This is a genomic window from Burkholderia cepacia ATCC 25416 (assembly GCF_001411495.1).
Taxonomy (GTDB): Bacteria; Pseudomonadota; Gammaproteobacteria; order Burkholderiales; family Burkholderiaceae; genus Burkholderia; species Burkholderia cepacia.
In genome coordinates this window covers 1-56,422 of sequence record NZ_CP012983.1, presented here as the reverse complement: position 1 = coordinate 56,422, position 56,422 = coordinate 1, and the positions used below count along the sequence as shown (strand labels likewise).

Genomic DNA, 56,422 nt, shown 5'->3' with positions numbered 1-56,422 from the left:
CCGCCCTGGCAGCGGCCGGACATCGTGGCGCACACATAGACGGGCCGACTCCGGACGACCGCGCTGCCGCGTTTCAGCCCGGGTCACCCCAGCCGCCGCCGAGCGCGACGTAGAACGCGACCGTGTCCTGCAGCCGCTGCGCGACTGCCTGCAGCCACGCAAGGCGCGCCTGATGGTATTGCACGTCGGTGACCAGCAACTGCACGTAGCCCGGGATCACGCCGAGCAGCGTCGTCTTGCCGCTGCCGGACGGCCCGACGATCAGCAGCCTCTCGCCGAAGTTCGCGTCATCGACACCTTGCACAACGCCTGCGCTCGCCGGCGGCCGAATCCAACTGTGCGACGAAAGCAGCGACGCCCGACACCAGCGCGACGACCGCGTACGGGAGGACGGGCGACCCGGCGAGCATCGCGTGCTCGACGCCCAGCAGCGACGCGAGTGCGGTGAACACGCCGAGCGTGGCAAGAACGATCCGGTTTGGCAGGCGCATCATGACGTTCTCCGGCGAGGCGGCCGCCGGCCGCCGTGAGCGCGATGCCGCCCTGCCGCCATCGCGGCCGCCGCGGCTATCACAGGACGTGTCGTCATGATCGCGTGAAGGGTGCCGGCACGGTTGATCTGTATCAACGGACGAATGGGGCCGCCGCGCGCGCGTCCGGCCGCCCGCCGGGCCGGTTACGCCATTTGGGCGATCGTCTTGCGAAAGCGGGTCAGCGACAGCAGGAACAGCGCGCAGCCGATCGCGAACAGCACGGCGAACTGGATCCAGACCGCATCGAGTCCCGCGCCGCGGTACAGGATGCGTTGCGCGAGTTCGACGAAATGCGTGGTCGGCGCGGCCAGCATGATGTCCTGCACGGCGAGCGGCATGCTCTCGCGCGGTGTCAGTCCGCCTGACAGCAGTTGCAGCGGCAGCAGCACGAGCACGAGCAACATCCCGAACTGCGGCATGCTGCGCACGAGCGTCGCGAGAAAGATCCCCATCGACGTCGTCGCGAACAGGTGCAGCGCCATCCCGGCCACGAACAGCGGGATGGAGCCCGGAATCGGCACGTGCAGCGCTCCGCCCACGACCAGCGTCAGCGACGCGACGGCCGCCACCGTGACGACGAGCCCCATCGACCAGACCTTCGCGAGCATGATTTCCGCGGCGGTGACCGGCATCACGAGCAGATGCTCGATCGTGCCGTGCTCGCGTTCGCGGATCAGCGCGGCCCCGGTGAGGATCATCGACAGCATCGTCACGTTGTTGATCAGCTCCATCAGCGCGCCGAACCACACTTCGTCGAGATTCGGGTTGAAGCGCATCCGCATCGCGAGATCGACGGGCGGCGACGCCGTGCCGCGATAGCGCCGCACGAATGCGTCGATCTCGCCCGACACGATCTGCTGCACGTATCCGCCGCCGGTAAAGGCCTGCGTCATGCGGGTCGCGTCGACGTTGAGCTGGATCGTCGCGTGACGGCCGGCGAGCACGTCGCGCTGGAAATCCGGCGGAATGTCGAGCGAGAACGTGTAGTCGCCGTTGTCGAGGCCGTGATCGGCCGCGGCCGCGTCGACGATCGGCGGCGGTGCGAACTGCGGCGGGAAGAACGCCGACGCGATGCGCGCCGACAGCGGCGACGCATCTTCGTCGACGATCGCGATCGGCACCTTGTGCAGCGTTTCCGGGCGCGCGGTGGCCGCGACGTAGATCGACGCGCTGAACGTGTAGACGATCAGCACGAGCAGGATCGGGTCGCGGGCGAGGCTCCAGAGCTCCTTGACCCCGAGCCGGAAGATGACGAGCAGGCGCGACATGGTCAGCGCTCCTGTTTGCGCAGCAGGGCGGCGGTCATGGCCAGGATGGCCGGCGCCGCCGCGAGCAGCGGCCAGAACTGCGACGACAGGTCGCCCAGGCCGAGCGCCTTGTTGTAGACGCCGCGGCTGATCGCGAGCATGTAGGTGGCCGGGTAGACCGCCCCGATCCACTTGCCGGCGCCTTCCAGCGACGACAGCGGCGTGAGCAGCCCCGAGAACTGCACGACGGGAATCAGCGTGCCGACGATCGTCATGAAGATCGCGGCGATCTGGCTGCGCGTGAACGTCGACGCGAACAGGCCGATGCCCGTGGCCACCACGTTGAAGACCAGCACCGCGGCCGCGAGCGTGAAGAAGCTGCCCTTGATCCGCACGCCGAACGCGACGTCGGCCAGCACGACCATCAGCAGGAAGTTCAGCATGGGGAGCATCACGTAGGGCGCCTGCTTGCCGAGCAGGAATTCCGCGCGTGTGACGGGCGTGACGTACAGGTTGACGATCGACCCGAGCTCCCGTTCCCGGACGACGGCGAGCGCCGTCAGCATCGCGGGCAGCATCAGCAGCAGCATCGGCATGATGGCCGGAATCATCGCCGGCAGGCTCTTGACGTCCGGGTTGTAGCGATAGCGCACGGCGATCTCGACGGTCGGCGCGAGCGACGCGCCGAGCCGGCGCTTCGCCTGGTCGCGCAGCCAGTTCTCGTGCATGCCGGCGACGTAGCCGCGGATCGTCTCGGCGCGCATCGGCATCGCGCCGTCGATCCACGCGCCGATCTCGACCCGGCGGCCGTGCGCGACGTCCCGCGCGAACCCGGGCGGAATCTCGATCGCGAGCGACAGCTGGCCGTTGCGCATGCGGCGGTCGATCTCGCGCTCGTCCGCGAGCGGCGCGCGCGGCACGAAGTAGCGCGAGCCGCCGAGGTTCTGCGCATAGTCCTGGCTCAGGATCGACTGGTCGCGGTCGAGCACCGCGAACGTCAGGTTGTCGACGTCGAGACTGATGCCGATGCTGATGACGCACATCAGGACGAGCGACCCGAACAGGGCCAGCGTCGCGCGCAGCGGGTCGCGCCGCAGCTCCAGCACTTCCCGCCACAGGTAGCTGCCGGCACGCGCCGGGCTGAACCACGCGGCCGCGCGGGCGGCGCCGGCCCGGGCGGCGGGGGCCTCGGGCGGCGCGTTCAGCCAGCCCGCGTCGGACGCGGCGTCCATCGGAACGCTGTCCGCACGCTGCGCGTCGGTCAGGTACGCGATGAACGCCTCCTCGAGCGTGCCGGCGCCGCGCATGCGCACGAGTTCCCCCGGCGACGCGCTGGCGAGCACCCGGCCCGCGTGCATCAGCGAGATGCGATCGCAGCGCTCGGCTTCGTTCATGAAGTGCGTCGAGATGAAGATCGTCACGCGATCCTGCCGGGCGAGCTCGATCATCAGCCGCCAGAAGTCGTCGCGCGCGACGGGATCGACACCCGACGTCGGCTCGTCGAGGATCAGCAGTTCGGGCTTGTGCACCATCGCGACCGCGAGCGACAGCCGCTGCCGCATGCCGAGCGGCAGGCTTTCGGGTAACGCGTCGAGTACGCCGGTGAGTCCGAAGCGCCCGGCCATTTCGTCGATCCGCCCCGGTACGTCCGCCTCCGGCACGCCGAACAGGCGCGCATGCAGCACGAGGTTCTGCCGGACGGTCAGCTCGCCATACAGCGAAAACCCCTGCGACATGTAGCCGACCCGCCGGCGCGTGTCGATGTCGTCGGCCGCGACCGGCTGGCCGAACAGCGTCGCCGTGCCTTCGGAGGCCGGCAACAGGCCCGTGAGCATCTTCATCGTCGTCGACTTGCCGCAGCCGTTGGAGCCGAGGAAGCCGAAGATCTCGCCGCGGCGGATTTGCAGGCTCACGTGATCGACCGCGACGAAATCGCCGAACCGCATCGTCAGCCCGTCGGCCTCGATCGCGTAGCCGGCGGCGGGTTCGGGCTGAAACGGCGCGATCCGGATCGGCTCGTGCCCGCGCCGCTGCGCGTCCGGGAGCAACGCGACGAATGCGCCTTCGAGCGTGTCGCACCCGGTGCGGGCCAGCAGCTCGTCCGGGCTGCCGGTCGCCAGCACCCGCCCGGCATCCATCGCGATCAGCCGGTCGAAGCGCCGGGCTTCGTCCATGTACGCGGTCGCCACCAGCACGCTCATCGCCGGGCGGGCGGCCCGGATGCGCGCGATCAGTTCCCAGAACTGGGCGCGCGACAGCGGATCGACGCCGGTCGTCGGTTCGTCGAGGATCAGCAGATCAGGATCGTGGATCAGCGCGCAGCACAGGCCGAGCTTCTGCTTCATGCCGCCGGACAGTTTGCCGGCGGGGCGATCCAGGAACGGGTGAAGGCCGGTGCTGCGCGTGAGCGCGTCGATCCGGCGGCGCCGCTCCGCCGCATCGTGACCGAACAGCCGCGCGAAGAACTGCAGGTTTTCCTCGACGGACAGCGTCGCGTAGAGGTTCCGGCCCAGGCCCTGCGGCATGTACGCGATGCGCCGGCACACGCGCGCGCGATGACGGCGCGACGCCAGGTCGCCGCCGAGGGCCCAGACGCGCCCCTGCTGGATCGCGCGTGCGCCGGACACGAGCGCGAGCAGGCTCGACTTGCCGACCCCGTCCGGGCCGATCAGCCCGACCATGCGGCCGGCCGGGATGTCGAGCGTCACGTCGTCGAGCGCGGCCTTGTCGCCGTAGCGCAGCGAGACGCCGGACAGCCGTGCGACCGGCGCGGGTGCCGGCGGCGCTTCGGTCGCGCCGGCACCCGTATCGGCCGGGAGCGCCGATTTCATTGCGGCACCTTGATCGCGAGGCGCGCGGGCCACGCGGCGTTCGGATCGACCTTCAGCCATGCGACACCCGGCAGCCCGGTCTTCACGAGCTTCAGGTGGCGCTGCAGCAGGTCGCGGTCGATGCGCGCCTTCACCCGGAACATCAGCTTCTGCCGCTCGGTGGCCGTCTCGACCGTCTTCGGCGTGAACTGCGCGGTGCTCGACACGTACGACACGCGGGCCGGAATCACGTATTCCGGCGCGGCGTCGAGCACGATCCGCACGTCGGCGCCGAGCGGCACCCGGCCGACGACCGTCTCGGGCAGGAAGAACGTCATGTAGACGTCCGACAGGTCGACCACGTTGAGCACCTTGCCGCCGGCTGGCAGCACCTCGCCCGATTCGGCCACGCGATACTGCACGCGCCCGTCGCGCGGCGAGGTCAGGTCGCTGTCCGAGATGTCGGCCTGCACGCGCGCGACGGTCGCCTGCGCGGCCGTCACCGCCGAGTGCGCGGCGACCAGTTGGGCCCGGGTCGCATCGATCGCGGCCTGGGCTGCCTGCACCTGCGCGCGCGCGGCATTCACGGTCGCCCGCAGGCTGCCGGCGCGCGCGCGATCGTCGTCGAGTTCCTGCATCGACGACGCGCCGTCGCGCGACAGCGTTTCGGAGCGCGCGAGCCGCCGCGTCGCCGCATCCAGTTCGCTTTCCCGCTGGACGACGACGGCCTCGGCCGCCGCCTTGTCGCTGCGCCGCTGCGCGACCTGCGCGTCGATGCTCGCCGCCGTGTTCACGGCCTGCGCCTCCCGGGCGCGCGCCTCGTCGAGCTGTGCCTGCAGGACGACCACGTCCATGCGCGCGAGCGGCTGCCCGGCCTTCACGAAGTCGCCTTCGTCGACGAGCATCGCGGTGACGCGCCCCGGCAGCTTGGTCGCGACGTCGATCTCGGTCGCCTCGATGCGGCCGTTGCCGCTCACGAGGCCGGCATCGGCCTGCCCGTCACGCCAGCGCGTCCATCCGAAATACGTGATGCCGATCGCGAGCACGGCGACGCCTGCCCCGATCAGAAGAGGGCGCTTGAGGGTTTTCATCGTATGGAATCCGGATTCGTCGATTCGTTGGTCGGTCGCGCGGCGGCCGCGTCGCCGTCTTGCGTGGCGCCGCCGAGCGCGCCGTACAGCGCGACGCGGCTCGACAACAGCGCGCGACGCGTCATCACCCATTGCTGCTCCGCGTTCATCAGGTCCCGCTGCGCGTCGAGCACCTCGAGGAAGCGGGTCGCGCCGCTGTCGTAGCGCAGCTTCGCGAGGCGGGCCCGTTCGGCCTGCGAATCCAGCGTGGCGCGCTCGATACGCACCTCGTCGGCCAGCCAGTAGCGGGACGCAAGCGCGTCGGACACGTCGCGAAACGCGCTCTGGATCGTCCGCTCGTACCGCGCGAGCGCTTCGTCGTGCTGGGCGTGCGCGAGCGCGAGATTCGAGCGGTTGCGGCCGCCGTCGATCAGCGGCAGCGTCACGTTCGGGATCACCGACCAGACGCCGGTGCCGGACGTCAGCAACTCATGCAGCGCGCTGCTGCCCGAGCCGATCGAGCTCGTCAGCGCGATGCGCGGAAAGAACGCGGCGCGCGCCGCGCCGATGTTGGCGCGGGACGCCTGCAGTTCGTGTTCGGCCGCAATCACGTCCGGCCGCTGCGCCAGCAGCGACGAGGGCAGGCCGGGGGCGAGCGACGGCGCGACGGCGGCGTCGTCGAGCGCGAGCGGCGTGCCGGCCAGATCCGGCGGCGCACCGACCAGCAGGGCCAGTGCATCGGCCGCCGAGGCGCGCGCCTGTTGCAACTGGGCGCCGAGGGATTCCGCTTGCTGCAGCAGGATCTCGGCCTGCGTCAGGTCGAGGCGCGAGATCGCGCCGGCCGCATGGCGAAGCCGGAAAATCCGCAGCGACTCGCGGCGCGTGTCGATCGTCGCGCGGGTCAGCGCGATGCGCTCGTCGTACTCGCACAGCGTCAGGTACGCGTTGGCGACCGACGTGATCACGCTCAGCGTCGCGGCACGCCGGGCCGCATCGCTCGCGAGATAGCGCTGCAGCGCCGCGTCCTTCAGGTTGCTCACGCGGCCCCAGAAATCGAGCTCCCATTGCGTCTCGGCCAGCCGCACCTCGTAGGCCTGGCCGATGAACGGGGTGGGCGTGAGGAGCCCGCCGGGTGCGCGAAACCGCGCATAGGCCGCGCCGGCGCCGATCGTCGGCCACTGGTCCGCGCTGCGGATGCCGTAGACGGCACGGGCCTGTTCGACGCGCGCGACGGCCGCGCGCAGGTCGCGATTGTTGGCCAGCGCCTGCGCGATCAGCGCCCGCAGGCGCGCATCGACGAAGTAGTCCCGCCATGCGGGCACCGGCGCGGCCGCGGGCGTGGCGCCGGCCGACGGATCCGGAAAGGCGGCGGGGATCGGCGCGGCGGGACGCTGGTCCGGCGGTGCGAGCGACAGGCATCCGGACAGCAGGCCGATACCCGTTGCGAGCGCAACGAAACGCCCGTACCGGGAAGCTGCAGTGCGGAACACGACGGGAAGCGCGGTGGCGCGCATGGAAAGCCTCGGCGAATACGGAAACGCGGGGTGGCGCCGCCTCGTGGCGGCGCCGCTTCGGGTTCACTTATATCCGACGATTGACGCTCCTACCCTTGATCTGCATCACTTCGGCGGGAATGCGTTTCGAGCGGTGCTTCGGTTGACAGGCGCGCCGGAACATGGCCCTGGGCCGGCGGGTTGCGCCGGGCCCGACGCGGTCGCACGCGTCACGGCCGGTCGCCAGGGGCGAGGTTCAGCAGGACGGCGAACGAGAGGATGCTCAGGATCAGCGTGACGATCGAGTATCTGAAAACCCGCTCGTCGAACAGCATGCCGTGAATGATGCCGGCCAGCGATGCGAGCGCGATGAATACGCTGAGCGTTGCCAGCGAGATGCGGTATTGCCTGCGGTTCATGACGGTCTCCCGGGGAGCGGCTGTCGCAACGATATGAAGCGTGCGGGCCGCCACGAATGCCGCGGCGGCCGGGGACATGATCGCGTCGCACCCCGTCGCGCGGTTGATCTGCGTCAACGGAAAAATCGGGATCGAGTGTGCGCGACGGCGGCTGCCGCAAGCACGGCGTTGATTGATCCTCGTCAAACCGCCGGCGCCGCCTTGCGCGATGCTGAATCCGGTGCGGCCCCATCGCCGATCGCGAATGTCGCGACCGGCACGGGCCGACAGGAGACGGCAATGAAGTCCGATGCAGCACTCAAGCAGGATGTCGAGCAGGCGCTGTTCTGGAATCCGGCGGTCGATGCACGGCGGATCGACGTCGACGTACACGACCGGATCGTGACGTTGCGCGGCACGGTCGACAGCTGGGCCCAGAAACTCGAGGCGCAGAAAACGGCGCTGCATGTCGAGGATGCACGCGCGCTCGTGCTCGAACTGAACGTTGCACCGCAGGAGAACGCGTGCGCGGACCAGGAACTGGCGATCGCGATCACGTTCGCGCTCGGCTGGCAGGAGGCGCTGCGCGATCACAAGATTCGCGTCGAGGTCGATCACGGTTGCGTGACGCTCGACGGTGAAGTCGATCATGCATACCAGAGCCGGGCGGCGGAAAAGATGGTCAGCCGGATGATCGGCGTCGTCGGCGTCGCGAACCGGATCCGGGTGCGCACGGATCACACGGTGCCGGACGTCGGCACGCGGATCGCCGAAGCGCTTGCGCGTCGCGCGCGGCGCGAATCCGCGGGAATTGCGATCGACGCGGCCGACGGCATCGTCACGTTGACGGGCAAGGTCGCGTCGCTCGCCGAAAGGCGGGCCGCGTGCGGTGCGGCCGGGTCGGTGAGAGGCGTCCGGGAGGTCGTCGACCGGCTCACCGTCGGCTGACGGCTCGCTAGTGCCGTCCACTGCGAGGAGACGCAGTCATGAACCGTTCGAATTCCGGCCCCGGCCGACACCCTCTGCGCCACGACAGGCGCATGCAGCCGCATACGAAGGACAGTTACCGCGATCCGAAGCGGCCGAAGGGCGACAGGATCTGCGAAGGCTGCGGCGCCGTCTGCGACGCGGGCCGCTGGACGTGGTACGCGGCGCCGCTCGACCGGCGCCAGCTCGAATGCCCGGCCTGCAAGCGCATGCGGGAAAACCTGCCGGCGGGCGAACTGGTGCTGCACGGCGTGTACCTGTGCGCGCACCGGGCGACGATTCTCGACCTGCTCGAGCGCCAGGCCATTCTGGAGACGAGCGAGCACGCGCTCGAACGCATCATGGAAATCGAGAAATCCGCCGATACGCTCGTCGTCCGCACGACGGGCGTGCACATGGTGCGACGGCTGGGGGAAGCGTTGCTGCATGCGCATCACGGCGATCTCGCGATCCACTATCGCGACGGCGAGGACATCCTGCGCGCGCAATGGACGCGCAACGACGCATGAACGGAGGGGTGTCCGGCGAGCGGGCCGACGTGCGACGTGCTGACGCTGCGGCTCGAAGCCGAACACGTGCCGTCTGTCCGCCTGCGGATTGCCGGCGAGACGCACGAGAACGTGTGCGTGACCGAGACCGGGACGGCGCGTGAATACCGTTTCCTGATGCCGCGGCCGTCGGTCACGGCCGCCGAGTGGCGCGACTGCGCGGCCCGCATCGAGGCCTTGCAACCCGCGCCGCGCGATCTCGTGCTGGCCGGCGACATTCACCGGTTATAACCCGTTGCCGCTGCAGCCCGGCATGACGCTCGGCGAGCTCGCGCGGCTTTTCAATGCGTGTCTGCATATCGGCGCGGCGGTCACCGTGGTGCCGATGGCGAACTACGCGCGTGCGATGCGTTTCGACGACACCGCAATGCCGCGCACCAACGGATCGATGCGATTCTCCACGGCGTCGTGCAATGGCAAATTTTGCCAAAACATGCCGTTTTGTGGCTTTTTCACGCGGATGTCATCTCGCGTCGCGATAGTGCGGGATCGCGCGCCAGTCCCGGGGATCTACCCGAGGAACGCGGCGCACTGCAACCGATACGCACGCTCCGAACGGGCGGTGCATCACATCTCGACAGAAGGAGCGTGCCATCGTGAACGCCATCGCAGCGGCGGATGCTTACGACGTGATCGTCGTCGGCGCGGGCATCGTCGGCCTCGCCCATGCCTATACGGCGGCGCTCGAGGGGCTGCGCGTCTGCGTGATCGAACGCGACGCCGCATGCGTGGGCGCGTCGATCCGCAATTTCGGTTTCGTCACGGTCACCGGGCAGCACGCCGGGCACAGCTGGCGGCGTGCGCGGGCGAGCCGCGAGGTCTGGGCGGACGTGGCGCCGCAAGCCGGCATCGACGTGCTTCACAAGGGCCTGCACCTGATTGCGCGTCGCCCCGAGGCGATGCACCTGATCGATGCGTTCATGCAGACCGGCATGGCCGACGGCTGCCGGGTCATGACGCCCGGCGAAGCGGCGGCCGTGGCGCCCGAGCTGCGGCTGGACGGCGCGCAGGGCGTCCTGCACAGCCCGCATGAACTGCGCATCGAGCCGCGTACCGCGATCGGGTTGCTGGCGTCATGGCTGGCCGAACGCTTCGGCGTGCGGTTCCGCTACGGCGAGATGGTGCACGAGGTGCGCACGCCGACGGTCCGGACGTCGCGCGGCGTGCTGCACGCGGAGCGCGTGATCGTCTGCGGCAACGCGGACAGCCGTCACCTGTACGGCGACTGGTTCGCGCGGCACGAGGTCCGCCTGTGCCAGTTGCAGATGCTGCGCGTGCGGCCGCGCCGCCCGTTGGCGCTGCGCGCCGCGGTGATGAGCGACCTGAGCCTGCTGCGTTACGCGGGGTTCGCGGCGCTGCCGGCCGCCGGCGCGTTGCGTGCGCGCCTGAACGCGGAGGAGCCCGTGTGCGTCGGGTACGGCATCCACCTGATCGCGGTGCAGAGCGCCGACGGCAGTCTCGTGGTGGGCGATTCGCATGAATACGGCGCCGCGCCGCTGCCGTTCGCAACGCAGGAGATCGATGCGCAGATCCTGCGCCTGCTGCACGAGACGCTCGATGTACCGGAACTGGATGTGGTCGAGCGCTGGACCGGCAGCTATCCGTCGGCGCCCGATGCCGATTGCGTGATCGAAGCACCGGACGACGGCACGCGTGTCGTCGTCGTGACGAGCGGCGCCGGGATGAGCACGGGCTTCGGGATCGCGCAGGACGTGTTTGCCGCGTGGTGACGGCGTGGACGAGCCGGGGAGGCTCGCGCGGCTGAACCGGCCGGCGCCTGCCGATCGACAGCAGGCGCCGGCGCGATCATGCAGCCGTCACGCGTGACGGCGTGCGCCGCATTCGCCGCAGAACAGGTCGTCGGCGGCCATCGGCTTGTGACACTGCGCACACGCCGTGGCTTCGTCCGTGGCGGGCGGTGCCGTATCCGACGCCGGCAGCGAAGCCGTGCCGGCCGCGTGTGACGCGCGTGCTTTCGCGAGGTGATCGGCGGCGCGCTCGCGTGCCTGTTCGGCGTGGCGTTTCGCGTCCGCGACGTGCTGGCTCAGTTTCTCTTCGGTCGCGGAGAAATCGACACCGCTGACCGTCTGCAGATAGATGAGGCACGTGCCGTTGACGAACGTCAGGAACGGGATCACGAGGCCGATCGCGACCAGCAGGCCGTTGCCGAAGCCGTACGCGCCCAGATAGGCCATGCTGCGGTAGTCGAATCCGCCTTCCGCCGCATCCGCGCCGAGGCCGTACGCGCCGGCATGGCGGCCGAAGCCGCCCAGGCCGCCGAGCGTGCTCATCAGGCCGCCCAGCGGGCTGGTGCCGGTTGCCGCCGAGATCGACGAGGCGATCGCGGCGCCCGTGCCGAGAATGCCGAGTACGACCGCGGACAGGACGCCGACGAGCAGCAGCAGCCCGAACATCCTGACGATCACGCCGAGCAGCTGGCGGCGGCCGATCTGCAGCAGGCGCGCGGCGGTCTGCAGCGTCGAGTTGCCCTGCCAGATGGCGGGCGCGGCCAGCGGATAGCCGACGTACCACATGCCGGCGAAGATCGCGCCCGCGACGATCGCCGCGAGCGGATACGCGATCGCATAGAGCAGCGGGCCGAGGCCCGGGATCTTGCAGACCAGGAACACGATCAGCAGCGCGAGCAGGAACAGCACCCAGCCGACGGCGAGCAGCACGCCGACCCCGATCAGGCGGTGGACGGTGAACGTCGCCTGTAGCAGCGCGTCGACGAATCCGACCGGCTCGCCCTGGGCATCGCGCATCAGCACGATGCCGACCGCGGAATAGCCGATCAGCGAGATCGCGCAGGTCGCGATGACGAACAGCAGGCCGAGCACGGGGCTGTGACCGAGGACCTGGATCGTGAGCATGCCCATCAGCATGCTGGCGACGAGCGCGAAAGCGCACATCGCGAGTGCGCGCCAGTTCGTGACGGCCTCGGCGGCGCGCAGTAGTCCGAACTTCCCCGACACGGGGGCGTGATCGAGCGTTGACATCGTTGAATCTCCTTGCAGGTGCGGGCGGGTCAGTGTGCGGCGGGGGCGTCGAGCAGCGCGACGACGGTGACGCCGTCGACCTGCGCGAGCTGGATGCTCGACTGCCGGACCGAGCCCGGCTTGCCGTTCAGGTAGACCTGGCTTTTCAGCGTATACGTGCCTTGCGGTGCGCCCGACGGCAGTTTCAGCGTGAAGCTGTTGTCGAATTCGCCGCTGCCCGGCGTCGCATTGACGATCTTCTCGCCGCGCTTGAACTGTTCGCCCGACGGTGCATACACAGTCACGACTTCCTTGACCTCCTGGACGGGCTCGTTCGTGCCAGACACCGCGCGAATCTGCGAGGCCAGCCTGATCGGCTCGCCGGCCTTGACGGCGGAGCGCGGCGTCACGACCGTGTTGTACGCGTCGATCTTCGCGTAGGGCGGCAGGTTGTTGCGGTTGCTTGCGCGGTAATCGCGATCGACTTCGGCTGCCGTTTTCGTCTGCCGTGTCGCCACTTCGATCACGGCGCACGCGGCGAGCCCGGCCACCGCGCCGCCGATCGCGCCCTTGGTGCCGCCGATCAGCGCGCCGACCAGTGCGCCGCCGGCGCCGAGCGCCGTACAGCGCAGCACGGATTCGGACGAGATCCCGCCGGCGCCGTTCTGGGTGGCGCAGCCGCTGGCGAGCAAGGTGACCGAGCAGGCCGCGGCGAGGGTTTTCTGGATTGTCATGTCGGTGTTCTCCGGCGCTTCATTCAAGTGTGCTGTTGTTGCGCAGTGCATCCATCTGCCGCGCTTTCGCCTTGCCGATGAGCGTCTTCGCCGGACGGTTGCCGGGCTCGATCGCAAGGACGCTTTCCGCTGTCGCAATGGCCTTGTCGTACTGGCCGCGCGACAGGTCGCCCTGCGCGCGTTTCAGCAGGCCGTCGACGGCGGGCGATGCGGGGTTGGCCGCCGTGGACGGGTGCACGGGCGGTGCTGGGCGCGGTTTGTTGCGCGATGCTTCCGCAATGGCGGCGGGTGCGGCCGGTGCGGGTGCGTCGTCCTGCAGTTTCGCGAACGGCGACGTCTGTTGCGCGTTCGCCGATGCAGGCGGCGTGTTCGACGCAGGGGGCGTCGCGGGCACCGAAGCCGTCGCGACATTCGTGACGACGGCCGGGCCCGACGCGGGCGAGGTCGCGGCTGCGGCGGCGGTGGCCGTATCGATCGGCGCGGACGCCGGTGTGTCGGCCGGCGTCGTCGCAACGACCGCGCTGGCGATGACGGTACCCGCTCCGGTGATGTCCGACGCGGCGTTGGCCGGGGCGTCTGGCACCGTGGATGCGGCGATCGGCTCGGGCGTTGCAGGGGCGCTCGCCTGGCGGCCGTGCCACCAGAATGCGCCGCCCGCGCAGGCGACGGCGACCGCGACGCCGGCCGCAATGATCTTGAGTTTTGCCGACGTATCGTCGTTCGTCGGTGCGGGCTGTGCGATCGGCCGGGACACCACGCCGGATACCGGACGTATGGGTTCGGTATCCGGCGCCGGCGCGGTATCGGTGTCCGGTACGTCGCGAGGTTCGGCAACCGTTTCGACGGCGATCATGTCGTCGGCGGCGAGCGCCGCTTCGGTGCTTGCCGATGCGCTCGCAGGCCCGGACTGCCCATCGGTGACGACGGGCGAGACATACGACGCAGCGACCGTGTCGCCGCGATGGTCTGCCGCTGCGTTGGGCGTGACGGTTGCCGCGGCGTCATGCGATGGCAGCGGTGCGCTCGCGCGACCCGATTCCGCATCGGCGATGTTCGCGACGTGGGGGATATCTTTCGAGGCGGTGTTCGCCGCCGGTGATTCGACGCCGATGTCGTGCGCAGGCGCGTGAGCCGATTCCGCGGCTGCGTATGCGGGTTGCGGTGCGGACTCGACAGGTGGAGCAGGCACGTCGATTTCGATTGCGCCATTGTCATTCGCGGATGCGACGGGCGTTCCGCACTTGTTGCAGAAACGCTGGCCTGGCGTCAGAACGGCATGGCAGCTCCGGCATGGTGCGCCGGCCGCTTCGTTACGAGTGGCCGCCACCGGTGTTCCGCATTGCTTGCAGAATTTGAGCCCGACGGGCAGATCGGTGCCGCAGTGGGTACACGCAGTCATGATTCAGTAATCCTCTTCTTTTGATCGATCGACGTGAAGGCGCCGTGCGAGCAAGCGCACGTATGTCCGAATCGCGGGATGGCGGCGTATCGGCCGTGTGCTACGAAGGCACGCGACGCGGAACGGGCCGCTCGGCGCGGGATATCAGTCGAATTCGGGACGGCCGCGCGGGAAGTGGCGGCATAGAGAAGAAGAGATCCGGCCGACGTGGATCGGCACGTATGGCACGTACGGCACGTACGGCACGACGAATCCGGATGTTCCGGTATTGAATGGCGAGTTCAAGCTTTCCCCGTTTCAGTCGCCAGGTTGAATCCGGCGGACTGTTTTCATTATTTGGATTGGTAATACAAATGGTCTTCTGCGGCGGATATTACACTGAAATCAAGCGGTTTTGCCATCCGCCAATCGCGTGACGAAGTGTGTCGACGGAGAGTTGAATAGCACGGCAGCAAGCGCCTGGCGGCTTCGGAGCGGACGTCATGGCGCAGGAAGAATTCCGCTCGAAAATGCGCATCTGCCGTCACAGCAGACAGACGCGACGCAGCGTGACCGTGCGCAGATACACGGATTTATCGAGCCACGGCACAAACACGTACTCGTCGTATGCGTCGCAGCCGATCAGAATCCAGTGGGACAGAACGTTGGACATGATGGTCTCCTTGACCCGGCTCGTTTCTCTCTCTGACGTGGTGGGCGCCGACGTGCAGCTGTCGTCGTTCCGTCGTGCGCTCACACACGGTATACCCGGCGAGCACGGTACCTATTCCCGAAGCCGCGCGACGCATTCCGCGGCATGTCGCCCATCGCGGGAATAAACGGGCTGGTTTCCCGGTATGTCGATCACGCACTGGAGGCATCGAGAGGAGGCGCCAATGCACGACAGGGAGAGGCAGACCGGGGACACGCCGGGCCGGGCGCAGCGCGATCGCGAGGGCGCCTCGAACGCGAGCGGGGCGCAGCGGTCGTCGTGGTTGCGGGAGGGCGGCATGCGCCCGCCACGGAGCAATCGTGCCTTGCATCACGCACCGCTCACGCACGACCCCGACGACGGTCGACCGGTGTCGGCGCATGACCTGATGCGCAAGACCGCGCGGAGGCTGCAGCTCGGGTCCGGCATCCTGCTGTGGCTCTATATTTCGATTCACATGATCAATCACGCGCTCGGCATCTGGTCGATCGATATCGCCGAGCGCGGGCTGCACCTGGCGATCGGGCTCTGGCAAAGCCTGCCTGGAACGATCGTGCTGTACGGCGCGGCCGGCCTGCATTTCGCGCTGGCGATTCGCACCATTTACGGCCGCCGGCACTGGTCGCTGCCGCCCGCCGAATGGCTGCGTCTCTGGGCGGGACTCAGCCTGCCCATGCTGTTGATCCGCCATGTTGTCGGGACCCGCGTAGCAACCTCGTTTTACGGCTTCGAACCCAACTACGAGCGGGTCATCGTGTCGCTCCTCACGAGCGGCACGCAGGGGCTGCAGATCGCGCTGCTTGCACCGGGGTGGGTGCACGGCAGTCTCGGGTTGTGGTTTCATCTGCGCCGGCGTGCGTTGTTTCGTCGCGCAAGGTTCGTGCTGCTGGCCTTGCTCGTCCTGCTGCCCGTGCTGTCGGCGGCGGGCTTCGTGCAGATGACCCGTGCGATCGTGCCGGAAAGTCTTGCCGTACCGGCGCCCGATGCGGCGCTGGTCGCGCATCGCGCCGCGCTCGACAACTGGCGGCATCTGCTCGTCGCCGGTTATCTGTCGCTGATTGCGATTGCCTTCACCGGCGGTCAGTTGCGAAACCGGCTTTTCGGTGACGATCCATCCGCTGAGCCGCGGCGAGAACCGACGCGTGAATGAATACCGTGCTCTCGCTCGCGATTCGCGCATGCCGGCTGCACGCGCATCGGCGCAAGCCGGACAGCTAAAGTCTGCTGACAGAATCTGGCAGGGGCTTCGGCGATACTGTGCGTTTTCGCACCCGATGATCCGCGACGCGCGTCGGATCTCCACGTCATGACAACCACTCAAGTTCCCGTCCCGTTGAAGGAGTCGCTGGGGAAGCGGCAATTCCATGCGCTGTCCGACGCGCTGCATTCGATCGAGCCTGCCTTCGACCGGTCGGCATTTCTGGCCACGGTGCTCGAAGGCCTCGACGGCTTGACGTTGATGGAGCGCGTCAGGCGCGCCAGTCTCGCGATCGACACGGGCGCACGGCCGCTGCCGGGCGGGTACGATGCCGTGCTGGCGTTGTTGCAGGAGGCCGCGCCGCGATTGGGCCGGGGTTTCGTATCGCTCATCGCGCCCGATTACGTCGGGCAGTACGGACGTCACGCGTTCGACCGTTCGATGGACGCGCTGAAATACTTCACGCCGTTCGGCACGTCGGAATTCGCGGTGCGCGAATTCCTGCGCATCGACCTGGCGCGTGCACTCGCGACGATGGAAGCCTGGTCGCACGATGCGGACGATGCCGTGCGCCGGCTGGCGAGCGAGGGAAGTCGCCCGCGTCTGCCCTGGTCGTTCCGGCTCCGCGAGATCGAGGCCGACCCGTCGCTGGCCGCGCGGATTCTCGACAACCTTCGCTCCGACCCGAGCGCCTATGTGCGCCGCTCGGTCGCGAATCACCTGAACGACGTGGCGAAGACGCATCCGGTGTGGGTGCTCGATCGGGCCGAACGATGGGGCGGCGACCATCCGCATACGCGATGGATCGTCCGTCATGCGCTCCGCACCCTCGTGAAGCAGGGCAATGCGCGAGCGCTCGCGATCCTGGGTGCCGACAGCGCGCCGCGTCTGGAAATCGGCCCGTTCGGCGTGACGCCCGCGCAGGTGGCGCTCGGCGAGTCGATTACGCTCGCGTGCGAGCTGCAATCGACGGCCGAGACCGCGCAGCGGCTCGTCGTCGATTACCGTATCGCGTATGTGAAGCAGAATGGCGACGCGTCGCCGAAGGTGTTCAAGCTGAAGGGGCTGACGCTCGAACCCGGGCAGCGCGTCACGCTGCAGCATAGTCGTCCGATGCGTGATTTCACGACGCGCCGGCACTATGCGGGCCGGCACGAGGTGGAGCTGATCGTCAACGGTCAGGTCGTTGCGCGATCGTTTTTCGAGCTCGCCGTGTGAGTCAATTCAGTGCCTGCGCAAAGGCAGGCGGCTTGCGCTATTGCACCAGTACCGCCTTGACGCAAGCCGGACCCGGTGGCTCGCCGTTATCGGAGCGTGCGTCGATGGCGTAGACCGAGACATGCATGCGTTGACGCTCGAAAGCATCGAAGAGCCACCGGCCGTGTTCGCCATAGTGAGGGTGACGACTGAACCCCATGGACTCCAGTGCCTCCGTGAACCGGGCGAAGTCGGGCTCGCACGCCGGCAACGGGGAGGCCGGCGCGCCGGGAATCGGATCGAACATCAGATCCACACGCGTACCGGTATCACCGATCGTCAGCCGCTGGAGACTGAATGCCCAGTTGCCCGGCAGGCGTTGACCATAGCCGAACTGATCCTTGTCGATCGCTTTGGTCTGCACGCCAAAGATGCGGTGTACCGTTTCGGGCGTGATGTCGGTCACCTGGCTGCTGTCCTGAAGCAGCGCCAGCATGCGTTGTAGCGCCTGCGTCGTGCTCAGGTTCGCCGGCGCCCGGGATTCGACGGGCGATTCGCCTGCGCGGTCCGGCGCGGCCGAGTCCGCGAGCTGTCCGTATACGCAGTCAAAGGGCAAGCAAAAACTCAAGGCCGCCACGACAACCCCCGACGTGCGGAACAGGCTGCGGGCAATGGGCGGTTTGGCGGTCATGGCAATGTCCGGCGCGATGTTCGGGGCATGCGTCTAACGCACGCCAAGCGAATAGTCCTGGCCGTACACCGAGCGAAGTTCTCCCGGCTTGCCCAGGAGCCTGAGCGGGCGATACCTGGCATTGGACAGGATGCGCGTGGCGCGCGGGTAGAACCCCGGGTCGGAAGCCAGCCCCCTTACGTGCGCCATGTCGGCCGCGATGCGCGTGAGCGTGTAGCGCGTCAGGTCGCACTGGATCTGGCCGCCGGCGATCTCGCAGGCTTGCTTGTCGTAGTCCGCGTTGGGCGGGGTAGGGTACAGGCCGTCGATCACGATGGCTTCGCCCGGCGCTACGCTGAACGAAGCAAATTCGCGCTTGAGCCTGGTCGAGACTGCCAGCCCGTCGACGGATTTCTCGCGGGTGACGGTCTTCCATCCCGCAGGCTCGGTCATCTCCGACACCGTGCTCTTTTCCGTCGCCCAGAATGCGCAGCCGCCGCTCTGGACGAAGACCGACGAGCAGTACGTATTCGTGACCTCACGGTCACGATACTGCGCGTTGAACCATTCCTGCGACTGGATGAAGTCGGTGTTCTTCTTGGGCAGCAAGGCGATCAGCCCCAGCGACGAGCTGCCCGGCTTCTGCCGGGTGCCGAGTTGCGACATCGCCTCGGAGGTCGTTTCGTAGGTGTTGCCGGCGACGGTGTACGTGCCCGGATTGACGATGTAGACGAAGTACTGGGCGTTGCCCGCCACGAAGGTCGATACGTAGCCGTGCAGCCCCACTTCGGTGAAGGGTTCGTCCGGCCCCACGCGTATCACGTCATGGGCATCGGCCCTGTTTTGCCAGATGGTGGTGGCCGTCACGTCGGTACGGAACGCCCATTTCCTTGGGTCGATCGCCTCGTTGCTGGTGTATTTTTTGTCGAGGTTGATCGCGGGCACGATCACGAGCGACTTGCCGGCCACCACGGCGCGGTTGATCAGCCAGTCGATGCCGGTGTGCCAGCTTTCCAGCTTGCGCTCGCGGGGAAGCGCCGGGGGCGCTTTCGATTCGCCCGGTGGTGCTGCCGTCATGGCCGCGACGAGCGTGCAGATTTCCTTGCGCAGCGTTTCGTCGTCCATCTCCTGCTTCGGGTTGAGTCGTGCGACCACGGAGATCACGCCCAGCGCCTCCTCCAGCATGAAGCGGATCGGGAACGAGCGCTTCTCTCCCTGTTCCGGGAGCGGCTGGACGATCGTGACGTCGGTCAGCGTGCCGTATCGTTCGTTCGACGTCACGCTCAGCTTTGCCGCGGTGGCGGCTTGTGTCAGCCGCGAGGCCGCGTCGGCCGGGTTCAGCGCCTTGATCGGCAACCAGGTGGTGTAGTGGCGGCCCGTGACGCCATCCAGAGCGGGGCGGAAGTTATAGGTGCAGGTGGTAAAGGCGGGCGCGCCGAGAAACGCGTCGCTGGACGACGCGGGCGCCGTGGCGGCCACGCCTGAGCCCACTGCGTTGCGGCTCATGTCGACGCGGTCGAGCATGCCGCACATGCCGCCCCGGATGGCTTCGGGTGCTGCCTGCATGCCCGGGGGCAACGTCGTCGCCACGGAAATGGTTTTCGTGTCCTGATTGGCCGTCAGCGTAATGGCGAAGCCGCGTGCGCGGTCGCTTTGCTTTTGCTGGATGGTCAACTGGCCCGCCGGGCCGGTGTAATTTTCGTCGCCGATCACGAAGCCGTCGCTCGCGGCAATCTGCTTGAGTTGCGCGATGGCGTTGCGTGCGTCCAGTCCCGGCACCGTGGAGAAGGTCGAGAAGCGTGTGCCGGTGCCGGTGTCGGCTTCACGCCTGAAATTGGCCTCGCAACCGGCCGCAGCCGCGGCGTGGTGCCAGCCGAGACCCAGCATCAGCCCGGCGAAGGCCAGGCGCAGGCGTGCGGAACGCATGGTGCTGCGTTTCCCGTGTAGTGATGGCGTCACGTCGATGTCCTCCAGTCGATCAGCAGTTCAGGTGTGCGGTCGAGCGCTCGACGCCTCGCGGTTTCGGCTGCCGTTGCGGCCGCGGGCAGGTGTCGTCATGCTCGGCGCATGCGAGCGGCGCGATGTCGAGGCGCGCTGGCTCAGGCGTCGACGCGCTTGCACCGCATGCTCGTGATACGTTGGTCCGGCCTGTTGCGGTAGAACACGAAGGTGGTTGCCCCGGGGCCGTGATTGCCGCCATCTTCGTCGACGTAGGTTTCGGCAAACACCGGTACGGCCGCGTTGGCGATACTGACCCGGTAGAACACGTTCTTTTGCGTGTTGGGTGCGGTGGTGCCGTAGTCCCGCGCGCAGCTGCCGGCGATGCGCTTGACCGCGGCGCCTCTGCCGAACTGGCGCAGCAGAATGTCCTGCGTGTCGTCGTTCGGGTAGAACTTCCGCAGCACGATCGACAGGACGGCGGTCGCATTGCCGTTGAGTACGACGCCGACGTGGCCTTCGTTGTCTTTTTTGACGCCGGCGCTCTCGCCGACCTTGCCGTCCGGCATGTCCACCTCGCCAAAACCCGCGAGCAGCAGGCTGCCGCCACGGTAGCGCGTGGCCTCGCGGGCGTTCGTGTCCGGATTGACGAGCGGCCCGGCGTCGTCCCAGTGCACGCCGGTGACGCTGTCGAACGCTGGCCAGGTCGCCGGCTTCACCCCGCCGAACACGCCCAACAGCGCCTGCAGCGGCAAATCCGCGGCCATTGCCGGCTCATGGGGGGCAGGCCGGGATGCGGCGGACGCAGGTGCTGTCATCGGGCGGACGGACGGCGTCGCGCGCTCGCACGCGTTCAGGCCGACCAGCAGCGCGCAAGCGGACAGCGCACGCAAGACTTTGGCCGAGGTTCGCATGTGCAGACGTTGCATGAGGCGCTCCGCATTCATGGAGGGCGCGGCCGGGCAGCGCGGCGGGCGATGGGAGATCAGCGGCACTTGACGTCGTAGTCCGTGACGGACGGGAGGGCGCCTTCGCCTACGGTGGTCAAGGTCAACTTGCCGGCAGGGCCCGTGTAGCCGAAGTCGCAAAAGGCGAGCCCGGTGCCCGCGCAGGACTCGGTCTCGACAATGCCGCGCCTGACCAGGGCGGACTGCCGCGGCTCTCCGCTGGCGCCGCCTCGCACCGGATTCCACCCGTTGGCGATCAGTGCCTTGCGGGCCTTGTCGATCGGCATGTTGTAGACGTTGGGCACCTTCGCGCGGCCTTGGCATACGGCGTCTTCGTCGGCCACCCTGGACAGGCGCAGCGTGCCGTCGCGGTCGACGTGCAGGTCGCCGGCGGGCGAGGGGGCGATGTCGCCATCCCAGATGCGCACGGCGCCGCTCTCTAGCGGGGCCAGTCTGCCGATGGCGGTATCTTCCGCCGATTTCCCATAGGCCAGCGCGATCAGCCTGCCGTTCTCGAACACGGCCACGTTGCCTTGCGTGATGCTGCAGGTGCCGCTGGTCGCTGCCTCCATCTGGCCCGCGAAGCTGATCGCGCGGTAGGGTCCCAGCGGCATGTCCGACATGACGGCCCAGCCTTGCGCTGCCACCAGCCTGGCCGCTGCCGATTTCGGCTGGATGACCAGTTGCGAGCAGTCTCCGCGATCGTTGGCGCTACCAGCCATGGGTAGATTCGCGAGCGGCTTCATGCGGATGTCCTTCAACTCGGACACGACGCGTGGCGCGGATACGGTCGTTTGTGCGGCGGCCGGCACGGTGAGCGCAAGGCCGAGCATCAGGCCGGCGCCATACAGGCAGCTCGATGCGAACGATGCGGCGAAACGAGGCGGAAAGGAGGCGCGCGGCATGGCGGAGAAATCCGTAGAGGTCGTGGAAGCGGGCTACGAGGTACGGTGCGTTTGTGTTTGCCTGTTGCCGGCATCGCGAGAGGGAATGCGTCGCCGGGTAACGTTTTTATGAAGCGCTTCCGCTTCCCGAATATCAGGATCGGAAAATATATTCAAAGGCAATAAAGCGGAGACCGTTGCGCATGCACCGGCTGTTTCCGCTTCGACATTCGGGATTCTAGTCAAAGTAGATCGACTAGTATACATTCGTCATATCTTGCTTCCCGATCCGTAAAGACAGGCACCTGTTGCCCGGCAGGAGGCGACGCCGAATCCGGTACAGGCAGGATTTCACCATGACGCTGAAAGCCGGTATCGATGAAATCGCCCGGAGCCTCGACGGATTGCATCCGCCCTGGTTGCCCGCGTACGACCTGCGGGCCTATGCGGCGAAAGTGGATTCGGAATGCGGATATGGCTCCGACATGATGGTCGCCATCGACATCAATACGAGAATGTTCGAGGAGATTGTTGCATTCGTGCATGTGTGCGGCGCGTTTGCTTCGCTGCAACCGTCCACTGCGCGGCAGTACGCATGCGTGCGCAATGACAGCGCGGAAATCGACGACGTGCTCGCACTCAATGCTTCCCGGGCATGTCCGACATACACGGGGTTGCTGAAGTCGCTCGTCGATCGGGGCATCGTCGTGCGATGTGCGCTGGATTGATGTTCCCCCCCAATGAGGGCTTGGTGCCGATTCAATCTGTACTGCGACGCATCGCGTTCGCAGTTGCGATCGGCACCGGGCCAAAGATGACCAAGCCTTTCGGACGCCGTGCCATGCAGACAAGCGTATTCAGGAAACCCCCCGTTTTGTTCGCCTTGGTCAACCAGGCGCTCGCCCGCATCCCGCGTCGACGCCGGACGGCTCTTGGCGCGACAGTCGGGTTATTGCTGGCCGCCAGCGTGTTTTCGGGGTGTGCGCCCCTGTCGGCGTCTGCGCCGACGGATCCTCAGCAACGGCTTGCCGCAGAGCAGCGAAATGCGAATGCGTTGTATAGCCAGAAGGTGTTGGCTTACAAGCCGATGTTCGAGAATCCTGGCGGCTATGGGCGAGCGCAGATACTGGACGCGTACGAGGCGGTCCTCCAGCAGTACTCCGTCGCTGCAATCACGTATGTCCGTACCATCTATCCCGAGGCTCGACAGACGCTTCCGCCTGTCCTGCAGCCATTGCCGGCGCCGTCGGGGCCGGTCACGCTGGCGGTCGTCAATCGCGACTACGAGCATGTGCTTGGAATGGGCGCTGCGATGTGGGAGATGGATATGGCGGCGAACTTCGGCCGGCCGTCCCGGTTCCCGATACCGAAATACACCGGCCCGGTGCTCATCATGCCGCCTACGCCACCGTTTCCGCCCCTGCAGGATGTTCGCGATCCGAAGTTCGCACGGCTCGTGGCCATGACGAAGAAACTGGACGATGCGCAGAAGGCGGATCTGGCACGAGAGCATGCCGCGATCGAACAGCAGTATGCCGAGCAGGCCGCGTGGCGGGCTCGACACCCGACGGGTCAGTACGATCACATCGATCCGAGAACCGGACTACCGTATGCGGCCCCGCAACAGGAGACGCAGCGATGGTGCATGATGAACGGCGGCCGGGTGCCTTGCTGAGACTGCCGCGAGCAGGGGCATGGCGGCCACGTGTTTGACGCCCTGCAAGGCGTGGTCGTACCGGCAGCCTGCAACGCTTGCCCTGCAACCTGAAGAATCGGTGCTGACGGTGGTGCTAAGATGCCGCCCCGTAGTCAGGAGAAGCATGCATGCGCGCGAGCAAACGCCAGCAGGTGGTGGACAAGGCCGGTGAGTTGTTTTCCCGCCATGGCTTTCATCCGGTCGGTATCGACTGGATCATCGCCGAGGCGGACGTGGCTCGCATGACGCTCTACCATCACTTCGCGAGCAAGGACGATCTGATCAAGGCGGTGCTGGAGCAGCGCTACACCTTCATCATGGACAGCATTGCCGCCAAGCTCGAACCCATGGCGGATGCCACTGAGCGCCTGAAGGGGATCTTCGACTGGTACGGTGTCTGGTTTCGCAGCCCCGAATTTGCGGGCTGCCTGTTCGAGCGTGCGCTGGCCGAGTTCGGCGCGACCTGTCCCAAGGTGACCGACGTCGCGGTGCGCTACCGGGACGACCTGTTGGCCATCATGGAGCGATTGCTGTCCGAGATCATTCCGCGTCGCCGGGCACATCAGCTGGCGGGCGTGTATGTGATGTTGCTGAGCGGGGCGACAGCGGATGCGCGTGCGATCGGAGATCCACGTGCCGCCGCACGGGCGTGGGAGGCGGCGAAGGTATTGCTGAATGAGTCGACGGTCGCAACCGGGAGTACGCGTCAAACGCGTAGCCGTCCGGGTTAGGCGTTTGCTGTCGGCCCCCCGCCGCGCGTGCCGGTCGGCGGCACTGAATGTCGGAGGCGCCACTCACACAGCGTGCAGCGCGGATTCGGATCGGCAATCCGGGGCGCGCCGCCATCGCTCGACAGATCCGAGCCCGAGTGTCCAGCTTGCGTCCGGACGGAACGGCGCAGGTTCCGTTTCATGGGGCCGGATTGGAAAGCCACACCAGCATTGGCTCAAGGGGTGGACACGATGCAAAGATAAACGAAATGTGATCCCTCCCTCCCGCAAAATTTTGCACAATGGCGGCAGCGCGGCGCATTGCCGCGATTCGCTCCCCGGTAACCCGGCCAGCCGGCCCGGGCCCGGGGCCGGCCCGAACCGATACCCGACCTTGGCACCGACGTGCCGCCATCCGCCGCCATGGACCAACCGAAACGCATCCTGATCGTCGAGGACGACGCCGACATCGCCGACGTGCTCAGCCTGCACCTGCGCGACGAGCGCTACGAGGTCGTGCACAGCGCGGACGGCGCCGAAGGGCTGCGCCTGCTCGAGCAGGGCGGCTGGGATGCGCTGATCCTCGACCTGATGCTGCCGGGCGTCGACGGCCTGGAGATCTGCCGGCGCGCGCGGGCGATGACGCGCTATACGCCGATCATCATCACGAGCGCGCGCTCGAGCGAGGTGCACCGGATCCTCGGCCTCGAGCTCGGCGCCGACGACTATCTGGCCAAGCCGTTCTCGGTGCTCGAACTCGTCGCGCGTGTGAAGGCGCTGCTGCGCCGCGTCGATGCGCTCGCGCGCGATTCGCGGATCGATGCGGGTACGCTCGACGTCGCGGGGCTGGCGATCGACCCGATCGCGCGCGAAGCGAGCGTGGACGGCGCGCGCATCGACCTCACGCCGCGCGAATTCGACCTGCTGTATTTCTTCGCGCGGCACCCGGGCAAGGTGTTCTCGCGGATGGACCTGCTCAATGCCGTGTGGGGTTACCAGCACGAAGGCTACGAACACACGGTCAACACCCACATCAACCGGCTGCGCGCGAAGATCGAGGCCGATCCGGCGGAGCCCGTGCGGATCCTCACCGTGTGGGGCCGCGGCTACAAGCTCGCCGCGCCGGGCCAGCGGGACGGATGATGAAGCTCACCCTCACCCAGCGGCTGTCGCTCGTGTTCTCGGTGCTGCTGCTCGCGTGCTCGGGCGCATCGGCGTGGCTGCAGATCCGCGCGAACGACATGCGCGAACAGGAAGTCGTGCAGGGGCTGTCGCGTGACCTGGCCGCCAATATCGTCAACAGCGTGACCCACAGCGCGCCGCTGATGGACGCGAACGGGCTGCGCCCGGACGCCGTGCGCACGCTGTTCGGCCAGCTGATGGGCGTGAACCCGAGCGTCGAGGTCTATCTGCTCGACAACGCGGGGCGCATCAAGGGCGACGATGCGCCGCCCGGCCACGTGAAGCGCGACCGCGTCGATCTCGCCCCCGTGCAGCGCTTCATCGCGGGCGAGCCGCTGCCGATCCTCGGCGACGACCCGCGCAGCCCCGACGCACGCAAGGTCTTCAGCGCCGCGCCGCTGCAACGCGCGGGGCAGCCGCCGTCGGGCTACATCTACGTGGTGCTGCTCGGCGAGGCGCACGACCGGCTGGCCGCGCGCGTGGACGCCGGCAACGTGCTGCGCACGACGCTGTGGTCGATGGCGCTCGTCGCGCTGCTCGGCCTGCTCGCGGGCCTCACCGCGTTCAGCTTCATCACGCGCCCGCTGCGCCGGCTGACGGACGCGATGCGCCGCTTCGACGCGAACGGCACGCCCGACACGCAGCCGCCGGTGCCGCGCTCGCGGCCGGGCCGGCGCGGCGACGACATCGTCGTGCTCGAGTCCGCGTTCGCGCAGATGGCCGACCGGATCGGCGACCAGTGGCGCGCGCTGACGCACCAGGACCAGCAGCGGCGCGAGCTGATCACGAACATCTCGCACGACCTGCGCACGCCGCTCACGTCGCTGCACGGCTACCTGGAAACGCTGTCGCTGAAGGCCGACACGCTCGCCGACACCGAACGGCGTCGCTACCTGTCGATCGCACTCGCACAGAGCGCGAAGGTCGGGCGGCTCGCGCAGGCGCTGTTCGAGCTGGCACGCCTCGAATCGGGCGGCGTGCAGGCCGAGCGCGAGCCGTTTTCGCTCGTCGATCTCGTGCAGGACGTGTTCCAGAAGTTCGAGCTGACCGCGCAGGCGCGCGGCGTCGCGCTGCATGCGCGGATTCCGGCGCGGGTACCGGTCGTGTCGGCCGATCTCGGGATGATCGAGCGCGTGCTGACCAACCTGCTCGACAACGCGCTGCGGCATACGCCTGCGCATGGCGAGGTCGAGGTCGCGCTGGAGCCGCGCGGCGACCGCGTGCTCGTGACCGTGGCCGATACCGGGGAAGGGATTCCGGCGGCGCGGCGCGAAGGGTTGTTCCAGCGGCCGCAGCGGCCGATGAGCGGCGGCGCGGTGACGAGCGGCGGGCTCGGGCTGCTGATCGTGCACCGGATGCTGGCGCTCAACGGCAGCAGTATCCGGCTGGTCGACCGGCCCGGGCGGGGGGCGGTGTTCGAGTTCGCACTGGCGGTGGCCGCGCCCGCGACCGGCGACGGGCGCTGAGCGCGGTCACTGCTCGCGCTCAGCCGCCGCGCTTGTTGCGCCGCACGTCGCTCGGCGTCATGCCGGTCCAGCGCTTGAACGCATGGCGGAAACCCACCGCATCGCTGAAGCCGAGCGTCGATGCGATGTCCTCGGTGCTGAGCGTGGTCGTGCTGAGATAGTCGATCGCGAGCGCCTTGCGCACGCTCGCCAGCAGTTCGCTGTACGAGGTGCCTTCGGCTTCGAGCTTGCGGCGCAGCGTGCGCGACGTGATGCAGAGGATCGCCGCGATCGCATCGATATCGGGGAATTGTCCCGGCGTGCGGGTGAGTTCCTGGTACACGCGCCGCGTGACGCCGGCCTGGCTGCGCAATTCGTCGAGCAGGCTCGCGCAGTGCGACGACACCTGCGCGGCAGTAATCGGATTCGCGAGCTGCGGCGCGCGCGCGAGCCACGCGGCCGGATAGCTGAGCACGTGATGCGGCTGGTCGAACGCGATCGGGCATTCGAGCGCATTGCCCAGCAGCGCCGCGTGCGCCGGCTGCGGCTGTGCGAACTGCGCGCGCGCCGGCACGCACCACGCACCCATCACGTCCTTGATGATCGTCACGTGCAGCGCGAACTGCATGTCGATCAGGAAACGGTACAGCGGCTCGTCGAGATCGGGCAGCGCGACTTCGTGCCGGTCGGGAAACAGCCACGACGCGGTATCGCCCTGTTCGACCCAGCGGATCGCGAGCATGCCGTTCGCGAGCCGGTGATATTTGACGGCCGATTCGAACGCGTGCGCGAGCGATTCCGAGCACAGCATCGCGTAGCCGTACATCCCGTAGCTCGACACGTGCAGCCGGTGGCCGACGCGCACGCCGAGATCGGAGCCGTCGTAGCGGCCGATGGCATTGCGCGCGGCCGTGAGGAACTGCAGCGGCGACGTGAGCGTGAACGGGTCCGCGACGGCGGCCGGCGTGAGGCCGGTACCGTCGAGCACCGCGACCGGGTCGATGCCGGCTTGTGCGGCCACGTCGAGCAGCACGGCCAGCTTGGCCGGCGTGAAGCGCTGCTGACGCAACGCGTGGGCCGGCTCGAGGTCCGGCAGGCGGGCTGCGCGGGCGGTCGTCGGGTTCAAGGGCACACTGCGCGGCATGGGAACATCCTGCGTCCGAATCGATATCGTTTACGGCACGCAATTCTGCTCGGGATCGGTCCCATGCGCCACAGGGTTCACCCTGACGATCACGCGACAGGATCTCGCGACAGTCGATGCGCGAGCGCGGTCAGCCCCGCTAGGGCCTGTTCACGCTAATAACGGGCTTGCGCTGGCCCCCAGAAGGGCCGAGCGCAAGGATTGCGACGAAGCGAATACTCGACGTATTCGCGAGGAGCATGACGCGGCGATCGGCCCTTCTGGGGGCCAGCCCCACGAACGAATTTTTCTAAACAGGGGAACGTGCCTTTCCGCCCACATTGCGGCGTCGTGCGTCGCTTGTTTGGCACGGCCAAACGGCGCTCCTTACTCCTTGCACTGCGAGCGGAAAGGCACGTTCGCAAGCCCGTTATTAGCGTGAACAGGCCCTAGTCCGCGCGCGTGCGCAGGATCGCGTCGGCGAACTCCACGAACCCGCTGCCGCCCGGGCCCTGCGTGATCCAGCGCGGCAACGCGGGCAACTGCTGCAGATACTCGACCACGGTGCTCATGCCGGCCGTGTGCGTGAAGTAGCCGAACATCGGCGCATCGTTGGTGGAGTCGCCGGAATAGGCGACACAATCGCGCGCCGCGCCGGCGCCCGCATCGACGCCGAACGTGTCCGACAGCACGCGCAGCGACATCGACAGCTTGTCGTACCCGCCGACCCACCCGATGATCCACAGGTTGTTGATGGTCGCGTCCGCGCCGGCCTCGACCAGCGCGTCGCGGACCCTGTCGTCGTGGTCGCCGCCGGTGCGGGCGTACGCGAGCGACGTCAGCCTGAAATCCTGGTCGTCCGCGGGGCGGGCGGCGGGGACGGCCGCCTCGACCTGCCGCGCGATGCGCCGGAGTGCGTCGCGCGCGCCGGCGAGCGCATCGTCCGCATGCCAGTAACGGCGTTCGACGCCGTGCCCGTCCGGGCCGCGCCGGATGAAAAGGCCGCCGTTCTCGGCAATCACGCCGTCGACCGGCCACATGCGCGCCATCTGGTCGCACCAGCCCGCCGGCGCGGCCGTCACCGGGATCACGCGGATGCCGCCCGCCTGCAGGCGTTCGAGCGCCGTGTAGGTGCGGGCGGACAGGCGGCCGTGATGGGTCAGGGTCTCGTCCATGTCGGTCAGCAGGAAGCGGACGGACGAGAAGGTGTCGGCGGGGGCCAGGGAAAGCGGCTGCATGGTTTCGACAGCGGAATGACAGGCGTCGATTATGAAGAAGGGCGCCCGGCCGTGCCATGCCGCTTGCTGCTTTGCAATTCGTGCCGGGGAATAAGCGGTTTCCTGCGCCGGCCGGCGAAGTTGTCTGGACAAGCGCGCCCGCCCGCGTGTCCGTTTCGATCATCTTTTCGGCCGCCCGGATCATTTTCAAAGCGGCCCGCACGGGCGATAGTCGCCGGTCAGGCGACGGCCCGCGCTTCTCCGGCGTGCAGGCCGTCGTGCGAACGGCGCGCGGCCGGCGCGCCGTCCCCCGTGGAGTGAGACATGACGAAGAGACACTGGACCGGGTCGTATGGCTCGATCCCCGCCGAGATCGATCCCGATCGCCATCCTTCCGTAAGCGCGCTGCTGGACGACGCGATGCACCGTTTCGCCGATCGTCCGGCGTTCCATTCGTACGGCCGCACGCTCACCTATGCCGACGTCGACCGCCTGTCGACGGCGCTGGCCGCTTATCTGCAGCAGGTCGTGGGCGTGCGCAAGGGCGATCGCGTGGCCGTGATGCTGCCCAACGTGCTCGCGTTTCCGGTCGCGTTCGTCGCGGTCGCGAAGATCGGCGCGATCCAGGTCAACGTGAACCCGCTCTACACGGCGCGCGAGCTCGAGCATCAGCTCAACGACGCAGGCGTCGAAGTCGCCTTGGTGTGCGGCGGGTCGATGGGCACGTTCGCCGAGGTGGTCGCCGGCACGCGCGTGCGTACCGTGCTGAGCGTCGGGCGCGGCGATCTCGGCGTCGTCGATGCGCCGGCCGGTGCATGCGACGCGCTGCCGCCCGGTTCGATCCCGCTCGCCGACGCCATCGCCGCCGGCGAATCGCTCGCGTTCGAGCCGGTGCCGCTCGGCGGCGCGGACCTGCTGCTGCTGCAGTACACGGGCGGCACGACCGGCCTGTCGAAGGGGGCCGCGTTGTCGCACCGCAACCTCGTCGCGAACATCGCGCAGTTCGGCGCGATCGTGCCGGCCGCGCGCGAGCCGGGCGAGGAGGTCGTCGTCACGGCGATCCCGATGTATCACATCTTCGCGCTGACGGTGAACTTCCTGTCCTACTTCGCGATCGGCGCGCAGAACTGGCTGGTCGCGAACCCGCGCGACATGGACGGCTTCATCGACGTGCTGAAGGCCGCGCGGCCGACGGTGTTCGTCGGCGTGAACACGCTGTATGCGGGGCTCGCCGGCCATCCGCGCCTGACGGAAGTCGACTGGTCGCGGCTGAAGCTGTCGGCCGGCGGCGGCGCGGCCGTGATCGACGTGATCTCGTCGCGCTGGAAGGCGGTGACGGGCAACTTCATCCGCGAGGGTTACGGGCTGTCGGAAACGTCGCCGGTCGTGTCGTTCAACCCGCAGTCGATCGACACGTTCACGGGCACCACGGGCCTGCCGCTGCCGTCGACCGACGTGAAGCTGCTCGACGACCAGGATCGCGAAGTCGCGATCGGCGAAGCCGGCGAAATCTGCGTGAAGGGGCCGCAGGTGATGAGCGGCTACTGGCAGAAACCGGAAGCGAATGCGGCCGCGTTCACGACCGACGGCTATTTCCGCACGGGTGACGTCGGCGTGTTCGACGAAGCCGGTTTCCTGCGGATCGTCGACCGCAAGAAGGACATGATCATCGTGTCGGGCTTCAACGTGTACCCGAACGAGGTGGAAGCCGTCGCGACCGCCATGCCGGGCGTTGCCGAATGCGCGTGCATCGGCGTGCCGGACGCGCGCACGGGCGAGGCCGTCAAGCTGTTCGTCGTGCTGGCGCAGGATGCGTACGCCTCGGAGGAACAACTCGTCGCGCATTGCCGCGCGAGCCTCGCGGCCTACAAGGTGCCGAAGCTGATCCGCTTCGTCGACCGCCTGCCGAAGTCGACCGTCGGCAAGATCCTGCGCCGGGAACTCAGCCGTACCGACTGATGGCGTCGGCGCGCCGCGCAAGGCCCGGCGCGCCCCGGGCCCGGAAGGCCCCGCCCGGGCCGCTCAAGTACAATGCGAGCGGTTCGACCGACGGGGACGCGATGACCGGTTCAGATGCACTTTCCGCCCAGCCCGGGCCCGGGCGGGCGCTGCCTTCGCCGAGTGCGACGGTGCCGATCTCGCTCGTCAACGGCTTCCTCGCGAGCGCGGGCGTGCAGCGCGACGTGGTCGAGCGCTACCTGCGCGGGGCCGGCATCCCGATCGAGCTGCTCGGCGAACCGCATGCGCGCGTGACGGAGGAGCAGTTCTCGACGCTGTACCGCACGCTCGCGATCGACCTCGACGACGAGATGCCCGGCATCTTCTCGCGCCCGCTGCGCGGCGGCACGCTGAAGTACCTGTGCCTGAGCCTGCTCGACGCGCGCAACCTCGAAACGGCGCAGCATCGTTTCGGGCAATTCTTCCATATCCTGCTCGACGATTTCTTCGTCGAATCGAAGCGCGACGGCCTCGTCGCGCAGGTGCTGCTGCGCCCGAACGACGCGATCGGCCCGATCGGCGCGCTCGGCCAGGAGCTGATGCTCAAGCTCGTGCACGGCGTGTGCTCCTGGCTGATCGGACAGAAGATCCCGCTGCTGCAGATCGAGTTCGCGTGCCCGCGGCCGCGCCATGCGGTCGACCACCTGTATTTCTTCACCGGCTCCGTGGCGTTCGACTGCGAGCGCACGCTGATGCGCTTCAGCGCGGACTACCTCGATGCGCCGATCCGGCAGAGCAAGCGCAACCTGCGCAAGTTCCTCGCGCGCGCGCCCGGCGACTGGATCTTCGAATCGTTCAGCGAACAGCTCGTGTGCCATCGCGTGCGGCAATACCTGTCGGCCGCGTTGCCCGACCTGCCGGTGATCGACCAGGCGGCCGAGCACCTGCACTGCTCGGTGCGCACGTTGAGCCGCCACCTGGCCGCCGAAGGGACGACGTTCCAGGTGCTCAAGGACGAACTGCGGCGCGACATCGCGATCCAGCGGCTGACCGACACGCCCGACACGATCGCGGCGATCGGCGCCGACATCGGCTTCGACGATCCGAGCGCGTTCCATCGCGCGTTCCGGCACTGGACGGGGAGCACGCCGGGCACTTACCGGCGGCGCGCATAGCGCATCGCTTCAAAGGTTCAAGGACCAACGTAGCCGGTTCCCATAACCGGCTCTCTTCGCGCGCTCCCATGGATGGCTCCCATCGGCGGGATGATTTACGAATCGGCGGGACAGGCGGGGCGCCCGCTGCCGAAGCTGCGCACGGTGCTCGCAATCCGGGCGGCGAACTGCCCGATCATGCGCTGCTGCACGCGCACCATGTCGGCATGACTTCCAGGGGCGGCCTCGTCGAGCCGCGTGCTGCACGAAATGCGCGGGCCCGGCATGTCCTGCTGCACGCCGACGACCCAGTCGGCTTCGAACTGGGCCCGGCTCCCGGGCCACGCATCGAAGCGGCGCACCTGCGTGCGGATGCTCATGACGGTCTGGTTTGACGGGCGCGGCAGGCCGGTGACGTTGCGCGCGCCCAGCTGCTCGACGAGCGCCGACGAAAGCGCCGCGCGCAGCTCGTCGCCGAGCGGGGCGATCCAGCGTTCGTTGTCGAGTATCACCGCGGTGCCCGCGCCGCTGCGAACGACCATCTGCTGCTGGTCGAGCTGGGTGGGGATGCCGACCGGCAACACGTTGATCGCGAGCGGCGCGGTGCCGCGCGCGGCCGTCGCCGTCGCGGACGTGGCCGGCGAGACGAGCGTGTAGTAATGCACCGGGTTCGACGCGCACGCGGTCAGCGCGATGACGGCACCGGCGCCCAGGGCGATCGTCCTGGCGCGAATCGGGAAGCTCATGGTTGTCGTGGCTCCTGCTGGACAGGCGGGGTTGAAGTGTCGGCCGGCGCGAGCGGTGCATGATCGGCCCCGGTTCCCCGGAGCAGCGATTCGGGACGGCGGCCCAGCATGTCCGTCAGCGTGCGCAGCGATCGCGCGGTACGCTGGACTTCGGTCAGCGTGTTCGCCAGGTTTTCCTGAAGCGGACCGTCCTCGGCGATACCCTGGCGCAACGCGCCGAACGTCTGGTTCGCCTGGTCGAGCGTGCGCGTCGTCGACGGCAGCAGCTGGCCGTTCACTTGCCTGAGCGTCGCGTCCAGGTTCGTCAGGCTCGAATCGACGTGCTTGCCGATCGATTCCAGCGGCATCTTGTTGATCTTCTCGACGATGTCGGCGATCTGCTCCGGCAGCTTGTCGAACGTGCTCGTGACGGTGGGAATGGTCAGCGGCGTCGCATTGGCATCGAACGGCACCTTCGGCGCGTTCTTCACGAAATCGAACGAGATGTAGAGCTGCCCGGTCAGCAGGTTGCCGGTACGCGTCTCCGCCCGGAGCCCGTGCTCGACCAGGCCCGCGAGAAACTGGGCCGCGCGCGGATTGCCGTTGCCGTCGGTCTTCTGCAGTTTCTCGACGACGGGCCCGAGCCGGTACGGATAGACCTTGACCATGACGATGGACTGGAAGCGCCGGGACGCACGGTCGAAGTCGAGCCGGGTCGAGACGACCGTGCCCATTTCGATGCCGGAGAATTCCACCGGCGCCCCGACCGCGAGTCCGCGCAGCGGCTGTTCGAAACGCAGCCGGATGAGCTGGGACGGGCCGTCCGGCGCGGCCATCGCGGCGGCTTCGTCGACGGCGAGCGTAAACAGCTTGCCGGCAGGGGCGGCCGTCGTGCCGCCGTCTTCCGGTGTCGCGAACGCGATGCCGCCGCCCACGATCGTCGCGACCGACTGGGTTTTCAGCTTCAGGCCGTTCGCGTCGAGCGAAAGATCCATGCCGCTCGCGTTCCAGAAGCGCGTATCGGTCGTCACCAGCCGGTCGTACGGCGCGTCGATGAACACCTGCAGGTTCATGTCGCGACTGTGCATGTCGAGCTTGTACGACGCGACGTGGCCCACCATCAGATGGCGGTAGTAGACCGGCGAGCCGATATCGAGCGAGCCGAGATCGGCGGCCCGCAACGCGAAGCTCGTCCCCGGCGTGCCGTTGATGACGGTCGGCGGCGTTTCGAGCCCGGTGTAGGCTTTGCGCGCCTTGTCGGAGCGGCCCGTGTCCATGCCGATGTACGCGCCGGAGAACAGCGTATCGATGCCCGATACGCCGCTCATGCCGACGCGGGGCCGCACGACCCAGAAGCGCGTGTCGTCGCGAATGAGGTTGCGCGCATTCTTCACGAACGAAACCGTCGCGACCACGTGTGAACTGTCGTCGCTCAGCGAAATGGCGGTCACGGTGCCGATCACGACGTCCTTGTACTTGACGGGCGTCTTGCCGGCCTCGAGGCCTTGCGCGGTGTTGAACGCGATCGTGATTTCCGGTCCGACGGACAACCACGCGTGGATCACCATCGACAGGCCGATCAGCGCCGCGACGAGCGGCGCGAGCCAGACGAGCGAAAGCCGCATGCGGTTGCGTGACACGGGCGGGTCGTGGGGTTCGAGGCCTTGCGGGCCGGATGCAGGATTCATGCTTCTTCGGCGTCCCAAATGAGGCGTGGGTCAAAACTCATCGCGGACAGCATCGTGAGGATGACGACCATGCCGAAAAACAAAATGCCGGCGCGCGGTTCGATCTCGGACAGCGGACCGAACTTCACCAGCGCACAGATGATCGCGACGACCAGCACGTCCAGCATCGACCAGTAGCCGACCAGCTCGACCGCGCGGTACAGCACGGCCCGCTCGCGCATGGCCGACACGCTGCGCCGGCCGGTCGTGACGAGTAGCATGGCGATCGCGAGGAGCTTCGTACACGGCACGACGACACTCGCGATGAAGATCACCGACGCGATGCCGTACGAGCCGGCTTTCCAGAACACCACGACGCCGCTGAGGATCGTCGATTCGCTGTGGCTGCCGAGCAGCGTGGTGCGCATCACCGGCAACAGGTTGGCCGGGATGTAGAAGATCAGGCTGGCGATCAGCAGCGCCCACGCACGCACGATGCTGTCCGGACGACGCGCGTGCAGCGCGGACCCGCACCGCGGGCAGCGTGCCGTTTCGGCGGCGTGCGGATGGGTGTCGGTTGTGGCGGATGCGTGCGCGCGGCAGACGAGGCCGCACGCATGGCACCCGACCATGCCCAGCTGACCGGCGCGTACGGGCAGGCTCACGGGCGGCCTCCGGCGGGTTCCACCGGCACGACCCGGTCCCATAGCTGGCGTGCGTCGTGCCCCGCGATCAGCGGGATCAGCACCATCAGCACGGCCGTGGCCCACAGGCCGGCGCCGGGAATGATCTGCATGAGGCTGGACAGCTTGATGATCGCGATGAGGATGCCGAGCAATCCGACCTCGATCATGCTCCATGGCCGCAGCGCGACGAGCAGCCGCATCAGCGGGCCGAACGCGGGCGCGCGACGCCCCACACGGGCAAAGGCCAGCAACCAGATCAGCGTCGCGATCTGCAGGAACGGCACCACGACGATGGCGAAGGCCGTCGGAATCGCGATCGGCGCGGCGAAGCCGTGGGCCAGCGCGAGCGCGGATTGCCACAGCGTGGCTTCGCTGTGCAGCCCCTGCACGCCGATCCGCATGATCGGGCAGAGGTTGGCGATCGTGAAGACCACGCCGGCCGCGACCGCCAGCGCGAGCCACCGGTCGATATCGAGCCAGCTCGATCGAAACAGCACCGCGGAACACCGTTCGCAACGCGCGACCTCGTGAGGCGCCAGCGCGCGGCGTCGGTAGACGCTGTCGCAATGCTCGCAGGCGATCAGGGTCGGAAACGTGTCCATGTGTTCGGGTGGCTCGCGCATGCGGATTCGATGACTTGCTTCGCAGTGTGTGTGGCGTCGATGGACGTTGTTGTGCGGTTCGATGGAGAAACGATGGAGCCGCTATCGAAACGCGCAGGCCGCCGCGCGGCCTTGCCGGGGCGGCTTTCCGCGCGCGTACGATCCGTTACGGCAACGGCGAGCCGGGGTTCGACGGGAGCGCCATCATTCGCCGGCCTTTCGACGAATCGAATGGGCAGCAGCGCCGGGCACGATGTCCGCCATCGAAGCGGGCGCGACGAACGACGCGAAGCCGTTGCCCCCGCATGCTCGTCGAGACGTGCATGACGCAACCCGATCTGCTGCGCGTAGCGGAGGTTCAGGCGAGGTCGTTTCACGAGGGCGGCGAATGCGGCGCGGCGGGTTACGAACGCGTCCTGCGCGCCAGCTTGACGAGGTCGACGACCGTCGCGACCAGCCCGGCCAGCAGCACGGCGGCGAGCACCGGATAGCTCGGCGTCTCCCGGATCACGAGCGCGATCGGGTTGTCGGTCGCGGGAGACGAAACGACGAGGATCAGGCCGTAGACGACGAACCATCCGGTCGCGACCGTCAGCACGACAGCAACCGTCAGGAGCCCGACGATTCGCGCGACACGCAGCCTCGATCGATGATGCGTGCTCACTGGCTGCTTCGCAGCCGATAGCCGACGCCGCGCATCACCTCCGGCATCCCGGACGCACCCGCGCATTCGAGCTTCTTGCGCAACCGGCTGATATGGCTGTCGACGGTGCGTTCCAGCGCATCGACGTCGGCGAGGCAGGCGTCGATCAGTTCGCTGCGCGTGAACACGCGGTTCGGCGAGCCGGCCAGGTGGGCAAGCAGCCGGAATTCGGTCAGCGTCAGCGCGATGCTGGTTTCCCCGCTGTCCGTGCGGACCGTGGTCAGATAGCTTTGCGTATCGATTTCGAGGTTGCCGACCTTGATGAAGCGTCCCGCGGCGGCGGTTTCCAGACGGCGCAGGATCGCCCGGATGCGCGCGACCACCTCGGCCGGGTTGAACGGCTTCGTGATGTAGTCGTCCGCGCCGAAGCGCAGGCCCTGCAAGCGATCGATTTCGCGGTCGAGCGCCGTGATGATGACGATCGGCGTGTCGCCGCGGCGGCGCAGTTCGACCAGGACTTCCCAGCCGTCCTTGTTCGGCATCCTGACGTCGAGCAGGATCAGGTCGGGTTTCAGCACGCGCTGCACGTCGAGCACGGCCTGGCCGTGACCGACGCGATAGGTGCGAAAGCCGTCGTGAGCCAGGTAGGCATCGAGTATGTCGGCGATCTCCGGATCGTCTTCGGCAATGAGTATCAGAGGGTTCATCGGTATCACTGAAAGTGAACGTGACCTGCAGGCGGGCCGGCGGCGCGGCACGTGCGCCGCCGGACTTCACCGTGCGTTCGGTCGTCGCGAACGGATCGGCGACGACGCGTTGCTCAGTTGTTCGCCACGTTGTTGGCGGGAGGCACATCGGTGTCGACCAGGCCGCCACCGAGCGCCTTGTAGAGCGCGACCGCGTTGCCCAGTTCGGCGTTGCGCAGATCCAGCAGGGCCTGGCGCGCGGCATACAGCTGGCGCTGCGAGTCGAGCAGTTCCAGCCGATCCTCGATGCCGGCGCGATAGCGCAGGTTCACGAGATCGGTACGGCGCTCGGCGCTCTTGACGACCCTGGCCTGCGCGTCGATCTGGCGGCTGAACGTCTCGCGCCCGGCGAGGCCGTCGGCCACTTCGCGGAACGCGGTCTGGATCGCGCGTTCGTATTCGACGACCGCGCTGGACTTGCGCACTTCCGCGAGATTCAGTTCGGAACGCAGCCGGCCGCCCTGGAAGATCGGCAACGTGACCTGCGGTGCGAAGCTCCACACGTTCTGGCCGCCGGCGAACAGGCTGCCCAGCCCCGGGCTCAGGAAACCGATCGACGACGTCAGCGACAGGCGCGGGAAGAACGCCGCGCGCGCCGCGCCGATGTCGGCGTTGGCGGCGACGAGGTTCTGCTCGGCCTGCTGGATGTCCGGCCGGCGGTACAGCAATTCCGACGGCAGGCCGGCCGGCAGTTGCGTCATCACCGGCTGGCGTTCCAGCGACAGCGGGTCGGGCAGGTTCTTCGGCAGGTCGGTGCCGACCAGCAGCCGCAGCGCGTTGCCTGCCTGCTCGACGGCGCGCGAGCGCGCTTCGAGATCGGCGCTGGCGCTCGCGACCTGGCCTTCGGCCTGCGCGATGTCGACGCCGCTCGCCTGATCCGCGAGCTTGAGCCGGCGTGCGAGGTCGAGCGACTGGCGCCAGTCGTTCAGCGTGCGCTCGGACAACGCGCGCTGTTCCTGCGCGAGACGCTCCGCGAAATACGCGTTGGCCACGGAGCCGACGAGCGCGATCTGCACCGCGCGGCGGCCGTGGTCGGTCGCGAGGTAACGCGCGAACGCCGCATCGGACAGCGACTTCACGCGACCGAACAGGTCGATCTCGAACGCGCTGACGCCGACGTTCACGCCGTACTGGTTCTGCGTCGTCTCGAAGATCGGCGGGTTCGATTGCGAGTCGGCCGGCGTGCGCTGGCGCGTGAAGCTCGCGCCAGCGCCGATCGACGGCAGGCGCGCGGAACGCTGGATGCCGTACTGCGCTTCGGCGGCCTGCACGTTCAGCGCGGCCAGGCGCAGGTCGCGGTTGTTGTCGAGCGCGAGCTCGATCAGGCGCTGCAGGCGGCGGTCGCCGAACATCGTGCGCCAGCCGAGATCGGCCGCGTTCGCGTGCTGGTCGGCCGCGGCAGCGGTCGTGTAGGCGGTCGGCACCGGCATCGCGGGCCTGACCAGCGTCGGGGCCATCGAGCATGCCGACAGCGCGAGGGCGGCGGACACGGCCGCGGTAAGAATGAGCAATCGCATGGCATCAACCTTCTTGTTCGTGGGTCACGGTGGCGGGCTTCTTGCCGGATGCGCGCCATGCCGAGATGCGTTCCTGGATGCTCATCACGAACACGAAGAAGACCGGAACGAAGAAAATGGCCAGCACGGTGGCGGTCACCATGCCGCCGAACACGCCGGTGCCGATCGCGTGCTGCGTCTCGGCGCTGGCGCCGGTCGCGATCATCAGTGGCACGACGCCGAGGCCGAACGCGAGCGAGGTCATCAGGATCGGGCGCAGCCGCAGCTTGGATGCCTGCACGGCCGACTCGATCAGCCCCATGCCTTCCTCGCGCAACTGCTTCGCGACTTCCACGATCAGGATCGCGTTCTTCGCCGACAGGCCGATCACGGTGATCATCCCGACCTTGAAGAACACGTCGTTCGGCATCCCGCGCAACATCACCGCGGCGAGCGCGCCGATCAGGCCGAGCGGCACCACCAGCATCACCGACAGCGGAATCGCCCAGCTCTCGTAGAGCGCCGCGAGCACCAGGAACACGACGACCATCGACAGCGCCATCAGCATCGGCGCCTGCGAAGCCGACTCACGCTCCTGCAGCGACTGGCCGGTCCACGCGACCGTGAAGCCCGGCGGCAACTGCGCGGCCAGATGCTCCATCTCGGCCATCGCCGCGCCGCTGGAGTAGCCGGGGGCCGAGCCGCCGGAGATCCGTGCGGACGGGTAACCCTGGAAGCGCACCAGCTGCAGCGGGGTTTCCGACCAGACCGGACGCACCACTTCGGACAGCGGCACCATGCCGCCGGTCGCGTTGCGCACGTAGAGCTTCATCACGTTCTCGATCTGCATGCGGGCCGGCGCATCCGCCTGGATGATCACCTGCTGCATGCGGCCCGCGTTCGGGAAGTCGTTCACGTAGGTCGAACCCATCGCGGCCGACAGCGTGTCGCTGATGGTCGTGAACGACACGCCGAGCGCTTCGGCCTTGTCGCGGTCGATGTCCAGCTTCACGCTCGTGCCGGCCGGCAGGCTGTCCGGATAGACGCCGGTCACCACCTTGCTTTGCGCGGCCAGTTCGAGCAGCTTGGCTTCAGCCGCCTTGAGTGCCGCGTAGCCCTGGTTCGCGCGATCCTGCAGGCGCATCGTGAAGCCCGAGCTGGTGCCCAGCCCGTCGATCGCCGGCGGCAACAGGCTCATGACCGTGCCTTCCGTCACGCCGCCCATCGCGGCCTGCGCGCGCATCGCTTCGTCCATTGCGTTTGCCCCGTCGCGCTTGTCCCAGTCCTTGAGCACCGCGTAGTTCAGCGCCGCGTTGGAGCCGAGGCCCGAGAAGCCGTAGCCGATGATGGAGATGCTCGACTCGATGCCCGGACGCGACGCGAGATGCTTCTCGAGGGTCTTGACCACGTCGCCCGTGCGCTCGACGGTCGAATCCGACGGGAGCAGGAAGCCGGTCATGAAGTAGCCCTGGTCTTCCTCGGGCAGGAACGACGACGGCAGCATGCGGAAGCCGAACACCAGCGCGGTGGAGATCGCGACGAACAGCAGCATCACGCGGCCCGTGCGGCCGACCAGCTTGCCGACGCGCGTTTCGTACCAGCTCGTCATGCGGTCGAAGCGGCGGTTGAACCAGCCGAAGAAGCCGCGCTTCTCGTGGTGGCCATGCTCGACCGGCTTGAGCATCGTCGCGCACAGGGCCGGCGTCAGCGTCAGCGCGAGCAGGGCCGAGAACATGATCGACACGGCCATCGACATCGTGAACTGCTGATAGATCACGCCGACCGAACCGCTCGACATCGCCATCGGCAGGAACACGGCCGTCAGCACCAGCGTGATGCCGATGATCGCGCCGGTGATTTCCTTCATCGCCTTGATCGTCGCGTCCTTCGGCGACAGGCCTTCTTCCACCATCAGGCGTTCGACGTTCTCCACGACGACGATCGCATCGTCGACGATGATGCCGATCGCGAGCACCATGCCGAACATCGTCAGCACGTTGATCGAGAAGCCCGTCATCAGCATGACCGTGAAGGTGCCGAGCATCGCCACCGGCGCGACGATCGCCGGGATCAGCGTGTAGCGCACGTTCTGCAGGAACAGGTACATCACCAGGAACACGAGCACCATCGCTTCGATCAGCGTGTGAATCACCTTCTCGATCGAGATCTTCACGAACGGCGCGGTATCGAACGGGATCGAGTAGGTCATGCCGGACGGCATCGTCTTGGCGATCATGTCCAGTTGCTCGCGCACGGCCTCGGCGGTCTTCACCGCGTTGGCGCCCGGCGCCAGCTGCACGCCGGCGAAGGTCGCGGGTTTGCCGTTCTCGCTGTTGACGAAGGTGAACGACTGCGGGCCGAGTTCGACCCGCGCGACGTCGCCGAGCACGACCTTCGAGCCGTTCGCGTTCGCGCGCAGCACGATCTTCGCGAACTGCTCGGGCGACGTGAGCTGGCCTTGCGCGGTGAGCGGTACCGTCACGCGCTGGCCCGGCAGCGCGGGTGCCGCACCGAGGCTGCCCGGGGCGATCTGCACGTTCTGCTGGGCGACGGCCGTCGTCAGGTCGTTCATCGACAGGCCGTAGGTGATCAGCTTCTGCGGATCGACCCAGATGCGCATCGCCTGTTCGGAGCCGAACAGCTGCACCTTGCCGACGCCTTCGACACGGCGCAGGTCCTCGACGACGTTGCGCGCCATGTAGTCGGCCAGCGCGTTTTCGTCGTAGCGGCCGCTGTCCGACTTCAGGCCGACGAACAACAGGAAGCCGGTGGAGGCAGACTCGACGATCACGCCGTTTTGCCGCACGACGGGCGGCAGGCGCGGCTCGACCGACTTGAGCTTGTTCTGCACCTCGACCTGCGCCATCGCCGAATCGGTGCCGGGCTTGAAGGTCGCGGTGATCTTCGCCTGGCCGGACGTATCCGACGCCGATTCGAAGTACAGCAGGTTGCGGACGCCGGACAGCTCGCGCTCGATGAGGCTCAGCACGCTGTCGGTCATCGTCTGCGGCGTGGCGCCCGGGTAGGTGGCGGTAATGGTGACGGTCGGCGGCGCGACCGACGGATAGCGCGCAACCGGCAGTTCGGGGATGGCGATCAGGCCCAGCAGGATGATGAAGAGGGCGATCACCCACGCGAAGACCGGGCGCCGGATGAAGAATTGGGACATGACTGGATGCTCCCCGTGACTCAGTGCGACGAAGCGGTCTTGACCGCTTCAGGCGCCTTCCAGGCGGTCGCCGTCACGGGCGCACCATCGCTCAGGCGCTCCATGCCTTCGATGGCGATCTTCTGGCCCGCCTGCAGCCCCGACTTGATCCGATAGCTGCGGTTCGTCAGCTCGCCCACCTCGACGGCCTTCAGGTGTGCCTGGTTCTTCGCGTCGATCACCCAGACCTGCGGTTTGCCGCCGGCGCGGACGATCGCCTGTTGCGGCACGGTCAGCGCGTCGGCGTAGTGCGCGCGCGGGATGCGGGCACGCACGTACATGCCCGGCAGCAGCTCGCGCTTCGGGTTGTCGACCAGCACGCGCAGCAGCACGTCACCGGTACCCGGATCGACGTTGACGCCCGAGAACAGCATGCGGCCCTTCACGTCGTAGCGCGAGTCGTCGTCGCGCAGCACGTCGACCGGCAGGCCGTTGCCCGCGGTGTCCGGCTGCCCGGCGAGCGCGCCGCGCAGCGAATCGAGCGACGCGGCCGGCTGGCGGACGTCCACATAAACCTGGTCGATCTGCTGGATGCGTGCCATCGGCTGGCTGTCGCTGCTCGCGACGAGTGCACCCTCGGTCACGAGAGCCTGGTCGATGCGGCCCGTGATCGGCGCCTCGACGGTCGCGAATTTCAGGTCGAGCTGGCGGCGCGCGAGCGTCGCGCGGGCCTGCGCGACGTCGGCGGCAGCCTGGTCGCGTTGCGACACCGAGTCGTCGTAGACCTGCCGGCTGATCGCGTCGGCTTCCACCAGCGGCTTGAGGCGGGTGGTCTGCACCTTGGCCCGTTCTAGCGCGGCTTGCGCACGTTGCAGGGCCGCTGCGGCCGTGTCCATGTCGGCCTTGAACGGCGCCGGGTTGATCTGGAACAGCGGCTCGCCCGCGCGCACTTCCGAGCCCTGTTCGAACAGCCGTCGCTGCACGATGCCGCTGACCTGCGGCCGGATCTCGGCGATCCGGTGCGCCGCGACGCGGCCGGGCAGGTCTTCGGTCAGGTCGAGGGGCGCGGCCGCGAGCGTCATTGCCGCAACCGGGATGGCCGGCGCGGCGGCCTGCTGTTCGGAGGGCCCGCAGCCCGCCAGCATCGCTGCCACCAGCGCGCACACGGCGCCGTAGCAGGCTCGTTTCTGATTCTTCATGTGGACTCCATGGGACGCAGGCACCCGATGGCCCGCATTTTCGGTTCGCAGTGTGCGTGTGCCCGATGGAGTTTTTTGTGCGGAAAGATGGAGGTTTGATGGAGGCGGCGAAAGAATCGCGGAACGGCGATGCGGCGGCGGTGTCGGCGCTTTACATCCGGAGCGCGTGCTCCCATAACCGGGAACCTTCGCGCGTTCCCATGAACGGCATCCCATCATCGATGCCGACAGCGGCCGGCGCGCAAGCATGCGCCGCGAGGATTGCTGCGCCGGTTTATCCGGTCTCGGCCGCGATGCAGGCCGCTGTGCCGCTCGACGTCGCGGCCCGCAGGTGGCGATCGCGGTCGGCCAGCCAGTCCTTGCGTTCGCCGCGCCAGCCCACCGCATGGATCTTGTCCATCTGGCGCGCGGCAACGGTTGCCGCGCAGACCAGGCCGGGGAGCGGGATGTCGAGCAGGCGCCAGCGGCCCGCATGCGGCGTATCGACCTCGCGGAAAGGTCCCGCAAACGGCGCCAGCGACGCGAGCGTCGCGCCGTGTCCGCTTCCGCATGCATTCGAGAGGCTGTCCAGCCGAAGCTGGTCGCGCGATGCCGGACCGGCGTACGTGCCGGCTTGCGCCATGCCCAGCCCGATCGGGCCACGGGCGATCGCGATCACGATCCAGATGCCGGCGTGGCCGACCACGATGTCGAGCCCGTCCAGCGAGTCGCAGCCCGCGATCGCGATATGGTCGGCCTCGCGCTCGATCAGCGTGAGCTCGTCGGCGGCGCGGCCGGCCAGCGTCCCCAGGATCGCGCGCAGCGCCGACCGGCCGATCGCGAAGCGGCGGCCGTGCGCGCGGTTCGGATGCATCCTGGCACGCCGCAGTTCCGTCTTCGACAGGCAGAGATGGCCTTGCTCGCTGGTGATGAGCTGCCATTCGCCGCGCAGTCGCCACAACAGGATCTCGCCCGGATCGGGCAGCCGCGACGGACATGACGCCAGCGTGTGCGAGCTCGTGATCGTCAGGGCGGGATAGCGCATGCCGGCCCTCGTGTCGGTGGCGGATTCGACGTGGCCCGGCGTGCCGGCCCCGTCATGCCTGTTGTCCGGTTTGCAGCGCGTCGTTGCCCGAATGCTGCCGCGTGAGCCGGGCGGCGAGCGAGACGGCCTGCCCGAACGACGCCACCGCGTGATGCGGAATCCCGAATGCCTTGACGGCGACCTCGCCCTGCGCGGCCACTTCCGCGCGCCGGTCGGGATCGGGTTCGACGCTGACGAGCGCCTTGCAGACGGCGCCCAGCTCGACCTTGTTCTGCTTGAGCCAGACCGCGCGATGCTTGCGGTCGTCGTGGCTCTCGTCGGTGTCGAGCTCGACGTAGACGATCACGAACGGTTCGCCGTGGCGCATCAGCGTGTCGATCTCGCCTTCCCAGCGCGGTGCGTAGCCCGGTGTCGCGTGTTCGGGGCGAAACACGCAGACCGGAAAGAGATGGATGTCGTGTAACGCGAAATCATTCGGATTGAGAGCGGACATCGAGGGTTCTCCGTTGGATGAGCGACGCCGAAGCGTCGGGTGGCCGTGCGTGGGCATTCAATGCGCGCTCGCTTGCGCCGCGGCGGCCTGCGCGACCGGCGGCGCGGCGCGCCAGCCGACGCCGAGCGACTTGTAGAGCGCGATCGCGCCCTGCACCTGGGCGAGCCGGCTGAGCGCGAGCGCATCGCGGGCGCGGTACGTCGCGCGCTGCGCCGTGAGCACCGACAGGTATTCGCCGAGGCCGTTGCGATACAGCCGCGTCGCGCGCGACTGCGCATCCTGGCTGCTGTCGACTGCCGCGGCGAGCATGGCTTGCTGGTCGCGCGCGGCGCCGATCGCCACCAGCGCGTCCTCGACATCGCGAAACGCGCCGCGGATGCGCTGCTCGTAGGCGAGCCGGGCCGCCTCGGCGGCCGCGCGCGCGGCGTCGACGCCGGCTTTCGCGCGGCCGCCGTCGTACAGCGTCTGCGTGCCGTCGAGCGCGACCGACCATGCGACGCTCGCGCCCGAGAACAGGTCCTGCACGAGGCTCGCCGTCGTGCCGAGGCTCAGCGGAATCGCGAAATGCGGAAACTGCTCGGCGCGCGCGACGCCGATCTGGGCGGTCGCGGCGGCCAGCCGCCGTTCGGCGGCGCGAATGTCGGGGCGCTCGCGGATCACGTCCGACGGCAGCGTGACGGGCAGCGCTGGCGCGACCGGCAGGGTCGCGCCGGGCGCGCTCAGCGAGTCGCGCAGCGTTTCCGGAAAACCGCCGACGAGCACGCCGATCGCGTGGGCGAGGCGCGCGACGTCCTGTTGCAGCGGCGGCACCGCCGCCTGCGCGAGCTGCAGTTCGGCACGCGCCTGCGCGACCGCGAACGACGTGCCGAGGCCGCGCCGGTTCGAGCGCTCGGTCAGCTGCCGCGTGGCGTCGAGGCTCGCGACGTTGTCCGTTGCGATCCGCAGCCGCTCCTGGGTCGCGCGCAGTTCCGCGTAATCGGATGCAAGCTCGGCCAGCAGGCTCACGAGGATCGCGTGGCGATCGTCGTCGAGCGCGTCGATCTGCGCATCGGCGGATTCGACCGCGCGTCGCGTGCCGCCGAACAGGTCGAGTTCCCACGACGCATCGAAGCCGAGCCGGTAGGTGCGCGACTGGCCGATCCCGGGCGGCCATTCGAGCGCGCGCGACGAGCGCAGCGCATCGGCGTTCCCGCCCGCGGTGACGGTCGGGCCGAGTCGGCTCGCGATCTGGTCGCGTTCGGCGCGCGCCTGCAGCAAGCGCTGGCGCGCGATCGCGAGATCCTGGTTGTGCGCGATCGCCTGCTCGACCAGCGCATCGAGCTGCGCATCGCCGAACGCGCGCCACCAGTCCTGCAACTGCGCGGGGTCGGCCGTCACCGTGTCGCGCGGCGCGCTCCAGCCGGGCGGGTGCGCGGGCTGCGGCGCCACGTAATCGGGGCCGACCGTCGTGCACGCGGCGAGCGCGCACGCGCAGGCCGCGACGAAGGCGCGCACGCGGCACGTCGCGCGCACCGGAGGGAACGGGCATCGCATCGTCGCCTCCGTCACATCCACGCGTGCAGCCACGACGCGAGCCGGCCGCGCGGCGTGCGCTCGCGCCCGCGTTCGCCGACTTCGACGCTGCACGTCATGCCGGCCGCCAGCAGCACGCCGGCCGGCACCCGGTCGATCTCGATGCGCACCGGAATGCGCTGCGCGAGCCGCACCCAGCTGAAGGTCGGGTTGACGGCCGGCAGGCCGAGTTCGTCGAGCGTGCCGTTTTCGTCGGCGATGCCGCGGCCGATGCTCGTCACGTGCCCGCTCAGCAGCGGATCGAAGCCCATCAGCCGGATCGTCGCGGGTGCACCCGTCGCGACGCGGCGCAGCTTGGTCTCCTCGAAATAGCCGGTGATCCAGAAGCTGTGCGCGTCGAGCACCGAGATGCCGGGCTTGCCTTCGACCGCGTAGTCGCCGTGACGCAGGCGCAGCTGCGTCACGTAACCGTCGACCGGCGAGCGCAGCGTCGTGCGTTCGAGGTCGAGCTTCGCGACGTCGAGCGCGGCCAGCGCCTTGCGGTGCTCGGCCTGCGCGATCGCCACCGCGCGGCTCGAGCGCTGGATGTCCTCCCGCGGCACGAGATCGTCGAGGCCGGTGCGCCGCTGCGCTTCGTCGCGCTTCTGGCGCATCGACTCGGCGGTCGCGGCGACCTGCGCCTCGGCCTGTTCCACCGCCAGCGCGAAGCGCTGCGGATCGATCCGGTACAGCACGTCGCCTTTCGCGACGCGCTGGTTGTCGACCACCGCGACTTCGACGACGGTGCCCGACACTTCGGGCGCGATCCGCACGACGTGCGCGCTGACACGCGCGTCGCGCGTCCACGGCGCGAGGACGTATGCATGCCAGAGCGCGGCGACCAGCACGATCGCCACGGCCACGGTGGCGAGCGTCAGCAGGGAGCGGGTGAGGGGTTTGAGCGACATGACGCGATACGTTCCGACGGGAGGCTAGAAATAGAGGATCAGCGTGGCGACCAGCACGAGCGAAATCGCGAACTCGAACAGCGCCGGATGCCACACGCGGCGCAGCACGCCGAGCCTTGCGAGCAGCGCGCGCACGGCCAGATAGAGCGGCACGGTCGCGCACGCATAGACGAAAAAGGGCGGCAGGTAGATGCCGGCCAGCGGGAATTCACTGAGCATCGCGGGCGCGCTCCGGAACGGCGGTGAAATAGGCGGCGTACGTGTGCAGCAGCACGTAGACGTCGGCGAACGCGGCCATCAGCCACTTCAGTTCGGTGGTGCCCGGCTGCGCGGCGGCGAGGCCGGCCAGCGCGTGCGCGGCGCGCCGTGCATGCCGGGCCGCGCGCGGCGGGGCGGCCGCGTGCCGCGCGAGGCCCGCGAGCCCCGCCCGCACGCATCGTCGCGCGGGGTCGGGCAAGCCGTCGCGCGCGGCGCCGCGGCGGATCCGCAGCAGCTCCTTGCCGACGTGCAGCGCCGCGAGCGCCTCGATGCTCGCCTGCGTCATCGCGACCGGCTGGCCGGCGAGCAGCGCGCCGAGCTGCGCGATGCGGTGCTGCTGGCGCTGCTGCCAGCCCGCCGCCGTGACGCGCCGGCCGGCCACGAGCGCGAGCGTGTCGTCGCGGATCGTGCGGCGCAGCCGCGTGGCGTCGGTGGCCAGGTTGCCCGGCAGGATCAACCGGAACGTGAGCAGCGTGAGGAACGTGGCGAGCACCCACGCGACCGACTGGTTCAGGAACAGCGCGACGTCGGGGCGGAACGGATTGGTCGCGCCGGTCAGCGTGTTGAACGCGACGAGATAGGCGAGCCCCGCGAGCGCGGTCTTCGGCACGCTCGTCGCGTAGATGCCGGGCATCCAGAACAGCGCGAGCGCGACGACGAGCAGCGGAAAGCCTTCGATGCGCGGCAGGATGCCGAACGCGCACACGAACGCGGCCGGCACGGCGAGCACCGTGCCCTTGATGAACGCCTGCGCGCCGGCGGCCGGGTTGCCGGCGGTCGCGAGCAGCGCGCAGTACGGCGCGACGACGAGCAGCATCATGTCGCCCTGGTTCCAGCCGGTCGCGAGCCAGAATGCGCCCGAGATCACGATCGCGCACGCGGCGCGCACGCCGTTGCGCAGGGCCGCGCCCGTGTCGCGGTGAAAGCGCACCCGCGCGGGCCGGTAGCCCGGGCGCGGGCGCTGCAATTCGACGAGCCCGTCGAGCGCCGCGCGGTAGTCGTCGATCTGTTCGATCAGCCGCTCGCCGGCGATCAGCAACGCCGCATCGTCGCGCGGATCGCCGAGCGCGATGCCGTCGAGGGCGTCGCGCAGGCGTTCGCGCGCGTCGCCGAGCAGCGCATGCGCGTGCGTCGCGCCGCCGGGGCCGTCGCCCAATGCGTCGGCGGCGGCCTGCCACGCGGCCGCGAGACGCGGCTGAAGCGATGCGACCGCGCGCGCGCCGGGGCTGTCGGCCGGCAGCGGCGGCATGCCGCCCGCGAGCGCGCCGAACAGCGATGCCATCCCGTGCCGCACGGCGGCCGCGCGTTGCGCGAGATCCTCCGATTCGGCCTTGCCGAGCGCGAGCAGATCGTCGATGCCGTAGATGCCGGCGAACAGCGCGTGCCGCTTGTCGTCGGCCGGTGCCGCCGCGAGGCCGTTGCGCTGCGCGGCGATGACCCGCGCGACGTCGGCGGTGACGCGCGTCACCAGCGCGTCGAGTTTCGCGTGCACGTCGCGCGTGCCGAGCAGCATCGACACGAGGCTCAGGCACAGCACGCCGATCGCGACCGTCGAGCCGCGCCCGATCACGTGTTCGAAGGTCAGCTCGGGATGTTGCATCGCGCCGTAGGTCGCCAGGCCGATCGTGTAGCCGGCCACGACGGTGCCCGACGCGCGGAAGTGCCGCAGCAGCGTCATGCCCGCGACGCAGACGCCGAGCCAGAACGCGAAGCCGAGGATGAACAGCAGCGGCTGCTGCGCGAAGCAGCCCATCAGCACGAACGCGACGACCATCCCCGCGATCGTGCCGACCACGCGCCACACGCCCTTGCCGATCACCGCGCCCTGGACGGGATTGATCACGAGCAGCACCGTCGACGCGGCCGAATACGGCGTTTCCAGTTCGAGCAGGTACGCGACGCCGAGCGCGAGCGCGGCGGCGATGACCGAGCGCGCGACATACGCGCCGCGCGGCGTGAAGATGTCGATGCGCGCGATCAGCGCCGCGGCCGCGCGAGTCAGGCGGCGGGGCGGCGCCGCGACGGCGCGCGTCTGATCTGCTGCGTCATGCACTGCAGTCGCTCCATGAGAAAGGACGAAGCCAGTCTACGGTCGCGCCATGCATGCCGAACAGTGACGTCTTTGCACTCGACGAGTGCGTGCAACGCATCCGTCATGCATGCGCCGCACGCAGCGCCGGCTGGCCGGTGCACAGCCCGCGCACGACACGCCGCAACCACTGGTGCGCAGGGTCGCTCTGGAAGCGCGGATGCCACGCCTGCGTGATCAGCACGGTTTCGAGCGGCACCGGCAGTTCGAACGTGCGCACGCCGAGCCCGGCCCGCACCGCGCCGCGCGCGAGATGCTCGGGCAGCGGCAGGATCAGGTCCGACGCCTGCAGCGCGAAGATCGCCGCATACGGCGTCGGCACGACGAGCAGCACGTGGCGCGCGAGCCCGCGTGCGGCGAGCGCGTCGTCGATCGGCCCCGCCGACTTGCCGCGCCGCGAGACGCCGATATGCGGCCAGCGCGCGAAGCGCTCGGGCGTGATGTCGTCGTCGAAGATCGGGTGGTCGTGGCGAGCGAGGCCGACGAAGGTCGTCGTGAACAGCGGCTGCACGCGAATCTCCGGCCCCAGGCGGCGCGACGCGCTGATGAAGAGGTCGATGCGGCCGCTGCGCAATGCGTCGTCGTCGATGTCGTCTTCCTCGGGCATGAAGCGCAGCATCGCGCGCGGCATCCCGCGCGCCATCTCCTCGAGCAGCCGGCTGCTGTGCAGGCCGACGAAGACGTCGTTCGCACGCACGTTGAACTGCTTGTCGAGGGTGCCGAGATCGATTTCCGCGGACGGCGCGAGCAACTGCGATGCGCGCTCCACGGTTTCGCGGACGACGCCGCGCAGTTCGAGCGCACGCGGCGTCGGCACCATCTTGCGGCCGGCCTGCACGAAGATCGGGTCGCCGACCGTTTCGCGGATGCGCGCGAGCGTGCGGCTCATCGCGGGCGGGCTGAGGTTCATGCGGCGTGCGGCGCCGACGACGCTGCCCTCTTCGAGCAGCGCATCGAGCGAAATCAGCAGGTTCAGGTCGGGTGCCATCGGCTTCTCCGTTTCATCGCGTGCATGCGGCGCAATGGTAGTGCGTGATGTGCGCGCGCAGCGTGACTGCAGCGCACGCAACGATTGCGTGCGGCATCACGCGTGACGCACGCATCGGTGGGGGGCGTGTTGCCTCGAGCAAACGGGCCCGGTGCGAACCCCGCGAACGAATGCTCGAAACAACGGCACGTGCGCCCGTTACCCGCCGCCGGCATCGGACGGCAGCGAGCGGACGGCGGCGAACGCGCCGTTCACGTACATCAGCGGGTTCACGTCGGCGGACATCGCGACGCGCGTGACCCGCCCGACCAGAATCGAATGCGAGCCGACCTCGACCTGTTCGAGCGTGTCGCAGAAGAACGATGTCTGCGCGTTCTCGAGATAGGGCAGACCTGTTGCCGCGTCGGTACGCCATGCGTCGTGCGCGAAACGCGCGTCGGAGCCCGTCGTGCTGCACGCGAGCGCGAGCGGCACGTGGCAGCTTCGCAGCGCGTTCACGCAGAAGCGCCGGCGGCCGGTGATCGACGCGTGAATGCTCGCGCGCCGGTTGATGCACACCAGCACGGTCGGCGGATCGAGCGCGACCGACGTGAACGAGCTGGCGGTCAGCGCGCACGGTGCGGCGGCGGCGCCGTCGCCGCCGGTCGTCACGATCGTGACGGTGGCGGCCACGCCGCGCATCGCCTGTTTCAGTTGCTGCGCAATGTCCACGGTGTTCGTCATGATGCGGTCCTGTCGCGAGGAGCCCCGGTGCCGCGCGGGTCGCGCCGCGCGGCACCGGGGCGGGCGTCAAAGCTGGTACGCGTCGGCCCAGGTCCAGTGATAGGACTTGAAGTCGGCGCGGCGCGACTTGAGCTCGGCGTCGCGCGCCTGCTGTTCGGGGCCGTCGGGCAGGTGGAACACGCCGCCGTTGCCGGCCGATGCAAGCTGGATCCGCGCGCTGCGGTCGATCCGCAGGCGCTGGTATTCGACCAGCGCGGCGCCGAGCGCGTCCTTCGACGCGAGCCCGGTCACGCACCGGCCGAGCACGACCGCGTCCTCGAGCGCCTGCGCGGCGCCTTGCGACTGGTACGGCAGCATCGGGTGGCATGCGTCGCCGAGCAGGCACACGCTGTCCCACACCCAGCGCGTGAGCGGCTGCCGGTCGTGCAGCGACCAGCGGCTCAGGTCCGACGCGCAGCGGATCAGCCCGACGAGGCGCGGATCCCAGCCGGCGAGCTCGGCCTCGAGCGTCGCGCGGTCGCCCTTGCTGCTCCACGATTCGCGCGTGCTGCCGTCGCCCGGCACGATCACGACGAGGTTCAGCAGCCGGCGGTCGCGCACCCAGTAATGGATCGCGTGCCGGCCGGGCCCGAGCCAGATCGTCACCTGCGGTTCCCGGACGATCTCGAACACGGGCGAGCGCGGGTCGATCGCATCGGCGTCGATCAGTGCGCGATACGCGTCGTCGCCGCTGTAGTGCGGCGCGTCGTCGCCGAGCAGCGCGTGGCGCAGCGTCGAATGAATGCCGTCGGCCGCGACGACGAGATCCGCGCGCCAGCGCGTGCCCGCCGCATCGACGAGCGTCGCGCCGTCCGGCCCGTATGCGTCGAGGCCGCGCACCGCGATGCCGCCGAGGACGGGGACCGGCGGGCCGGCCGTGTACGGGTCGCGCACGGCATCGAGCAGCGCGGCATGCAGGTCGGCGCGATGCGCGTTCCAGTACGGCGCGTTGAACTCGGCTTCGACATCGTCGCCGAGCGGGAAGGAACCGAGCAGGCTGCCGTCCTGCCAGCGGCGGCGGATCGTCGCGATCGGGGCGACGGCGGCCAGCCGCTGCCGGTCGAGCACGCCGAGCGTACGCAGCGCGCGCGTCGCGTTCGGCACGACCTGCAGCCCGGCGCCGACTTCCCGAAACGCCCGGCTCTGCTCGAGGACGGTGACCCGATGGCCGGCGCGCCGCAGCGCGAGCGCGGCGGCGAGGCCGCCGATGCCGGCGCCGACGACGATCGTGTCGAGTGACAGGGACGGTGTCATGGGCGAGCCCGTGGTGGATCCGGAAGGAATCGGCATGGCGTCATAGTCCCGGCAGCACGTCGCGGGCGAACACCTCCAGGTTGTTGCTCATCAGTTCGTACGGCTGCGCGCCGTAGTCGATGTGCCACAGGATCGCGTCGAGGCCGAGGTCGGCCTCGAGCGCGCGAATGCGCTGGCGCACGGTGTCGGGCGTGCCGAGCACGGCGGTTGCGTCGAGGTCGGCCGTGTCCATGCCGCCCATCTTGTTCTTCATCGCTTCGTTGTAGCCCTGGTAGGCCGGCGACTGCACCTGCTCCCACGACTTCGCCGCTTCCGCGAAATTGCGCCAGTGATGGCGCAGGCGCGGCTCCGCGAGTGCCAGCGCATGCGCGTCCGACGTGCCGATCATCAGCGGGATGCTGATCGCGACCTGCGGCTTGCGGCCGGTGTGGCCGTGATGGCGCTCGAACGTGTCGCGATAGAGCGCCACCATCTCCTGTGTCTTCGCGAGCGCGGCCTTGCGCGGCGGCGCGGCCATCAGCAGGTTGAAGCCGCGTTCGCCGATCCACTCGAAGCTGGACGGCGTGAGCAGCGCCGCGACCCACACCGGCGGGCGCGGCTGCTGCGTCGGGCGCGGCAGCGATTGCGCGTCGCGGTAGCGGAAGAACGGGGTGTCCTCGCTGGCCGATTCCTCGGCGAGAAGCCGCACCGTCGCGTCGATCGTCTGCTGGAAGCGCGTCTTGCTCGAGTCGAGATCGATGCCGAATGCATCGAATTCGTACGGCAGGAAGGCGCGCGCGAAGCCCAGCTCGAGCCGCCCGTTCGAGATCGCGTCGAGCTGCGCGGCTTCGGCCGCGAGCTGGATCGGATGATGGAACGACGCCTGGATGCCGCCCGTCATCAGGCGGATCGACTTCGTCTGCGCGGCCACGGCCGCGAGGAACATCAGCGGCGACGGGCTGTAGCCGCCGTACGGCTTCAGGTAGTGCTCGGTCATCTTTACGTACGTGTAGCCGAGCCGCTCGGACAGCGCGCTGAGCTTCAGCGCCTGGGCGTAATAGTCGGCCGCCGGGCGGTCGGCCGGGCCGGTATCGGGCAGGAAGGACACGCCGAACTTCATAGACACCTCACAGGTTGATGTGCTGCCGTTGTCTGCAAAGGGGAAGCGATGCCGCGACGAATGCGTCCCCCGGTCGGGAAACGGGATCGCTCGCAAGGCACTTGCAAGGATGATCCAATCATAGGATGATTGGGTCTATGCAAGTCTTACACGTCGCAAGATTTGCTGCAAGCGTTGCTCGGTTGTCGCTCCAGTTCCGCCCGCAAGCGGGCACCCCGGGGGCAGGCTGAAGTCGAACGGGCCGGCCTTTCCATTTCTGGCGAGGAATCACGGATGAACGCTCTTCTATCGGTTTCTGGCAAGGCGCTCAGGATGCGGCGGGTGGTGCGTGCCGCGTCGGGCAAGTGTCTGATGGTGCCGCTCGATCATTCGCTCGCGGACGGGCCGATCGCCCATCCGCAGCAGTTGCGGCAACTGGTTGGCGACATCGCCGCGCACGGCGGCGACGCGATCGTCGTGCATCGGGGCCGCGCGCGCTTCCTGGCGCCCGACGTGCTGAGCGATCTCGCGCTCGTCGTGCACCTGAACGGTTGCACGCGCTACGCGGAGGACGCGAACGCGAAGACGCTGTTCGCGAGCGTCGAGGACGCGCTGGCGAGCGGCGCGGACGCGGTCAGCGTGCACGTGAATCTCGGCTCGAAAACGGAATCCCAGCAGCTGCTCGACCTGAGCCGCATCGCGACCGAATGCGCGCGCTGGTCGCTGCCGCTGCTCGCGATGATCTATCCGCGCGGCCCCGGCCTCGGCGATCGTCCGCAGGCCGAACTGATCGCCCATGCGGCGAACGTCGCGGCGGATCTCGGCGCCGACATCGTCAAGCTGCCGTACAGCGGCGACGCCGCGAGCATGGCCGACATCATCGCCGGTTCGTCGCTGCCGGTGCTGGTCGCGGGCGGCGCGAAGCTGCCCGAAGACGAGTTCGTCGCGTTCACGTCGCGGGTGATGAACGCGGGCGCGCTCGGCATCGCGGCCGGCCGCAACGTGTTCGCCGCGCCGAAGGCCGCCCCGCTGATCCGCCGCCTGTCGGACGCGGTGCACGGCGTCGAGCGGCGCGCCGCGCACCTGGCCGCCTGATTCGCTGCGCCGGGCCGTCGTACCCGGTCTTTTTCGACCATCGAGGGTTTCCATGCATCGCTATCCGTGGATCGACCTGCGCGCGCTCGGCGCGCAGGCAGGCGCCGTCGCGGCCGACGCGGCGAGGGCCGGCGCGCGCCGCGTCGTGGTGGCCGAGGCCGGTCGCGATACGTGCGCGGCCGGCGCGGCGGCGCTATTGACCGTTTCGACGGCGGGCGTCGCGACGCTGGTCGACGATGCGCATGCGCCGCTCGCGGGCGTTCACGTGAGGATCGACGGCGCGGCCGATTTCGATGCCGCGCGCGCCGCGATCGCGCGGCACGCGCTCGTCCTGCTCGACTACGCGCTCGCGACCACGATGCCGCTCGAGCGCCTGCTCGAGGGTGTCCGCGACGCCGCGTGCCGCATCGTCGTGTCGCTCGCCGATCCGCACGGCGCGGCTTACCTCGCGCGCAAGCATGCGCAGTCGCCGGTCGACATCGCGTTCGCACCGCGCGATGCGGCCGCGTTGCGCGGCGTGCTGGCCGCGTGCGGCGAGCTGCGCTCGCGCGAGCCGCTGAAGCTGAAGGCATTCGAGGTGCAGCGCGTCGAGCCGCTCGGCGTCGGGCTGCATGCGGTGATCGACGGCTGTTCGCAGCTCGACGGCGAAGAGTGCGTGCTGGCCGGCGCGAGCGCGACCAGCATGCTGCTCGTCGTCGCGGCCGGCGCCGCGCACCCGCCGGGCCGGCCGCTCGTGTTCGGCATCGACGCGGGCTCGGCCGAATCGTTCGTGTTCTGCGGCGGCGACCGCGCGCGCCAGCTTTCGCTGCTGCGTTCGGGCGAGCGGATCCTGACGGTCGGCGCGGCGGGCGACACGCGCGCGATCGTGGTCGGCCGCGTGCGGATCGAATCCGCGCCGCTCGTCGCGTTGCACACGCGCAGCGCATCCGGCACGAGCACGCGTGTCGTGCTGCGCGGCGACCGCGCGGTGCGGTTCCGGACCGACGGCGGCACGGCCGTCGGGCTCGCCGATGTCGCGCCCGGCGTCCGGCTGGCCGGCTACGAGCCGGGTGCCGGCTGGGTGGATTGCCGGATGCGGGCCGCCGCGTCGCGTTCGGCCGTTGCCGTCAGTCGCTAGTTTCACCCTGTCATTCACCTGCTTTATCCCCTTCGAAGGAGATTGGCCTTGAAGAAGCTTTCCTGGATTGACCTGCGCAACATCGGCGAGCTCGCGGACGAGATCACCGAGGAAGCGCTGCATGTCGGCGTGTCCGCATTCGTCGTGAAGGATGCGGAGCAGGCCGGCGGCTGCCGCCGAGCGCCGTGCAAGGTCGCAGTCGTCGATCGGCATCCGGCCGATGCCGCGCTGCTCGAGCAGGTGCAGATCGTCCTCGTGAAGGACGGACTGCCGGTCGATTTCGCGGTGCCGGACGGCGTCGAGCTCGGCGTGTTCATCGAAGTGACGGGCGAGGCGACGCTCACGCGCGCGTGCGAGCTGTCGGTGTCCACGCCGTGGCTGCTCGTCGAATTTCCTGCAGGACCCGAGCAAGATCCCGCTCGAGATCCTGCTGGCGGCCGCCGATCGCGCGGCGGGCGAGCTGATCACCGTCGTCGCCGACCTGGAGGATGCCGAAGTGACGCTGAACGTGCTGCAGCGCGGCCCCGAAGGCGTGCTGCTCACGCCGACGCAGGTCGGGCAGGCCACGCAGCTCGTGTCGATCTGCAGCGACACGGTCGAGGATCTGCAGCTCGAGGAAATCGAGATCGTCGGGCTCACGCACCTGGGGCCGGGCGAGCGCGTATGCGTCGACACCTGCTCGCGCTTCGAGCAGGACGAGGGCATC

Annotated in this window: 54 protein-coding genes and 3 pseudogenes (1 of these 57 cut by a window edge); 19 read left to right on the top strand and 38 right to left on the bottom strand. The window is 68.7% G+C overall.

Going from position 1 to position 56,422, the window contains the following annotated elements:
• On the top strand, positions 1–39 hold the 3' end of the coding sequence (locus APZ15_RS32650) for a hypothetical protein (protein WP_021163484.1). The gene continues 408 nt to the left of window position 1, outside the view; only the last 39 of its 447 coding nucleotides appear in the window; the start codon falls outside the window, past its left edge; it ends in the stop codon at positions 37–39.
• 196 nt (positions 40–235) lie between these two features.
• Here the strand turns inward: APZ15_RS32650 and APZ15_RS42785 are convergent.
• The 7 genes and pseudogenes from APZ15_RS42785 to APZ15_RS32615 all read right to left on the bottom strand — a co-directional run.
• A pseudogene (locus tag APZ15_RS42785) lies at positions 236–304 on the bottom strand (hypothetical protein); the annotation flags it as partial.
• Entirely contained in the window at positions 288–494 is a 207-nt protein-coding gene (locus APZ15_RS32640) for a DUF2964 family protein (RefSeq protein ID WP_027792312.1), read from the bottom strand. The gene APZ15_RS32640 and the pseudogene APZ15_RS42785, both read right to left, overlap by 17 nt.
• 182 nt (positions 495–676) lie before the next feature.
• Positions 677–1,801 (bottom strand): ABC transporter permease, encoded by a 1,125-nt coding sequence (locus APZ15_RS32635; protein ID WP_027792313.1) that lies wholly within the window; start codon positions 1,799–1,801, stop codon positions 677–679.
• A gap of 2 nt (positions 1,802–1,803) precedes the next feature.
• The gene (gene rbbA / locus APZ15_RS32630; RefSeq protein ID WP_027792314.1) at positions 1,804–4,611 is read right to left on the bottom strand and encodes a ribosome-associated ATPase/putative transporter RbbA; all 2,808 of its coding nucleotides are present in this window, start codon (positions 4,609–4,611) and stop codon (positions 1,804–1,806) included.
• Positions 4,608–5,681, bottom strand: a complete 1,074-nt coding sequence (locus APZ15_RS32625; RefSeq protein WP_027792315.1) for an HlyD family secretion protein — start codon at positions 5,679–5,681, stop codon at positions 4,608–4,610. Before APZ15_RS32625 ends, rbbA begins: the two co-directional genes overlap by 4 nt.
• Complete coding sequence (locus APZ15_RS32620; RefSeq protein WP_027792316.1) at positions 5,678–7,174, bottom strand: efflux transporter outer membrane subunit; 1,497 nt, start codon at positions 7,172–7,174, stop codon at positions 5,678–5,680. The genes APZ15_RS32625 and APZ15_RS32620 overlap by 4 nt, the downstream gene beginning before the upstream one ends.
• A 209-nt stretch (positions 7,175–7,383) precedes the next feature.
• Positions 7,384–7,572, bottom strand: coding sequence for a DUF2964 family protein (locus APZ15_RS32615; RefSeq protein WP_027792317.1), 189 nt, complete (start codon positions 7,570–7,572; stop codon positions 7,384–7,386).
• A gap of 279 nt (positions 7,573–7,851) precedes the next feature.
• On the opposite strand from APZ15_RS32615, the gene APZ15_RS32610 reads away from it, so the two are divergent.
• The 4 genes and pseudogenes from APZ15_RS32610 to APZ15_RS42780 all read left to right on the top strand — a co-directional run.
• Entirely contained in the window at positions 7,852–8,499 is a 648-nt protein-coding gene (locus APZ15_RS32610) for a BON domain-containing protein (RefSeq protein ID WP_027792318.1), read from the top strand.
• Between the two features lie 38 nt (positions 8,500–8,537).
• Positions 8,538–9,047 carry a BCAM0308 family protein gene (locus APZ15_RS32605; protein WP_027792319.1) on the top strand — a complete coding sequence of 170 codons (510 nt, stop codon included), beginning with the start codon at positions 8,538–8,540 and terminating at the stop codon, positions 9,045–9,047.
• Positions 9,048–9,083: 36 nt separating this feature from the next.
• Complete coding sequence (locus APZ15_RS32600) at positions 9,084–9,317, top strand: 1-phosphofructokinase family hexose kinase (protein ID WP_027792320.1); 234 nt, start codon at positions 9,084–9,086, stop codon at positions 9,315–9,317.
• Between the two features lie 22 nt (positions 9,318–9,339).
• Positions 9,340–9,420, top strand: a pseudogene (locus tag APZ15_RS42780) (hypothetical protein); the annotation flags it as partial.
• Here the strand turns inward: APZ15_RS42780 and APZ15_RS42560 are convergent.
• A complete protein-coding gene (locus APZ15_RS42560; protein ID WP_255221844.1) occupies positions 9,420–9,542 on the bottom strand; it encodes a hypothetical protein in 123 nt (40 codons plus the stop codon). The pseudogene APZ15_RS42780 and the gene APZ15_RS42560 overlap by 1 nt on opposite strands.
• 140 nt (positions 9,543–9,682) lie before the next feature.
• Here APZ15_RS42560 and APZ15_RS32595 point away from each other — a divergent pair, with 140 nt between their 5' ends.
• Positions 9,683–10,816 (top strand): TIGR03364 family FAD-dependent oxidoreductase, encoded by a 1,134-nt coding sequence (locus APZ15_RS32595; protein WP_226153332.1) that lies wholly within the window; start codon positions 9,683–9,685, stop codon positions 10,814–10,816.
• A gap of 87 nt (positions 10,817–10,903) precedes the next feature.
• Here APZ15_RS32595 and APZ15_RS32590 read toward each other — a convergent pair whose 3' ends face one another.
• Genes APZ15_RS32590 through APZ15_RS42390 form a run of 3 tightly spaced genes read right to left on the bottom strand, consistent with a single transcriptional unit; the run spans position 10,904 to position 13,381 of the window.
• A complete protein-coding gene (locus APZ15_RS32590; RefSeq protein WP_027792322.1) occupies positions 10,904–12,085 on the bottom strand; it encodes a hypothetical protein in 1,182 nt (393 codons plus the stop codon).
• Positions 12,086–12,114: 29 nt separating this feature from the next.
• Positions 12,115–12,798, bottom strand: coding sequence for a hypothetical protein (locus tag APZ15_RS32585; RefSeq protein ID WP_226153331.1), 684 nt, complete (start codon positions 12,796–12,798; stop codon positions 12,115–12,117).
• A gap of 19 nt (positions 12,799–12,817) precedes the next feature.
• Positions 12,818–13,381 carry a hypothetical protein gene (locus tag APZ15_RS42390; RefSeq protein ID WP_226153336.1) on the bottom strand — a complete coding sequence of 188 codons (564 nt, stop codon included), beginning with the start codon at positions 13,379–13,381 and terminating at the stop codon, positions 12,818–12,820.
• Between the two features lies 1 nt (position 13,382).
• Here APZ15_RS42390 and APZ15_RS42385 point away from each other — a divergent pair, with 1 nt between their 5' ends.
• On the top strand, positions 13,383–13,928 hold the full coding sequence (locus APZ15_RS42385) for a hypothetical protein (RefSeq protein ID WP_226153335.1): 546 nt from the start codon (positions 13,383–13,385) through the stop codon (positions 13,926–13,928).
• Between the two features lie 116 nt (positions 13,929–14,044).
• On the opposite strand, the pseudogene APZ15_RS42775 reads toward APZ15_RS42385, so the two are convergent.
• Together APZ15_RS42775 and APZ15_RS42555 are read right to left on the bottom strand one after the other, a co-directional pair.
• A pseudogene (locus APZ15_RS42775) lies at positions 14,045–14,197 on the bottom strand (double zinc ribbon domain-containing protein); the annotation flags it as partial.
• 523 nt (positions 14,198–14,720) lie between these two features.
• On the bottom strand, positions 14,721–14,849 hold the full coding sequence (locus APZ15_RS42555) for a hypothetical protein (RefSeq protein ID WP_021162513.1): 129 nt from the start codon (positions 14,847–14,849) through the stop codon (positions 14,721–14,723).
• Between the two features lie 223 nt (positions 14,850–15,072).
• Here APZ15_RS42555 and APZ15_RS32575 point away from each other — a divergent pair, with 223 nt between their 5' ends.
• A complete protein-coding gene (locus tag APZ15_RS32575; protein WP_370448739.1) occupies positions 15,073–16,038 on the top strand; it encodes a hypothetical protein in 966 nt (321 codons plus the stop codon).
• Positions 16,039–16,194: 156 nt separating this feature from the next.
• Complete coding sequence (locus APZ15_RS32570) at positions 16,195–17,304, top strand: DNA alkylation repair protein (RefSeq protein WP_027792325.1); 1,110 nt, start codon at positions 16,195–16,197, stop codon at positions 17,302–17,304.
• Positions 17,305–17,341: 37 nt separating this feature from the next.
• Here the strand turns inward: APZ15_RS32570 and APZ15_RS32565 are convergent, their stop codons facing one another.
• The 4 genes from APZ15_RS32565 to APZ15_RS32550 all read right to left on the bottom strand — a co-directional run bounded on the left by APZ15_RS32565 (position 17,342) and on the right by APZ15_RS32550 (position 21,743).
• On the bottom strand, positions 17,342–17,974 hold the full coding sequence (locus APZ15_RS32565; RefSeq protein ID WP_049096961.1) for a hypothetical protein: 633 nt from the start codon (positions 17,972–17,974) through the stop codon (positions 17,342–17,344).
• Between the two features lie 33 nt (positions 17,975–18,007).
• Complete coding sequence (locus APZ15_RS32560) at positions 18,008–19,879, bottom strand: hypothetical protein (RefSeq protein WP_027792327.1); 1,872 nt, start codon at positions 19,877–19,879, stop codon at positions 18,008–18,010.
• A gap of 173 nt (positions 19,880–20,052) precedes the next feature.
• Positions 20,053–20,820, bottom strand: coding sequence for a hypothetical protein (locus tag APZ15_RS32555; RefSeq protein WP_138143335.1), 768 nt, complete (start codon positions 20,818–20,820; stop codon positions 20,053–20,055).
• A 56-nt stretch (positions 20,821–20,876) separates the two neighbouring features.
• Positions 20,877–21,743 carry a PASTA domain-containing protein gene (locus tag APZ15_RS32550; protein ID WP_136471327.1) on the bottom strand — a complete coding sequence of 289 codons (867 nt, stop codon included), beginning with the start codon at positions 21,741–21,743 and terminating at the stop codon, positions 20,877–20,879.
• Positions 21,744–22,078: 335 nt separating this feature from the next.
• Between APZ15_RS32550 and APZ15_RS32545 the strand changes: the two genes are divergently transcribed.
• The 5 genes from APZ15_RS32545 to APZ15_RS32525 all read left to right on the top strand — a co-directional run bounded on the left by APZ15_RS32545 (position 22,079) and on the right by APZ15_RS32525 (position 26,776).
• Positions 22,079–22,450 (top strand): hypothetical protein, encoded by a 372-nt coding sequence (locus tag APZ15_RS32545; RefSeq protein ID WP_027792329.1) that lies wholly within the window; start codon positions 22,079–22,081, stop codon positions 22,448–22,450.
• An 86-nt stretch (positions 22,451–22,536) separates the two neighbouring features.
• Positions 22,537–23,397 (top strand): hypothetical protein, encoded by an 861-nt coding sequence (locus tag APZ15_RS32540; protein WP_027792330.1) that lies wholly within the window; start codon positions 22,537–22,539, stop codon positions 23,395–23,397.
• Positions 23,398–23,546: 149 nt separating this feature from the next.
• Entirely contained in the window at positions 23,547–24,149 is a 603-nt protein-coding gene (locus APZ15_RS32535) for a TetR/AcrR family transcriptional regulator (RefSeq protein WP_027792331.1), read from the top strand.
• A gap of 402 nt (positions 24,150–24,551) precedes the next feature.
• The gene (locus tag APZ15_RS32530; protein WP_021162521.1) at positions 24,552–25,271 is read left to right on the top strand and encodes a response regulator transcription factor; all 720 of its coding nucleotides are present in this window, start codon (positions 24,552–24,554) and stop codon (positions 25,269–25,271) included.
• Positions 25,271–26,776: a sensor histidine kinase gene (locus APZ15_RS32525; protein WP_027792332.1), complete on the top strand. Its 1,506-nt coding sequence runs from the start codon at positions 25,271–25,273 to the stop codon at positions 26,774–26,776. The genes APZ15_RS32530 and APZ15_RS32525 overlap by 1 nt, the downstream gene beginning before the upstream one ends.
• Before the next feature lie 19 nt (positions 26,777–26,795).
• Here the strand turns inward: APZ15_RS32525 and APZ15_RS32520 are convergent, their stop codons facing one another.
• Complete coding sequence (locus APZ15_RS32520) at positions 26,796–27,899, bottom strand: AraC family transcriptional regulator (RefSeq protein WP_027792333.1); 1,104 nt, start codon at positions 27,897–27,899, stop codon at positions 26,796–26,798.
• A 428-nt stretch (positions 27,900–28,327) separates the two neighbouring features.
• Positions 28,328–29,116: an HAD-IIB family hydrolase gene (locus APZ15_RS32515; RefSeq protein ID WP_027792334.1), complete on the bottom strand. Its 789-nt coding sequence runs from the start codon at positions 29,114–29,116 to the stop codon at positions 28,328–28,330.
• 303 nt (positions 29,117–29,419) lie between these two features.
• Here APZ15_RS32515 and APZ15_RS32510 point away from each other — a divergent pair, with 303 nt between their 5' ends.
• Both APZ15_RS32510 and APZ15_RS32505 read left to right on the top strand, forming a co-directional pair.
• Positions 29,420–31,054: an AMP-binding protein gene (locus APZ15_RS32510; protein WP_027792335.1), complete on the top strand. Its 1,635-nt coding sequence runs from the start codon at positions 29,420–29,422 to the stop codon at positions 31,052–31,054.
• Positions 31,054–32,208 (top strand): AraC family transcriptional regulator, encoded by a 1,155-nt coding sequence (locus tag APZ15_RS32505; RefSeq protein WP_027792336.1) that lies wholly within the window; start codon positions 31,054–31,056, stop codon positions 32,206–32,208. The genes APZ15_RS32510 and APZ15_RS32505 overlap by 1 nt, the downstream gene beginning before the upstream one ends.
• 95 nt (positions 32,209–32,303) lie before the next feature.
• On the opposite strand, the gene APZ15_RS32500 is transcribed toward APZ15_RS32505, so the two are convergent.
• The 19 genes from APZ15_RS32500 to APZ15_RS32410 form a co-directional block, all read right to left on the bottom strand.
• Complete coding sequence (locus tag APZ15_RS32500; RefSeq protein WP_027792337.1) at positions 32,304–32,933, bottom strand: PqiC family protein; 630 nt, start codon at positions 32,931–32,933, stop codon at positions 32,304–32,306.
• Positions 32,930–34,600 (bottom strand): PqiB family protein, encoded by a 1,671-nt coding sequence (locus APZ15_RS32495; RefSeq protein WP_027792338.1) that lies wholly within the window; start codon positions 34,598–34,600, stop codon positions 32,930–32,932. The genes APZ15_RS32500 and APZ15_RS32495 overlap by 4 nt, the downstream gene beginning before the upstream one ends.
• Positions 34,597–35,244 carry a paraquat-inducible protein A gene (locus APZ15_RS32490; RefSeq protein WP_027792339.1) on the bottom strand — a complete coding sequence of 216 codons (648 nt, stop codon included), beginning with the start codon at positions 35,242–35,244 and terminating at the stop codon, positions 34,597–34,599. The genes APZ15_RS32495 and APZ15_RS32490 overlap by 4 nt, the downstream gene beginning before the upstream one ends.
• Complete coding sequence (locus tag APZ15_RS32485) at positions 35,241–35,888, bottom strand: paraquat-inducible protein A (protein ID WP_027792340.1); 648 nt, start codon at positions 35,886–35,888, stop codon at positions 35,241–35,243. Before APZ15_RS32485 ends, APZ15_RS32490 begins: the two co-directional genes overlap by 4 nt.
• Before the next feature lie 382 nt (positions 35,889–36,270).
• The gene (locus APZ15_RS32480; protein WP_027792341.1) at positions 36,271–36,531 is read right to left on the bottom strand and encodes a hypothetical protein; all 261 of its coding nucleotides are present in this window, start codon (positions 36,529–36,531) and stop codon (positions 36,271–36,273) included.
• Entirely contained in the window at positions 36,528–37,217 is a 690-nt protein-coding gene (locus APZ15_RS32475) for a response regulator (protein WP_027792342.1), read from the bottom strand. The genes APZ15_RS32480 and APZ15_RS32475 overlap by 4 nt, the downstream gene beginning before the upstream one ends.
• 113 nt (positions 37,218–37,330) lie before the next feature.
• Entirely contained in the window at positions 37,331–38,773 is a 1,443-nt protein-coding gene (locus APZ15_RS32470; RefSeq protein WP_027792343.1) for an efflux transporter outer membrane subunit, read from the bottom strand.
• Between the two features lie 4 nt (positions 38,774–38,777).
• On the bottom strand, positions 38,778–41,921 hold the full coding sequence (locus APZ15_RS32465) for a multidrug efflux RND transporter permease subunit (protein ID WP_027792344.1): 3,144 nt from the start codon (positions 41,919–41,921) through the stop codon (positions 38,778–38,780).
• Between the two features lie 20 nt (positions 41,922–41,941).
• Positions 41,942–43,099: an efflux RND transporter periplasmic adaptor subunit gene (locus APZ15_RS32460; protein ID WP_027792345.1), complete on the bottom strand. Its 1,158-nt coding sequence runs from the start codon at positions 43,097–43,099 to the stop codon at positions 41,942–41,944.
• Between the two features lie 274 nt (positions 43,100–43,373).
• Positions 43,374–44,123, bottom strand: a complete 750-nt coding sequence (locus APZ15_RS32455; RefSeq protein WP_027792346.1) for a 4'-phosphopantetheinyl transferase family protein — start codon at positions 44,121–44,123, stop codon at positions 43,374–43,376.
• Between the two features lie 52 nt (positions 44,124–44,175).
• The gene (locus APZ15_RS32450; RefSeq protein WP_027792347.1) at positions 44,176–44,616 is read right to left on the bottom strand and encodes a hypothetical protein; all 441 of its coding nucleotides are present in this window, start codon (positions 44,614–44,616) and stop codon (positions 44,176–44,178) included.
• Between the two features lie 57 nt (positions 44,617–44,673).
• The gene (locus APZ15_RS32445) at positions 44,674–46,149 is read right to left on the bottom strand and encodes an efflux transporter outer membrane subunit (RefSeq protein WP_027792348.1); all 1,476 of its coding nucleotides are present in this window, start codon (positions 46,147–46,149) and stop codon (positions 44,674–44,676) included.
• 11 nt (positions 46,150–46,160) lie between these two features.
• Positions 46,161–47,075: an HlyD family secretion protein gene (locus APZ15_RS32440; RefSeq protein WP_027792349.1), complete on the bottom strand. Its 915-nt coding sequence runs from the start codon at positions 47,073–47,075 to the stop codon at positions 46,161–46,163.
• 24 nt (positions 47,076–47,099) lie between these two features.
• Positions 47,100–47,294 (bottom strand): DUF1656 domain-containing protein, encoded by a 195-nt coding sequence (locus APZ15_RS32435; RefSeq protein WP_027792350.1) that lies wholly within the window; start codon positions 47,292–47,294, stop codon positions 47,100–47,102.
• A complete protein-coding gene (locus APZ15_RS32430; RefSeq protein WP_027792351.1) occupies positions 47,284–49,386 on the bottom strand; it encodes an FUSC family protein in 2,103 nt (700 codons plus the stop codon). The genes APZ15_RS32435 and APZ15_RS32430 overlap by 11 nt, the downstream gene beginning before the upstream one ends.
• A gap of 100 nt (positions 49,387–49,486) precedes the next feature.
• The gene (locus tag APZ15_RS32425) at positions 49,487–50,410 is read right to left on the bottom strand and encodes a LysR family transcriptional regulator (protein WP_027792352.1); all 924 of its coding nucleotides are present in this window, start codon (positions 50,408–50,410) and stop codon (positions 49,487–49,489) included.
• 198 nt (positions 50,411–50,608) lie between these two features.
• A complete protein-coding gene (locus tag APZ15_RS32420) occupies positions 50,609–51,133 on the bottom strand; it encodes a flavin reductase family protein (protein ID WP_021164278.1) in 525 nt (174 codons plus the stop codon).
• Between the two features lie 66 nt (positions 51,134–51,199).
• A complete protein-coding gene (locus APZ15_RS32415) occupies positions 51,200–52,426 on the bottom strand; it encodes an FAD-dependent monooxygenase (protein WP_027792353.1) in 1,227 nt (408 codons plus the stop codon).
• A gap of 40 nt (positions 52,427–52,466) precedes the next feature.
• Positions 52,467–53,513 (bottom strand): LLM class flavin-dependent oxidoreductase, encoded by a 1,047-nt coding sequence (locus APZ15_RS32410; RefSeq protein WP_230942759.1) that lies wholly within the window; start codon positions 53,511–53,513, stop codon positions 52,467–52,469.
• A gap of 285 nt (positions 53,514–53,798) precedes the next feature.
• Between APZ15_RS32410 and APZ15_RS32405 the strand changes: the two genes are divergently transcribed.
• The 3 genes from APZ15_RS32405 to APZ15_RS42380 all read left to right on the top strand — a co-directional run.
• Positions 53,799–54,599, top strand: a complete 801-nt coding sequence (locus APZ15_RS32405) for a 2-amino-3,7-dideoxy-D-threo-hept-6-ulosonate synthase (RefSeq protein WP_021164281.1) — start codon at positions 53,799–53,801, stop codon at positions 54,597–54,599.
• Between the two features lie 52 nt (positions 54,600–54,651).
• Entirely contained in the window at positions 54,652–55,716 is a 1,065-nt protein-coding gene (locus APZ15_RS32400; protein WP_027792354.1) for a 3-dehydroquinate synthase II family protein, read from the top strand.
• Between the two features lie 394 nt (positions 55,717–56,110).
• Positions 56,111–56,422: 3-dehydroquinate synthase II domain-containing protein (locus APZ15_RS42380; RefSeq protein WP_335338885.1), on the top strand; the 312-nt coding region annotated here is incomplete at its 3' end.

Bases quoted from the DNA above. Each gene is read 5' to 3' on its own strand.
- APZ15_RS32510 (WP_027792335.1), top strand. From the start codon at position 29,420: ATGACGAAGAGACACTGGACCGGGTCGTATGGCTCGATCCCCGCCGAG.
- APZ15_RS32535 (WP_027792331.1), top strand. From the start codon at position 23,547: ATGCGCGCGAGCAAACGCCAGCAGGTGGTGGACAAGGCCGGTGAGTTG.
- APZ15_RS32520 (WP_027792333.1), bottom strand. From the start codon at position 27,899: ATGCCGCGCAGTGTGCCCTTGAACCCGACGACCGCCCGCGCAGCCCGC.
- APZ15_RS32625 (WP_027792315.1), bottom strand. From the start codon at position 5,681: ATGAAAACCCTCAAGCGCCCTCTTCTGATCGGGGCAGGCGTCGCCGTG.
- APZ15_RS32635 (WP_027792313.1), bottom strand. From the start codon at position 1,801: ATGTCGCGCCTGCTCGTCATCTTCCGGCTCGGGGTCAAGGAGCTCTGG.
- APZ15_RS32400 (WP_027792354.1), top strand. From the start codon at position 54,652: ATGCATCGCTATCCGTGGATCGACCTGCGCGCGCTCGGCGCGCAGGCA.
- APZ15_RS32540 (WP_027792330.1), top strand. From the start codon at position 22,537: ATGACCAAGCCTTTCGGACGCCGTGCCATGCAGACAAGCGTATTCAGG.
- APZ15_RS32485 (WP_027792340.1), bottom strand. From the start codon at position 35,888: ATGCGCGAGCCACCCGAACACATGGACACGTTTCCGACCCTGATCGCC.
- APZ15_RS32620 (WP_027792316.1), bottom strand. From the start codon at position 7,174: ATGCGCGCCACCGCGCTTCCCGTCGTGTTCCGCACTGCAGCTTCCCGG.
- APZ15_RS42555 (WP_021162513.1), bottom strand. From the start codon at position 14,849: ATGTCCAACGTTCTGTCCCACTGGATTCTGATCGGCTGCGACGCATAC.
- APZ15_RS32530 (WP_021162521.1), top strand. From the start codon at position 24,552: ATGGACCAACCGAAACGCATCCTGATCGTCGAGGACGACGCCGACATC.
- APZ15_RS32500 (WP_027792337.1), bottom strand. From the start codon at position 32,933: ATGAGCTTCCCGATTCGCGCCAGGACGATCGCCCTGGGCGCCGGTGCC.
- APZ15_RS32545 (WP_027792329.1), top strand. From the start codon at position 22,079: ATGACGCTGAAAGCCGGTATCGATGAAATCGCCCGGAGCCTCGACGGA.
- APZ15_RS32465 (WP_027792344.1), bottom strand. From the start codon at position 41,921: ATGTCCCAATTCTTCATCCGGCGCCCGGTCTTCGCGTGGGTGATCGCC.
- APZ15_RS32525 (WP_027792332.1), top strand. From the start codon at position 25,271: ATGAAGCTCACCCTCACCCAGCGGCTGTCGCTCGTGTTCTCGGTGCTG.
- APZ15_RS32455 (WP_027792346.1), bottom strand. From the start codon at position 44,123: ATGCGCTATCCCGCCCTGACGATCACGAGCTCGCACACGCTGGCGTCA.
- APZ15_RS32450 (WP_027792347.1), bottom strand. From the start codon at position 44,616: ATGTCCGCTCTCAATCCGAATGATTTCGCGTTACACGACATCCATCTC.
- APZ15_RS32615 (WP_027792317.1), bottom strand. From the start codon at position 7,572: ATGAACCGCAGGCAATACCGCATCTCGCTGGCAACGCTCAGCGTATTC.
- APZ15_RS32505 (WP_027792336.1), top strand. From the start codon at position 31,054: ATGGCGTCGGCGCGCCGCGCAAGGCCCGGCGCGCCCCGGGCCCGGAAG.
- APZ15_RS32405 (WP_021164281.1), top strand. From the start codon at position 53,799: ATGAACGCTCTTCTATCGGTTTCTGGCAAGGCGCTCAGGATGCGGCGG.
- APZ15_RS32610 (WP_027792318.1), top strand. From the start codon at position 7,852: ATGAAGTCCGATGCAGCACTCAAGCAGGATGTCGAGCAGGCGCTGTTC.
- APZ15_RS32445 (WP_027792348.1), bottom strand. From the start codon at position 46,149: ATGCGATGCCCGTTCCCTCCGGTGCGCGCGACGTGCCGCGTGCGCGCC.
- APZ15_RS32565 (WP_049096961.1), bottom strand. From the start codon at position 17,974: ATGACCGCCAAACCGCCCATTGCCCGCAGCCTGTTCCGCACGTCGGGG.
- APZ15_RS32440 (WP_027792349.1), bottom strand. From the start codon at position 47,075: ATGTCGCTCAAACCCCTCACCCGCTCCCTGCTGACGCTCGCCACCGTG.
- APZ15_RS32555 (WP_138143335.1), bottom strand. From the start codon at position 20,820: ATGCAACGTCTGCACATGCGAACCTCGGCCAAAGTCTTGCGTGCGCTG.
- APZ15_RS32605 (WP_027792319.1), top strand. From the start codon at position 8,538: ATGAACCGTTCGAATTCCGGCCCCGGCCGACACCCTCTGCGCCACGAC.
- APZ15_RS32550 (WP_136471327.1), bottom strand. From the start codon at position 21,743: ATGCCGCGCGCCTCCTTTCCGCCTCGTTTCGCCGCATCGTTCGCATCG.
- APZ15_RS32475 (WP_027792342.1), bottom strand. From the start codon at position 37,217: ATGAACCCTCTGATACTCATTGCCGAAGACGATCCGGAGATCGCCGAC.
- APZ15_RS32585 (WP_226153331.1), bottom strand. From the start codon at position 12,798: ATGACAATCCAGAAAACCCTCGCCGCGGCCTGCTCGGTCACCTTGCTC.
- APZ15_RS32575 (WP_370448739.1), top strand. From the start codon at position 15,073: ATGCACGACAGGGAGAGGCAGACCGGGGACACGCCGGGCCGGGCGCAG.
- rbbA (WP_027792314.1), bottom strand. From the start codon at position 4,611: ATGAAATCGGCGCTCCCGGCCGATACGGGTGCCGGCGCGACCGAAGCG.
- APZ15_RS32425 (WP_027792352.1), bottom strand. From the start codon at position 50,410: ATGGCACCCGACCTGAACCTGCTGATTTCGCTCGATGCGCTGCTCGAA.
- APZ15_RS32515 (WP_027792334.1), bottom strand. From the start codon at position 29,116: ATGCAGCCGCTTTCCCTGGCCCCCGCCGACACCTTCTCGTCCGTCCGC.
- APZ15_RS32435 (WP_027792350.1), bottom strand. From the start codon at position 47,294: ATGCTCAGTGAATTCCCGCTGGCCGGCATCTACCTGCCGCCCTTTTTC.
- APZ15_RS32495 (WP_027792338.1), bottom strand. From the start codon at position 34,600: ATGAATCCTGCATCCGGCCCGCAAGGCCTCGAACCCCACGACCCGCCC.
- APZ15_RS32590 (WP_027792322.1), bottom strand. From the start codon at position 12,085: ATGTCAACGCTCGATCACGCCCCCGTGTCGGGGAAGTTCGGACTACTG.
- APZ15_RS32470 (WP_027792343.1), bottom strand. From the start codon at position 38,773: ATGCGATTGCTCATTCTTACCGCGGCCGTGTCCGCCGCCCTCGCGCTG.
- APZ15_RS32560 (WP_027792327.1), bottom strand. From the start codon at position 19,879: ATGCGTTCCGCACGCCTGCGCCTGGCCTTCGCCGGGCTGATGCTGGGT.
- APZ15_RS32460 (WP_027792345.1), bottom strand. From the start codon at position 43,099: ATGAAGAATCAGAAACGAGCCTGCTACGGCGCCGTGTGCGCGCTGGTG.
- APZ15_RS32570 (WP_027792325.1), top strand. From the start codon at position 16,195: ATGACAACCACTCAAGTTCCCGTCCCGTTGAAGGAGTCGCTGGGGAAG.
- APZ15_RS32415 (WP_027792353.1), bottom strand. From the start codon at position 52,426: ATGACACCGTCCCTGTCACTCGACACGATCGTCGTCGGCGCCGGCATC.
- APZ15_RS32420 (WP_021164278.1), bottom strand. From the start codon at position 51,133: ATGACGAACACCGTGGACATTGCGCAGCAACTGAAACAGGCGATGCGC.
- APZ15_RS32640 (WP_027792312.1), bottom strand. From the start codon at position 494: ATGATGCGCCTGCCAAACCGGATCGTTCTTGCCACGCTCGGCGTGTTC.